This window comes from Pseudomonas sp. K8 (genome assembly GCF_014889455.1).
In the GTDB taxonomy this organism is placed as follows: Bacteria; Pseudomonadota; Gammaproteobacteria; order Pseudomonadales; family Pseudomonadaceae; genus Aquipseudomonas; species Aquipseudomonas veronii.
In genome coordinates this window covers 228,447-284,332 of the sequence record NZ_VJWO01000002.1, presented here as the reverse complement: position 1 = coordinate 284,332, position 55,886 = coordinate 228,447, and the positions used below count along the sequence as shown (strand labels likewise).

Sequence of the window (55,886 nt, the reverse complement as noted above, 5' to 3'; positions counted from 1 at the left end):
CCCAAGGGCCAAAGGCGCTGCGGGCAAAACCGTAGCCACCGCCGGCAGTAGGGATCATGGAAGACAGTTCGGCCAGGGAAAAGCACATGCACAGGTACATGGTGGCCATCAGCAATGTGGCGAGGAACATGCCGCCCCAGCCACCCTGGGCCAGGCCGAAGTTCCAGCCGGCGTAGTCGCCGGAGATCACGTAGGCAACGCCAAGGCCGACCAGCAGCACCCAGCCGGCGGCGCCTTTTTTCAGTTCGCGTTGTTGGAAGTATTGGGAATCGACTTTTTCGAAGTCGACGGAGGATCCAGTGGGTTCGCTAGGCATGGGAAAGTACCTTTCATTCTTATTGTTTTGGTCCCGACAAGTTGTCGCCGGGTAATGTAGGAGCGAGCTTGCTCGCGAAAAACTTCAGAGCACCGCGCAGAGCCAGGCTATCCGCGTAATCGTTGAGGTTCTTCGCGAGCAAGCTCGCTCCTACGGGGGGCGGTTATCGCCCCGGCGGTGTTGGGTTAGAAGAAGCCCAATGGATTGATGTCGTAGCTCACCAGCAGGTTCTTGGTCTGCTGGTAGTGATCCAACATCATCTTGTGGGTTTCACGACCGACGCCGGACTTCTTGTAACCGCCAAACGCGGCATGCGCCGGGTACAGGTGGTAGCAGTTGGTCCACACGCGGCCCGCCTTGATCGCCCGGCCCATGCGGTAGGCGCGGTTGATGTCGCGGGTCCACAGGCCGGCGCCGAGGCCGAACTCGGTGTCGTTGGCGATCGCCAGGGCTTCGGCTTCATCCTTGAAGGTGGTGATGCTCACCACCGGGCCGAAAATTTCTTCCTGGAACACCCGCATCTTGTTGGTGCCCTTGAGCAGGGTCGGCTGGATGTAATAGCCGGTGGCCAGATCACCTGTCAGCTTCTCGACCTTGCCGCCGGCCAGCAACTCGGCGCCTTCGCCCTTGGCGATTTCCAGGTACGACAGGATCTTGTCGAACTGCTGCTCGGACGCCTGGGCGCCGACCATGGTGTCGGTGTCCAGCGGGTCGCCACGCTTGATCGACGCGACCTTCTTCATCACCACTTTCATGAAGTCGTCGTAGATCGACTCTTCCACCAGCGCGCGGGATGGGCAGGTACACACTTCGCCCTGGTTGAAGAACGCCAGCACCAAGCCTTCGGCGGCTTTCTCGATGAATTGCGGTTCGGCTTTCATGATGTCGGCGAAGAAGATGTTCGGCGACTTGCCACCCAATTCAACGGTGGACGGAATGATGTTCTCGGCCGCGCAATGCATGATGTGCGCGCCCACCGGGGTAGAGCCGGTGAAGGCGATCTTGGCGATGCGCTTGCTGGTGGCCAGGGCTTCGCCTGCCTCCTTGCCGAAACCGTGTACCACGTTCAGCACGCCCGGCGGCAGCAGGTCGCCGATGACTTCCATCAGCACGTTGATGCCCAGCGGGGTTTGCTCGGCCGGCTTGAGCACCACGCAGTTGCCGGCGGCCAGGGCCGGGGCGAGTTTCCAGGCGGCCATCAGCAGCGGGAAGTTCCACGGGATGATCTGGCCGACCACGCCCAGGGGCTCATGGAAGTGATAGGCGGCGGTGTGTTCGTTGATTTCGGCGCTGCTGCCTTCCTGGGCGCGGATGCAACCGGCGAAGTAGCGGAAGTGGTCGGCGGCCAGCGGGATGTCGGCGTTGAGGGTTTCACGCACGGCCTTGCCGTTGTCCCAGGTTTCGGTGATGGCCAGCAGTTCGAGGTTCTGTTCGATGCGGTCGGCGATCTTCAGCAGCACCAGCGAGCGGTCCTGGGCAGAGGTTTTGCCCCAGGCGTCGGCGGCGGCATGCGCGGCGTCCAGCGCCTTGTCGATGTCTTTGGCGGTGGAGCGCGGGAATTCGGCGATGGGCTTGCCGTTGACCGGGGAAGTGTTGGTGAAGTAGTTGCCATCGATCGGCGCCACGAATTCGCCGCCGATGTAGTTGCCGTACTTGGCCTTGAACGAAACGATGGCGCCTTCAGTACCGGGGTGTGCGTAACGCATGGTGGGTATCTCCTGGCTTTTTATGTTTATTGGAGTGCAGCGCGGCAAGCGCTTGATAAAGCGTAGAGCAAAGGTCGGGCCACTGCCTTGCAAGCCAGTTAAATCAGGGGGTTGGCGAGAGCCAAAAAGTGCGGCTGTGCCAGCCTTGGTACAGTCTGTGTGACAGTTTGTGCCATGCACGGTACAACCTGTGACCGGTGGGTCGGCGCGGGATTGCAATGGCCGGGTGGCTGGGGGATGCTGGACGTTCTCACGCAGGGAGAATAATAAGAACATGCATCACGATCATTTCAGTCGCCATGCCCAGCAAGTCTTGACCGTGACCCGTGGGCAAGACCTTTCCCAGGGCCCTGGCAGCGACCCGTCCATCGCCCGCTCCTGGCTGCGTTGCCTGGAGGATTATCACCTCGACCCTGCGCTGAGCATCGCCCCCACCGTGCTCGAACATGGCCGTCTGCTGGAAAGCCGCGAGCGCCTGCAGCAAGTGCTGCACATCGCTGGCGGCGAGATGAACAGCCTGCATCAGCAACTTTCGGGCGCCGGTCACGCCGTGTTGCTCACCGACGCGCGCGGGGTGATCCTCAACTGCGTCACCGCGCCGTCCGAGCGCAAGATTTTCGAGCGCGCCGGGTTGTGGCTCGGCGCCGACTGGAGCGAGGCCTGCGAAGGCACCAATGGCATCGGCACCTGCCTGGTGGAGCGCCAGTCGTTGACCATTCACCGCGATGAGCATTTTCGCGGGCGCCACACCGGGCTGACCTGTTCGGCGAGCCCGGTGTTCGATCCCCATGGTGAGTTGCTGGCGGTGCTGGACGTGTCGTCGGCGCGGGAAGCGGTGTCGCGTCAGAGCCAGTTCCACACCATGGCGCTGGTCAACCTGTCGGCGAAGATGATCGAGAGTTGTTACTTCCTGCGTCACTTTGAACACCACTGGCTGCTGCGTTTTCACTTGCAGGCGGAGTCCGTGGGCTTGTTCAGTGAAGGGCTGCTGGCGTTCGACGGCGAAGGGCGCATTTGCGCAGTCAACCAAAGTGCCCTGAACCTGTTGGGGCAGATGCGTGGTGGCTTGCTGGGGCAGCCTGTGGAAGTGCTTTTCGAATGCACCCTGGATCAACTGCTGGGCCGCGCCAGCGCCAATGCCACAGCGAGTTGGCCGCTGCGGACGCGGGACGGTCGACATCTGTTTGCCGCGTTGCGCGGCCAGCCGCGCAGTGTGCCGGTGCCCGTACCGCCGCAGCCGGTGGTTGCCGCCAAGCCCGAGCGTCTGCTCGGTATCTGCCTGGGCGATTCCGCGTTGCAAAGCGATTTTCGCAAGGCGTTGCGCGTGTTCGAACGTGATGTGCCGCTGCTGGTCAACGGTGAAACCGGTTCCGGCAAAGAGGCCTTCGCCAAGGCCGTACACCAGGCCAGCCAGCGTGCGGACAAGGCTTTTGTTGCGCTCAACTGCGCCGCCATCCCGGAAAGCCTGATCGAAAGCGAACTGTTCGGCTATCGCGGCGGCAGTTTCACCGGTGCCCGCAAGGAAGGCATGCGCGGCAAGCTGCAACAGGCAGATGGGGGCACGTTGTTCCTGGATGAAATCGGCGACATGCCCCTGGCTTTGCAAACCCGGCTCTTGAGGGTGCTGGAGGATCGCCTGGTGGTGCCCATCGGCGGCGAGCCCCAGGCGGTAAACGTGAGAGTCATCAGCGCCACCCACCGTGATTTGTTGCAGCGTGTGCAGGCAGGCAGCTTTCGTGAAGATTTGTACTACCGACTCAATGGCCTCGAAATCGGCTTGCCGCCGTTGCGCGAGCGCAGTGATAAGCCGCAATTGCTGGATTTTCTGCTGGCCCAGGAAGCCGGGGAGCAGACGATAACGCTCGATGCCGGCGCGCGTCAGGCATTGCTGGCGTTCGCCTGGCCGGGCAATGTGCGGCAGTTGCGCACGGTGTTGCGTACCCTGGTTGCACTGTGTGACGGCGCGTTGATCGGTGTCGATGATTTGCCGCCGATGATCCGCCCGGCGTCCTTGGCTATGCCTGCTGCGGATGTCCCCCCGCTGTCGCTGCTTGAGGATGCCGAGCGCCTGGCATTGTTGAAGGTCCTGACGCAGCAGCGCTGGCATATGACCCTTGTGGCTGAACGGTTGGGGGTGAGCCGCAACACGTTATATCGAAAGTTACGCAAACATGGCATTGAACTGCGTTCGGCGTTGTAATTCGTAAGTTGTTGTCGAGTGTGTGGGAGCGGTTTTTAATTGTTGGTTGTAGGGGGATTTACTGTTTTTGCTTTTGTGGGTTAATTGTTGAGAAAGTGTGTCCTGGCTGGCGCGGAAGTAAATGCATGTAATGTTGTTTCGGTGGAACTGAGATAGATATTTTTGTCACCCAGTGAATGCAAGTTTTTATTGACTGACTAAGGTGATGATTATGAATGTTACAGGTGTTCCAACTTACACTACAGCACCGTCCAGTGACGTTTCAGCTGATGTTACTCAAGCTGCCAATAATACTGGATCGACCGGTAACCCGCGCAACGCCGCTTCGGCTACTTGGCAAAATGATCGCTCCGAGCTTACTTATGATGCTGAACGTTTGAACTCGGACACGCAGGTTCGTAGCAAAAGGGGAATTGATTTCGGACGTTTTTTCCGCAGGCCGACGCATAGCACTTCCCGCGTGCCGTCTGGGACGCCCGGTCAATATAATCAGGTTAATAAGGGACCGTTTTTCTCAAACCCACCTTCCACTCATGCATCTAATAAGCCCTTTCGAGATCTGATTAATAACAACCGGTTCGGGGGCTCTACCCTTCCTTCCAGGTCTCACCCCGTTCCCAAGACGTTTGGCGAGGTGGCGCAAAACCTCGTCACTGCCGATCGCCTGGTCAAGGCTGGCGTGTTCAAGACCGGGCCAGATCTGAAAACCGTGACACGGGACGCTTTCGTGAATGCCGCAGTCAACGGCTTGGTCAGTACGCCATTGAGTATTGGTACTTACGCAGGCTCCGTATGGAGTGGCGAGCAGATCAAGGGGGCGTTCAGCGCCAATACCCCCTTACTTCCTCCCGCGCACCAGCCCGCGCCGAGTCAACAGAACGGTGTGGCGGGATCGGCGCCGAGTCCTTCATCGCCGCAAGACCTGGCGTTGCACTTGGACAATGCAGAATTAAAACTGCTCTTGGTCAGTAATACGATCCAGGCCTATACCGAAGGGAGCGAGGGTCAAGCCTTGGATAAAAGCCCCGATTGGCCAACCGAGACAACTGCCCGACTTGATATGTTGGAAAAGCAATACAACACCGTCGAGTCGAACTTGGAATTAATCTCTAAGGAAAATGATTTTATATTCAGGCCCTTTAAAAGTGATACCGCCGCCACCGAGAAAGACCCTGTGCGCCGCCTTGAAACATTGGATCGACGCAATCAGGCTGTTTTAAACCAGATCTCCCGTATCAATACGGTGTTGGAGCCGAAGGGGCCGCTATCCTCGATGCAGTTTGTCTGATGCGGGTTATGCAGGGGAGGCCGTTAATTGACACCCCATAGTGACCCCTCGTATACGCTGAGTCCGGTGCAGTCACGGCGGGTGCCGGCACCGGGCTCAACGACCGCACTGCCGGCCGAATTCAGACGATCGAGCTGGCGTGTACCGCTAAAAGAGTGCGATTTCCCCCTCCCTGCGCTAACCTGCCTCGATGTTTTACGAGGTCGACCATGCACATTCATATTCTCGGTATTTGCGGTACTTTCATGGGCTCGATGGCGGTTCTGGCCAAGGAGTTGGGCCACCATGTGACGGGTTCCGATGCCAACGTCTATCCGCCCATGAGTACGCAACTGCAAGCCCAGGGCATCGAATTGACCCAGGGCTATGATCCATCCCAATTCGATCCGGTCCCCGACCTGGTGGTGATCGGCAACGCCATGTCTCGGGGCAACCCGGCGGTCGAATACGTACTGAACAAAGGTTTGCCGTATGTGTCCGGCCCCCAATGGCTGGCCGACCATGTGCTGCAAGGCCGTTGGGTACTCGCGGTAGCCGGCACCCATGGCAAGACCACCACCAGCAGCATGCTGGCCTGGGTGCTGGAGCACGCAGGCATGAGCCCGGGTTTCCTGATCGGCGGCGTACCGCAGAACTTCTCGGTGTCGGCGCGCCTGGGCGATACGCCGTTCTTCGTGATCGAAGCCGATGAATACGACAGCGCGTTCTTCGACAAACGCTCCAAGTTTGTCCACTACCGCCCGCGCACGGCGATCCTGAATAACCTGGAGTTCGATCACGCGGATATCTTCCCCGATCTGGCGGCCATCGAGCGGCAGTTCCACCATTTGGTACGCACCATCCCGAGTGAGGGCCTGGTGATCCACCCGACCACCGAGCCGGCCTTGCAGCGCGTCATCGACATGGGCTGCTGGACGCCGGTGCAAACCACCGGCGCGGGCGGGCAGTGGCAGGTCAGGTTGCTCAGTGAAGACGGTTCGACATTTGAAGTGCTGTTCGAAGGCGAGGCCCAGGGTGTGGTCGACTGGGACATGACCGGCCAGCACAACGTCGCCAACGCCCTGGTCACCTTGGCGGCGGCACGGCATGTTGGCGTGGTGCCTTCCATGGGCATCGCGGCCCTGAGTGCGTTCAAAAGTGTGAAACGACGCATGGAAAAGGTTGCCGATGTGAATGGGATTACCATCTACGACGACTTTGCCCACCACCCGACGGCGATTGCCACCACCCTTGATGGCCTGCGCAAGCGGGTCGGTGATGCGCCGATCATTGCGATTATCGAACCGCGCTCCAACTCCATGAAGCTCGGCGCGCACCGCGATGGTTTGCCGGAGAGCGTCAATGATGCGGACCAAGTGGTCTGGTACGCACCGGCCAACCTCGGCTGGGACCTGCCCGCCATTGCGGCGCTGTGTCACGTGCCGTCGACGGTCTGCGATTCGATCGAAGGCATCATTGAACACGTCAAGCAACAGGCCACGCCCGGCACCCACGTGGTGGTCATGAGCAACGGCGGCTTCGGCGGCCTGCACGGCAAATTGGCTGAGGCCCTGAAATGAGCGGGCCCGAGCGCGTGACGCTGGCGATGACCGGCGCATCCGGCGCGCCCTATGGTTTGCGCCTGCTCGACTGCCTGGTGCGCGAGGAGCGTGAAGTTCATTTCCTGATCTCCAAGGCCGCGCAACTGGTGATGGCCACCGAGACCGATGTCGCGCTGCCGCCCAAGGTGCAGATGATGCAGGCGTTCCTCACCGAGTACACCGGTGCGGCGGCGGGGCAGATCAAGGTTTACGGTAAAGAGGATTGGATGTCGCCGGTGGCCTCCGGCTCCGGCGCGCCAGCGGCGATGGTGGTGGTGCCGTGTTCCACCGGAACGTTGTCGGCGATTGCCACGGGTGCCTGCAACAATTTGATCGAACGGGCCGCCGATGTGACGTTGAAAGAGCGGCGCCAGCTGATTTTGGTGCCGCGTGAGGCGCCGTATTCGAGCATTCACCTGGAGCACATGCTCAAGTTGTCGAACATGGGCGTGACCATCTTGCCGGCGTCGCCCGGTTTCTATCACCAGCCGCAGACCATCGATGACCTGGTGGATTTTGTGGTGGCGCGGATTCTCAACCTGCTGAACATTCCCCAGGACATGCTCCCGCGTTGGGGTGAGCACCATTTGAGCAGCGATGAATAAGGCGTTGTTGGTGTTACTGGCGTTGCAACTGGCGGGCTGCGCCACCGCGCGCACGCTGGATGCGGCGAAGCCCGGCGCGCCGGTGGTGTACGCCGGCACGCGGCTGGACCTGTATGCGATGAACGGCGGCTGTTGCGCGATGGACCGTTTTGGTGCCGAGGCGCCGAGCTATCCCGGCGTCGACCTGCCAGCCAGCGCGTTGCTCGATACCCTGCTGTTGCCGCTGTCGGTGTTGACGGTGTTGGGGGTAGGGTTCAACGCCACGGGAGGACTGTGACTCCGCGCTCAGGCCCCATCTGAACCCACATGTTGAGCTGGCAGCTCGGTTGGCGGGTTTATTTACCCAGCTTGCGCAACTCATCCGATTCGACCACACGCACACCATCTTGCTCTTCCAGCGCCAGGCGCCACATGGCGCGTGCCAGTTCGCACACTTCGATGCCGTGGTACTTGCCTGGAATCAGCCGTGACAACGGCCCGGCCAATTGCTCGGCCAGGCGCGGTTCGAGGCGCTCCCCCAGCAACAGCGAAGGCCGCACGATGGTCAGTTGCGGCCAACCCTGGGCTTTCAAGGCGTCTTCCATTTGCCCTTTGATCCGGTTGTAGAAGATCGAGGATTTCGGGTCGGCGCCAATCGCGCTGATGACGATCAGGTGCCGCGCGCCCATTTCCCGCGCGCGCTTGGCAAAGGCCACGACCAGGTCCAGGTCGATCGCGCGAAAGGCGTCCTCGGAGCCGGCTTGCTTGATCGTGGTACCCAGGCAGCAGAAGGCGATATCGACCTGGCCACGCAGTTGCGGCAGGACCACCGCCGGGTCGCCCACTGGGTTTTCCAGGCGTGGATGTTCGGCCAATGGCTTGCGGCTGGGCGCCAGCACACGGGTCACGGTGGGTTCGTTGAGCAGGCGATCGAGCAGGTGTTCGCCGGTCAGGCCAGAGGCTCCTGCGAGCAAAATATGCTGAGGCGTCAGGTACATGGTGTTTCCCCCTTTGTTACACGTTACAGCTTAGTTGCCTTTAGCTTCCTTGCTATTCATTGAGACGCTTTCGAGCGCCTTTCGTGCTTGCTGCTTGCGTAATAGTTGCCAATGGGCGATCACGCCTTTGGGGGCCCAGATCTGCGGTTCGGAGGCTTCGAAGTTGTCCGCCTGTTCGCGTTCGGTCACGTGCAGTTGCGCCAGCTTGAAGGCTTGCTGCAAGTCGTCGGTCTGGTTGAAGGCTTGGGCGAAAAGGGCATCGCCGAAGTAGGTGAAGTCGGCTTCCTCGGAACAGCCAAACGACACGCGGTCTGCGCGGGAAGCGGTCATAATCAAGGTGTGCTCGTCTTTCAGCGCGGGAATGAAACCGCCGGAGTAGCACGCGGAAATCACCACGACCTTGTCGCGGTTCTTCAACGGCGTGAGCACTGCGGCGAGCTCATCGGCCGGCAGGTCGGCCAGCTCCATGCGCGGCTGGTCGAGCACCAGTTCGCTTTCGTGGGTGCCGTGGCTGGTCAGGTAGATAAACACCAGGTCCTCCGGCCCGCTGCGTTCGGCCAGGGTCTGCACCGCACGGCGCAGGCTTTCGCGGGTAGCCAGCGGGCGGTCGGCGATATGGTCGCGGTGGTTGACCAGGCGAATCTGCCCGCGCGCACCGAAGCGGCTGGCGAGCATGTTGCTGACGTAATCGGCTTCGCGCAGGAACACGCTCTGTTTGCCGTCGCCAGCGAGTACCAGGGTGTACAGTTCCACGGCGGGGGTCGAAGGCGGCACGGCGGCGAGGGCAGCATCGAGCAGGCGGCCCTGGGCCAGCACGCCGATTTCCAACGGGTCGGGCAACAGCTTGCCGTCGGCGTCGCGCACGCGCATGCCGTTGACCCAGGTGCCGGCCTGCACGGTGCCGTCGGCGAGCACCAGGGTGCCGTGGCCCTGGTAGTTGTCGCTGTCGAAACCGCCGATATAGAAGCTGCCGTCGGTGAGGTTCAGGCGGCCTTCGCCGCTGAAGCGCCAATCGCTGAACTGGCCAATGTAGTGGCTGCCATCGACGCCGATCAACTCGCCCTTGCCGCTGAGGGCACCTTCCTTGAACTGGCCGATCCACACGTCGCCGTCGGCGTTTTCGTAGCGACCCTTGCCGTTCAATTGGTTCTGTTTGAACTGGCCGACGTAGATGTCGCCGTCAGCGCTGTTGAAGGTGCCGTTGCCTTCCAGCTGGCCATCGACGAAGTGGCCGCTGAACTGGTTGCCGCTGTCGTCGTTGCGCTGGCCTTCGCCGTTGGGCTTACCGTGGGCGAACTGGCCCTGGTATTGGCTGCCGTCGGCCAGCTCCAGGCGCCCGAGGCCGGAATACTGGTCGTCCTTGAATTCGCCGCGATAGGTCATTTGCCCCTCTTTGAGGGTGCCTTCGCCGTTGCGCCGGCCTTGCTTGAAGCCACCGACATAGTGGCTGCCCGCAGTGGTCAGGCTGCCCTGGCCGTCAAACAGGCCTTGCTGGAACTGGCCTTTATAGACTTCGCCGTTGCTGCCATGCCATTCGCCCTGGCCGTGCCACTGGCCTTTGTCGAACTGGCCGGCGTACCAACTGCCGTTGGGGTAGTCCACGCGACCCTGGCCTTGCAGCAAGCCATTGACCACATCACCCCGGTAACGGCCGCCGTCGGGCAGGCGCGCATCGGGCGGCAACAGCGATTCGCCGTCTCCGCAAGCGGTGAGCAACAGGACAAGGGCAAAGGGAGCGAGTGGGCGCATAGCGGGATCCGGATAATTGAGCGCCGAGTATGCCGCAGCGAAGGAGCCATACCTAGTGGTCTGTTGGGGAATGATGACCTATAGGAGCCGGCTTGCCGGCGAAGGTGGTCAACGAAAACGCGGGCATTCAGGGGGAATGTGGCGTCTGGGGGCTTTTCGCTGGCAAGCCAGCTCCTACAGGGAGGAAGGAGGCGGTTACACGAAGCAGAGCGACAGCGACTCGGCAATGTAAGCGGGTTTCTCCTGGCCTTCGATTTCCAGGGTGGCGGTGGCCTTGAACAGCCATTGGCCGGGTTTTTTCTCGGTGACGTCGGTGAGGGTCACGTTCAGGCGGACCTTGGAATTGACCTTCACCGGCTGGATAAAGCGCACGCTGTCCAAGCCGTAGTTGACCGCCATTTTCAGGCCTTCGGGCATGATCAGGATGTCTTCCATCAACTTGGGCATCAGCGACAGCGACAGGAAACCGTGGGCGATGGTGCTGCCGAACGGGGTTTGCGCGGCCTTGACCGGGTCGACGTGGATGAACTGATGGTCGCCAGTGGCTTCTGCGAACAGGTTGATGCGGGCCTGGTCGATGGTGAGCCAGTCGGAACGTCCCAGTTCCTTGCCGACATAATCTTTGAGCTGCGCTACGGGTACATAGGGCATTGCGTCTCTCCTTGGTTCATCGGTTTTTATTGATGTGCGAGAACCATGTTAGATCATCATGGGCAACCAGCCCGGTCAACCCACCATGCATATGACGAATGCCGGAGCATAGCGCGGGCATGCTTATAATGCGGGTCGGTCTTGAGGGGGGAAGGACGGATGCTATTACGCGGTCTGACATGGCTGGTGCTGTTTCAATTGATCGGCACGGCGATCAACCATTTGCTGCTGCCGGTGTTGCCGGGGCCGATCATCGGTCTGCTGCTGATGCTGGGTTACCTGGTGTGGCGCGGCGAAGTCGGCGAGCCGCTGAGCCTGGCGGCCAGCAGCCTGCTGCGTTACTTGCCCTTGCTGCTGGTGCCGCCGGCGGTCGGGGTGATGGTGTATGCCAAGGACATCGCCGCAGACTTTTGGGCCATCGTCGGTGCCTTGGTGTTGTCGCTGGTGATCGCCATGGGGTTCGTCGGCGTGCTGATGCAAAAACTGGTCAAGCGCCAGGCGCAGCAGGAGGAGCAATCATGACCTTCGACTGGCAAGGCGCATGGGCGGCGGTGATTCATCATCCGCTGTTCGGCATCGGCATCACCCTCGGCGCCTATCAACTGGTGCTCGCGGGCTTCGAGAAAACCCGCTGGATCTTCCTGCAGCCGGTGCTGGTGTCCATGCTGCTGGTGATCGGCGTGCTGCTCACCTGTGGCCTGAGCTACGCCGAGTACCGCAAGAGCACCGAGATCATGAGCATCCTGCTGGGCCCGGCGACCGTGGCCCTGGCGGTGCCGCTCTATTTGAACCTGCGCCGGATTCGTCAATTGTTCTGGCCGATTTTTACTACGCTGGTGATAGGTGGTGTGTTGGCCACCGGCCTGTGTGTGTTGCTGGGCTGGTGGTTCGGTGCCGAACACAGGATGTTGATGACCATGGCACCCAAGTCGGTGACCTCGCCGATTGCCATGCTGGTGGCCGAGCAGATCGGCGGCGTGGCCGCGTTGGCCGCGGTGTTCGTGCTGATCACCGGCGTGATCGGGGCGATGATCGGCCCGGCGTACTTGTCGCGCCTGGGCGTCCACAGCCCCGAGGCGCGCGGTATGGCGCTGGGCATGACCGCTCACGCCGTCGGCACGTCGGTGGCCCTGCAGGAAAGCGAAGAGTGCGGCGCCTTTGCGGCGCTGGCCATGAGTCTGATGGGCGTGGCGACGGCGGTGTTCCTGCCGCTGGCCGTGTCGGTGATTGTTTGAACCAGGGTTAAGGAAACCTTTATGAGTCTGGCGCTGTTCCCGCTCAACACCGTGCTGTTCCCTGGCTGCACCCTCGACCTGCAATTGTTCGAGGCGCGCTACCTGGACATGATCAGCCGCTGCATGAAAAAGGGCGAAAGTTTCGGCGTGGTGTGCATCTTCGACGGCAAAGAGGTGGGCGCGGCCCCGGATGGCTACGCTCTGATCGGCTGTGAAGCGCTGATTCGCGACTTCAAGCAGCAGGATAACGGCCTGCTGGGCATTCGCGTCGAGGGCGGGAGGCGCTTCCGTGTCCGCGACGCCGAGGTGCAGAAGGACCAGTTGCTGGTGGCCGAGGTGCAATGGCTGGAAGAACGGCCGGACCACGCGCTGGAAGAGGCGGACGCCGACCTGCAGGCCTTGCTCCAGGCCCTGGCCGAACACCCGATGGTGGCCTCGCTGGACATGGGCGCCGATGCCGACGGCCAGCAGGCTCTGGGCAATCAATTGGCGTATTTGCTGCCGTTCACCGAGGCCGACAAGATCGACCTGCTGCAGCTCGACGATCCGCAACAACGGCTGGATGCGATCCAGAGGCTGCTGGATGAACTGCAAGGTGAGCTGTTCACCTGATTTTCAGAATTGTCTGGTGCTGCTTTCAGACGTTTCTGCGTTGCTCCCATCGCACGGGCTGAAATAGTTTCCGATCACACAACCACTGATCAGGGGATGAACATGATTCGGCTAGCGCAATCGGAGCAGGCGGCCTGGGACGCTTTTTTTGTCAGCATTACCTCACAACTGCTCGCGCAGGATGCACAGCGCGGCCCGGAATACATCGCCGAGCGTGCCGCAGAAATTGCCGATGAAATGCTGCTGGAGCGGCGCGAACGTTGCGTTGAGCGCCGAACCGCGCCAATCGATTGGATCGGCCCGGCCAAGGGTCAGTAGGCATACTTGAACAGGGCCTGCGAGGTGTCGCTGAAGGCGATGAAACCGAGCACCGCCACCAGGGCAGGCAATACCAGCCACCAGGCTTTCTGCGACATCGGCGGCAGCGGGCTGCGGTATTGGATTGCGCCCAGGCTCAATGTACACACGCTCATCGCCAGCAACATTCCGGCGAGGATGTCGGTGGGCCAGTGGACGCCCAAGTAAACCCGCGACAACGCGATGAATGCCGCGGGGATGCAGCCCAGCAGCAGCCAGGTCAGGCGCAGGCGCGTGGGCTGCCCGCGCCCGGCCAATACGGCTAACGCCAGGAAAAACGCGAATGCGCCGGAGGAGTGGCCGCTGGGCATGCTGAAGCTGCTCAGTGGGTCGGTGAGGATTTCCGGGCGACCGCGGGCGAAGAACAGCTTGGTGGCGGTATTGATCACTGCGGCCATGCCCAGCGTGATGCCGACAAACAGCGCGTGGCGCCATTGGCGTGCGAGTAACAACAGGCCGGTGAACAGGGCGCTGGCGACAAACATATTCTTGAACTCGCCCAGTTGGGTGAGCCTCACCATGGTCTCGTCCAGCCAGGCGCTGCGATGCTCCTGCACCAGGGCGCTCAGCCCCTGGTCGAAGTCGTTGAGGTGCGGGTAGCCGATAAACAGGGCGATCAACAGGGTCAGGCTGGCGCAACCTATCCATCCTGTGGCGCGGCGATGGCCGCGCAGGCTGCTGTTCAAGCTCAGCCCCAGCAACACCGCCAGGCATGCCGCGACAATTCCCGCCTCGGGCCAGAACCCCGCCGGCAATGGCAGGCGGAAAGCCGCGCCTGTCGCCCAGCCCGGCAGCAGGTACGCGACTGTCCAACCGGCCGCCGCGAGAATGCTGACCAGGGCAAAGCGTGGGAACGGCATGTCGCACATGCCGGCCACCATCGGCAGCATGGGGCGCAACGGGCCGATGAAACGTCCGACCAGCAGGCTGGCGATGCCGTACTTGTGGAAGTAGGTCTCGGCGCCGTTCATCCATTCAGGGTGATGCCGCAGGCCGGGCAGGCGCCGGATGTTCTGGTGGAAATGGCGTCCCAGGAAGTAGGACACCCCATCGCCCACCAGGCCGCCGAGAAAACCCAGCAGCAGGGTTTCACTCAACGACAGCGCACCGTTGCCGGCCAGCACGGCAATGGCGAACAGCAGCACGGTGCCGGGCACGATCAAACCGGCAATGGCCAGGCATTCCACGCACGCCACGATAAACACCGCCGCCGCCAGCCATTGGGGGTTCAGGGTCAGCCAGCCGGTGATGCTATCGAGCCATTGGCCCATGATTCTTCACTCCCTCGTCACCGTTTCAAATCAAAAAATAGTCGCGGCCTTCGACCTGGCCCCGGCGCAGCGGGTTCCGCGTGCAATAAGGCGCATAGCCTGCATCGACGAAGCGGTACATCAAGTGTTCGTCCCGGCCGCCGGGAATGCCCAGGCGGGTGGTCTGGATAATGTGCGTCGGCACCTGGCCGACGTCTTCTACATAGAGCCGCTCCCGGTCGAAGCGCTTGGCATCCCACATCGGCACTTTCAGGCCCAGCGCCTTGCACAATAAGGTCTGGCCGGCGCAGAGCTTCTGCGAGGCGCGCGGCCTGCCATTGGCGTCCGGGTTGTTCAGCAGCATCTGCGCCAAACTGGCCGGGCCGGAGGTCTCATCGACCCAGGGATAGGCGGATTTTATCAATACTGCATTGCCCGGGCCCTGGGCGCTGAAGTTCAGCGAATCGCCGCCACGGGCGTAGTACATATAGATATGACCGCCATCCAGAAACAAAGCCTTACGCTTTTCTGTGTAGCCCAGTGAGGCATGGCTGCCTTTTTCGGCCACGTAATACGCTTCGGTTTCAATAATCCGCGCCGAAAGCCAGAGATCGCCGACCCGATGACGGATGATTTTGCCGAGCAATTCCCGCGCAAGCAGTTGTGCATCGCGGTCGAAGAAGCGGTCGGGCAGGGCGCTGGCAGGGAGTTGGGGGGTGAAACTCGACATGGCCTTCAGGGTTAATACGGCTAAATGTGACGGAATAATAACAACTCCTACCTTAATTACGGCTGAACCCCAGGTTTTTACAGTTCATTTCGACCATCCGCCCCTCACCGCTGTCAGTCGGGCGGCGTCACAGCTATAATCTGCCGCTTTCCTCTTTGCCAAGACTCCCTGACCATGACTGAGTCCGTTCTTGACTACATGACCCGCCTGGGTCGCGCTGCCCGTCAGGCCTCGCGGTTGATCGCCCGTGCGAGCACCGCGCAGAAAAACCGTGCCTTGCTGGCCGCCGCCGATGCTCTGGATGCTTCGCGCTCCGAGTTGACCGCCGCCAACGAACTGGACCTGGCCAACGGCCGCGCCAATGGCCTGGAACCGGCGTTGCTCGACCGCCTGGCGCTGACCCCGGCGCGTATCGACGACATGATCGAAGGCCTGCGTCAGGTGGCCAAGCTGCCTGACCCCATCGGTGAAATCCGCGATATGCGTTACCTGCCGTCCGGCATTCAGGTCGGCAAGATGCGCGTGCCCCTGGGCGTGATCGGCATCATCTATGAGTCGCGCCCGAATGTGACCATCGACGCTGCGAGCCTGTGCCTCAAGTCTGGCAACGCCACCATCCTGCGCGGCGGTTCCGAGGCGATCCACTCCAACCGTGCGATTGCCGCCTGCATCCAGCAGGGCCTGGCCGTGGCCGAATTGCCGGCCGAAGTGGTGCAAGTGGTGGAAACCACCGACCGCGCCGCCGTCGGCGCGCTGATCACCATGCCGGAATTCGTCGACGTGATCGTGCCGCGCGGTGGCAAGAGCCTGATCGAACGCGTCAGCCGTGATGCCAAGGTGCCAGTGATCAAGCACCTGGACGGCGTCTGCCACGTTTACATCGACATCGCCGCCGACATCGACAAGGCGATCCGCATCGCCGACAACGCCAAGACCCACCGTTACGCGCCGTGCAACACCATGGAAACCCTGCTGGTGCACGCCGGCATTGCCGATCGCGTGCTGCCGCCGCTGGCTGCCATCTACCGCGACAAGGGCGTTGAGCTGCGCGGTTGCGAGCGCACCCGTGCGCTGCTCGGCGCGGACGTGATCGAAGCCACCGAGCAAGACTGGTACACCGAGTACACGGCGCCGATCCTGTCGATCCGCATCGTCGACGACCTGGACCAGGCCATCGAGCACATCAACAAATATGGTTCCAAGCACACCGATGCCATTGTTACCGAGCATTTCAGCGATGCCCGGCGTTTCCTCACCGAAGTGGACTCCGCTTCGGTGATGGTCAACGCCTCGACGCGTTTTGCCGACGGCTTCGAGTATGGCCTGGGCGCGGAGATCGGTATCTCCACCGACAAGCTCCACGCACGTGGCCCGGTTGGCCTGGAAGGCCTGACCAGCGAGAAGTACGTAGTGTTCGGCGACGGGCATGTGCGCGCTTGATGGGTAAACGCATCGGGTTGCTCGGCGGCACCTTTGACCCCGTGCATATCGGCCATTTGCGCAGTGCCCTGGAAGTCGCGGATGCCCTCGCGCTGGATGAATTGCGCCTGACCCCCAATGCCCGGCCGCCGCACCGCGATACGCCGCAGGTGTCAGCGCAGCAGCGCCTGGAAATGGTGCGCCTTGCCGTAGCCGGCATACCGCCGCTGGTGGTGGACGACCGCGAGCTCAAGCGCGATAAACCGTCCTACACTGTCGACACCCTGGAACTGATGCGTGCCGAGTTGGCCGCGGACGACCAGTTGTTTCTGCTTTTGGGTTGGGACGCATTTTGCGGCCTGCCCTCTTGGCATCGCTGGGAGGAACTCCTCCAGCATTGCCACATCCTGGTTTTGCAACGCCCGGATGCCGACAGCGAACCGCCGGATGCCTTGCGCAACCTGCTGGCCGCGCGGTCGGTAAGTGACCCCTTGGCCCTGACCGGGCCGAACGGGAATATTGCATTCGTCTGGCAGACCCCGCTTGCGGTGTCCGCCACCCAGATCCGTCAACTGCTGGCCAGCGGGAAGTCGGTACGTTTCCTGGTGCCTGACGCGGTCCTGGCCTACATCGATGCGCACGGGCTTTACCGTGCGTCGAACTGAAAAGGCGCGCTTGAACGCACGAACAGTCGTGCAGCGAGCGCCCGAACATACGAGCAAAACGAGTTTTATATGACGAACAAAGACGTAAGCAAAGTTAAGCGCAAAGGCACCTTCAAAAGCGCGCCACTGCCGGTTGAAGCCCACGTTGGCCCGGAACTGGCTGGCGAAGAGCTGGTGAAAGTCGCCGTGGCGGCCCTGGAAGACGTCAAGGCCCAGGACATCCAGGTGCTGGACGTGCGCGACAAGCAGAGCATCACCGACTTCATGATCATCGCCACCGGTACCTCCAACCGCCAGATCGGCGCGATGCTCGACAAAGTGCGCGAAGCCGTCAAAGCCCAGGGCGTGAAGCCGCTGGGTGAAGAAGGCAAGGGCGACAGCGACTGGGTGCTGCTGGACATGGACGACGTGATCGTTCACATGATGACCTCCAACGCCCGTCAGTTCTACGACCTGGAGCGTCTGTGGAAAGGCGCCGAACAGAGCCGTGCCGCTGATGGCAAGCACCACAGTCCGGAAGTGGGCCACGCGCACTTCGACAAGCTCAACAAAGACCAGGAATAAGGAACGGCTGTGCGCCTGCGTCTGATCGCTGTCGGTTCACGCATGCCCAAGTGGGTGGAAGAAGGCTGGCATGAATATGCCAAGCGTCTGCCCGCCGAGCTGTCGCTTGAGCTGGTGGAAATTCCGCTCAATACCCGGGGCAAGAACGCCGACGTGGCGCGCTTTATCCGTCAGGAAGGCGAAGCCATGCTGGCCAAGGTCGGTCCCAACGAGCGCATCGTCACCCTCGAAGTCCACGGCAAGCCCTGGAGCACCGAGCAATTGGCGGTGGAACTGGATCGCTGGCGCCTGGACTCGCGCACCGTCAACTTCATGGTCGGCGGCCCCGAGGGGCTGGCGCCGGAAGTCTGCGCGCGGGCGGACCAACGCTGGTCGCTGTCGGCGCTGACGTTGCCGCACCCGTTGGTAAGGATTCTGATCGGTGAACAGCTGTATCGCGCCTGGACAGTTCTGTCCGGGCACCCTTACCACAAATAGTCTGCGCCCCTCCCGATGACTCAGCCGATCCGCATCAAGGACCACGAGAAAGACGCACGTCTGGTGCGCTCGCGCGTGGTTTTTGGCGCGATCATGGTAGTGACGTTGATCGGGGTGTTGATCGCGCGCCTGTATTTCCTGCAGGTGATCCAGTACGACTATCACTCCACTCTGTCGGAAAACAACCGGGTGCATGTGCAGCCGATTCCGCCGACCCGTGGCCTGATTTTCGACCGCAACGGCGTGGTGGTCGCGGATAACCGGCCCAGCTTCAGCCTGAGCATGACCCGCGAACGCTCCGGCGACTGGCAGCAGGTTCTCGCTGTGATCGTCGACGTGCTGCAACTGACCCCGGAAGACCGGGCGATCTTCGAAAAGCGTATGAAACAGGGGCGTCGGCCGTTCGAGCCGGTGCCGATCCTGTTCGAGCTGACCGAAGAGCAGATCGCCCGGATCGCGGTGAACCAGTTCCGCCTGCCGGGCGTGGAAGTGGTGGCGCAGTTGGTGCGGCATTACCCGCAAGGGCCGCACTTCGCGCACTCCGTCGGTTATATGGGGCGGATCAACGAGAAAGAGCTGAAAAGCCTCGATCCGGTCAATTACAGCGGCACCCACCATATCGGCAAGACCGGCATCGAGCGTTTCTACGAGCCCGAGCTGCACGGCCAGGTGGGTTACGAAGAGGTCGAGACCAACGCCCGCGGCCGTGTGTTGCGGGTACTCAAACGTACCGATCCGGTGCCGGGCAAGGACATTGTGCTGAGCCTGGACATCAAGCTGCAGGAAGCGGCCGAGATGGCCCTGGGCGGGCGCCGTGGCGCGGTGGTGGCGCTGGACCCGAGTACCGGCGAAGTCCTGGCCATGGTCAGCCAGCCCAGTTTCGACCCCAACCTGTTCGTGACCGGGATCAGCTTCAAGGCCTACGCCGAGCTGCGCGATTCCATCGACCGGCCGCTGTTCAACCGGGTGTTGCGCGGCCTGTATCCGCCGGGTTCGACGATCAAGCCGGCGGTAGCGATTGCCGGCCTGGACGCGGGCGTGGTCACGGCGTCGAGTCGCGTGTTCGACCCCGGCTACTACATGCTGCCTAATTACGATCACAAATACCGTAACTGGAACCGCACCGGTGACGGCTATGTCGACCTGGACACCGCGATCATGCGGTCCAACGACACCTATTTTTACGACCTGGCCCACAAGCTGGGGATCGATCGCCTGTCGGCCTACATGGGCAAGTTCGGGTTGGGTCAGAAAGTCTCCCTGGACATGTTCGAAGAATCCCCAGGCCTGATGCCATCGCGCGAATGGAAGCGTGCCACCCGCCGCCAGGCGTGGTTCCCCGGCGAGACTCTGATTCTTGGCATCGGCCAGGGCTACATGCAGGCGACACCGCTGCAACTGGCCCAGGCCACGGCGTTGGTGGCCAACAAAGGCGTCTGGAACCGTCCGCACCTGGCCCGCACCATCGAAGGCGAAAAGCCGGTGGATGAAAACCCGATCCCGGACATTGTGCTGCGTGACCCGTCGGACTGGACCAAGGTCAACCACGGCATGCAGCAGGTGATGCACGGCGCCCGGGGCACGGCGCGTAAGGCGGCGATCGGCGCGCAATATCGCATTGCCGGCAAGAGCGGTACGGCCCAGGTGGTCGCGATCAAGCAAGGCGAAAAATATGATCGTTCCAAAGTCCAGGAGCGCCACCGCGACCACGCCCTGTTTGTCGGCTTCGCTCCGGCGGACGACCCGAAGATCGTGGTCGCCGTGATGGTCGAGAACGGCGAGTCCGGTTCGGGCGTCGCCGCGCCGGTGGTCCGTCAAGTGATGGATGCCTGGCTGTTGACCGACGACGGCAAGCTCAAGCCCGAATATGGCGGCCCCCCTTCAAGCACCGAGGTTACGGCCAGTGAAGAGTAATTTTGACCGCATCCTCTCCAGTGAGGATGTGATGCGTCGCCGCGCGACATTGCTGCAGCGCATGCACATTGATGGCCCGTTGTTGATCCTGCTGCTGACCCTGGCGGCCGGCAGTCTGTTCGTGCTGTATTCGGCCAGCGGCAAGAACTGGGACCTGCTGATCAAGCAAGCGTCGTCGTTCGGCCTGGGCCTGTTGTCGATGGTGGTGATTGCCCAGCTGGAGCCGCGTTTCATGGCGCGGTGGGTGCCGCTGGGGTACGTCGCCGGCGTGTTGTTGCTGGTGGTGGTGGACGTGATGGGCCACAACGCCATGGGCGCGACCCGCTGGATCAACATTCCGGGGGTGATTCGCTTCCAGCCGTCGGAATTCATGAAGATCCTGATGCCGGCGACCATCGCCTGGTACCTGTCCAAGCGCACCTTGCCGCCGCAACTCAAGCATGTGGGGATCAGCCTGATCCTGATCGGCGTGCCGTTCATCCTCATCGTGCGTCAGCCGGATCTCGGTACATCGCTGCTGATCCTGGCGGGCGGTGCATTCGTGCTGTTCATGGGCGGCTTGCGCTGGCGCTGGATTCTCAGCGTGCTCGCCGCTGCCGTGCCGGTGGCCGTGGCCATGTGGTTCTTCTTTATGCATGACTACCAGAAGCAGCGGATTCTCACGTTCCTCGACCCGGAGAGCGACCCGCTGGGCACGGGCTGGAACATCATCCAGTCGAAGGCGGCCATCGGTTCCGGCGGTGTCTTTGGCAAGGGCTGGCTGATGGGCACCCAGTCGCACCTGGACTTTTTGCCCGAGAGCCACACCGACTTCATTATTGCGGTGATGGGCGAAGAGTTCGGCCTGGTGGGTATTTGCGCGTTGCTGCTGATCTATTTACTGTTGATTGGGCGTGGCCTGGTGATCACCGCGCAGGCGCAGACGTTGTTCGGCAAATTGCTGGCGGGCTCGTTGACCATGACTTTTTTTGTTTACGTTTTCGTCAACATCGGTATGGTCAGTGGCCTCTTGCCGGTGGTTGGGGTGCCGTTGCCGTTCATTAGCTACGGCGGAACTTCGCTGGTGACATTGCTGTCAGCGTTTGGGGTTTTGATGTCGATTCACACGCATCGCAAATGGATCGCACAGGTTTGAATAAGGTGAAGATGTCAATGCAAGTATTGCGCGGCTGGGCGACTCGGCATGCGTCCTGGATGAGCCTGATCGGGCTGCTGGGCGCCATGCACGAAGCGCAGGCCGGTGACTACGATGGCTCACCTCAGGTCGCCGAATTCGTCGGTGAGATGACCCGTGACTATGGCTTCGCCGGTGAACAGCTGATGGGCGTGTTCCGCGAGGCTCAGCGCAAGCAGGCGATCCTCGATGCCATCTCCCGCCCGGCCGAGCGCGTGAAGCAGTGGAAGGACTATCGCCCGATGTTCCTGACCGATGCCCGCGTGGCCCGGGGCGTGGACTTCTGGCGCCAGCACGAAGCCACGCTGGCCCGCGCCGAGCAGGAATACGGCGTGCCTGCCCAGGTGATTGTCGCGATCATTGGCATTGAAACCTTCTACGGGCGCAACACTGGCGGTTACCGGGTGATCGATGCCTTGTCGACCTTGAGCTTCGATTACCCGCCCCGCGCTGAATTCTTCCGTAAGGAACTGCGTGAATTCCTGCTGCTGGCCCGCGAAGAGCAGGTCGACCCGCTGACCCTCAAAGGCTCCTACGCCGGTGCGATGGGCTTGCCGCAGTTCATGCCGAGCAGTTTTCGCGCCTACGCGGTGGATTTTGACGGCGACGGCCATATCAATATCTGGAGCAACCCGGACGATGCCATCGGCAGCGTGGCCAGCTACTTCAAGCGCCATGGCTGGGTGAGCGGCGAACCGGTCGTCAGCCGTGCCGACGTGAGCGGCGAGCGCGCCGATGAAGGCCTGACCCAGGGCATCGAGCCGGCCAAGACGGTCGGGGAGTTGCGGGCGCTGGGCTGGTCAAGTCATGATGCGCTGCGCGATGATATGCCGGTCACGGCTTTCCGCCTGGAAGGCGAAAACGGCCCTGAATACTGGATGGGCCTGAAGAATTTCTACGCAATCACGCGTTATAACCGCAGTGTGATGTACGCCATGGCTGTGCATCAACTGTCTGACATGCTGGTCCAAGCACGGGGCAACAAGTAATGCGGGCATCGCCGTTGAAAAAACCGCTCAAGCTGGTGGCGTTTGCCGCGTTGTCCTTGCTGGTTGTCAGTTGCTCCACCAGCCGCGCGCCGACGCAAAAGTCCGGCGGCACCGCTATTCGTTCCCAGCCGGGCCTGGACATCAACCGCGCGCATAAAGACGGTGCGCCGTGGTGGGACGTCGACGTGTCGAAAATCCCGGATGCCACGCCGACCCTGCACACCGGTCCGTACAAGGCCAACCCCTATACCGTGCTGGGCAAGAGCTACTTCCCGCTGCAGGACTCCAAGACCTACGTGCAGTCGGGCACGGCGTCGTGGTACGGGACCAAGTTCCATGGCCAGAACACCGCCAATGGCGAGGTCTACGACCTGTATGGCATGAGCGCGGCCCACAAGACCCTGCCGCTGCCCAGCTATGTGCGCGTGACCAACCTGGACAACAACCGCACGGTGATCCTGCGGGTCAACGATCGCGGGCCGTTCTATTCGGACCGGATCATCGACTTGTCCTACGCCGCCGCGAAGAAACTCGGTTATGCCGAAACCGGCACCGCGCGGGTCAAGGTCGAAGGGATCGACCCCGCGCAATACTGGGCCCAGCGTGGCAAACCGGCACCGTTGATGCTCAACGAGCCGCAGGCCGCGCAACCGCAAGTCACAGCCTCGACCGGCAAGATCGAGCAGTGGACGCCACCCGCGCAACAGCACGCGCCCGACACGGTCGTGGTGCCTCGCGCCGCACCGGGTGCTTCGGCTGCCGGTGGGCAATACCTGCAGGTGGGCGCTTTCGCCAACCCGGATGCGGCAGAGCTGTTAAGGTCCAAGCTGAGCAGTATGGTCAATGCGCCGGTCTTCATCAGTTCCATCGTGCGTAATCAACAGACCCTGCACCGTGTGCGTATGGGCCCGATCGGTTCGCCGAGCGAGGTCGCGCAAGTGCAGAACAGCGTGCGCCTGGCCAACCTGGGGCAACCCAGCGTGGTCAGCGCCGAATAAACCGTAAAGGATTGATGGTTCAGGTCCGTGCGCGGGCCTGGGCCCTGGTTGTTGGCTCGTTGAACAATAAAACCCAGGGGCAAGGGGTGAGCAGGCAACCGAACACGCGACAGACTGGTAACGGGCTGTCTGAATAAGTTTTGCCCGCGAGGGCAAGTTTCCATACGTAATTTCGAGAGACGGATGAACATCATCACCTTAGCCAAACGCACGTGCCTGCTTATCTCGCTGATCATCACCCCGGCCGCCTGGGCGGTTGAAATGGTGCCGGCTTCACCGCAACTGGCCGCCAAGGCCTGGGTCCTCATGGATGCCGCCAGTGGCAACGTGCTGGTGGAAAACAACGGTGACCAGCGCCTGCCGCCTGCCAGCTTGACCAAGCTGATGACAGCCTATATCGCGACCCTGGAAATCCGTCGCGGCCAGATCGGCGAAAACGACCCGGTGACCGTCAGCGAAAACGCCTGGCGCACCGGTGGTTCGCGGATGTTCATCAAGGTCGGCTCGCAGGTGACGGTCAGCGACCTGCTGCACGGCATCATCATCCAGTCGGGTAACGACGCCAGCGTCGCCCTGGCCGAGCACATCGCCGGCAGCGAAGACGCGTTCGCCGACATGATGAACAAAACCGTGGCCGACCTGGGCATGACCAACAGCCACTTCATGAACCCGACCGGTCTGCCGAACCCAGAGCACTACTCGTCGGCTCACGACATGGCGATCCTGGCGCGCGCGATCATTCGTGTCGACCCGGTCCACTACGCGATCTACTCCCAGAAGGAATTCTTCTGGAACAACATCAAGCAGCCTAACCGCAACCTGTTGCTGTGGCGCGACAAGACCGTCGACGGTCTGAAAACCGGCCACACCGAAGAAGCCGGCTACTGCATGGTGTCGTCCGCCGTGCGTGATGGCCAGCGCCTGATCGCCGTGGTCTTCGGCACCAACAGCGAGCAGGCCCGTGCGGCCGAGACGCAAAAACTGCTGACCTACGGTTTCCGCTTCTTCGAAACCCAGACCTTCTATCAGAAGGGTGCTGAACTGGCGACCGCGCCGGTATGGAAAGGCGCGACCTCGCAAGTCAAGGCCGGCCTGGCTGAAGACCTGACCCTGACCATGCCTAAAGGCCAGCTGAAAAAGCTCGCGGCCAGCATGACCATGAACCCGCACCTGGTTGCGCCAATCGCCAAGGGCGACGTGATCGGCAAGGTCGAAGTGAAGCTGGACGATAAAGTGGTACACAGTGCCGACCTGATCGCCCTGGATGCCGTCGACGAGGGTGGTATCTTCCGCCGCGTGTGGGATAGCATCCGCCTGTTCTTCTACAGCTTGTTCAACTGATAAGTGTGCACCTGCAAAGCCCCGTGTTGATCCGACGCGGGGCTTTGCCCGTCGCCACGGCTTACGCTTACGAGGCCGTTACGCCATGACCGATAAAGAAGTAAAGGCGCCAAAGATCGAATTCCCGGTGACGGATTATCCCGTCAAGGTGATCAGCGATACCGGTGTGGGCAACAAGGACAAGATTCTCGACATCGTGCGTAAACACGCGACGATCAACGACAACCGTGTGGATGAGCGTTCGAGCACCAACGGTAAGTACACCACGATCCAGTTGCACATCGTTGCGACCGGTCAAGACCAGCTTTACGACATCAACAGCGAACTGCGGGCCACCGGCTTCGTACATATGGTGCTGTGATGCCACAGGTCCTGGGCTTTCGCGAGCTCGGCCGGATGGACTACGAGCCCGTCTGGCACGCGATGCAGCGCTTCACCAACGAGCGCGGCACCTCGGCACCCGATGAGATCTGGCTGGTGGAACACCCGCCGGTGTTCACCCAGGGCCAGGCCGGCAAGGCCGAGCATCTGCTACTTCCGGGTGATATTCCGGTGGTGCAGGTCGACCGAGGGGGTCAAGTGACTTACCATGGGCCCGGTCAACTGGTGGCGTATCTGCTGCTGGATGTGCGCAAGCTGGGGTTTGGCGTGCGCGACCTGGTGAACCGTATGGAGGCTTGCCTGATCGAGCTGTTGGCCAGTTACGGCGTGAGCGCCGTGGCCAAGCCCGATGCACCCGGTGTGTATGTGGATGGTGCGAAAATCGCTTCCCTGGGGCTGCGCATTCGCCACGGTTGTTCGTTTCATGGCCTGGCGTTGAACGTGGACATGGACCTGGCGCCGTTCCGGCGCATCAACCCGTGCGGTTATGCCGGGTTGGCGATGACCCAGTTGAGCGACCACGCCACACCGATTAAATTTGCCGAGGTAAGTACCCGGCTGCGTGCGCAGCTCGTCAAACACCTCGACTATGCTGAGCAGACGACCCTTACGGGCGGAATCGACTGATTATGACTACTGATGCAGTGCAAACCATGATCCCGACGCTGGACGTCACCGAACGTTCGGCCCCGGCCCCGCGTGCCAAGGTGGAAGCCGGCGTCAAGCTGCGCGGCGCCGAGAAGGTTGCACGCATCCCGGTCAAGATCATCCCGACCACCGAACTGCCGAAAAAACCTGACTGGATTCGCGTGCGTATCCCGGTCTCGCCGGAAGTCGACCGTATCAAGGCGTTGCTGCGCAAGCACAAGCTGCACAGCGTGTGCGAAGAAGCGTCCTGCCCGAACCTGGGCGAATGCTTCTCCGGCGGCACTGCCACGTTCATGATCATGGGTGACATCTGCACCCGTCGTTGCCCGTTCTGCGACGTCGGCCACGGCCGGCCGAAGCCGCTGGACGTCAACGAGCCGGAAAGCCTGGCCATCGCCATCGCCGACCTGAAACTCAAGTACGTGGTGATCACCTCCGTCGACCGTGACGACCTGCGTGACGGCGGTGCCCAGCACTTTGCCGACTGCATCCGCGAAATCCGCAAGCTGTCGCCGGACGTGATGCTCGAAACCCTGGTGCCGGACTACCGTGGCCGCATGGACGTCGCGCTGGAAATCACCGCCGCCGAGCCGCCGGATGTGTTCAACCACAACCTGGAAACCGTGCCACGCCTGTACAAGGCGGCGCGTCCAGGTTCGGACTACCAGTGGTCGCTGACCCTGCTGCAGAAATTCAAGCAGATGATGCCGCACATCCCGACCAAATCCGGCCTGATGCTCGGCCTGGGCGAAACCGACGAGGAAGTGATCGAAGTCATGCAGCGCATGCGCGAACACGACATCGACATGCTGACCCTCGGCCAATACCTGCAACCATCGCGCAGCCACTTGCCGGTACAGCGTTTCGTTCACCCGGACACCTTCGCCTGGTTCGCCGAGGAAGGTTACAAGATGGGCTTCAAGAACGTCGCGTCGGGCCCGCTGGTACGTTCCTCGTACCACGCCGATGAGCAGGCCAAGCTGGTCAAGGCTAGCCTGATTTCGTAATACAGATCTGCGCAACACCGCAGATCCAATGTGGGAGGGGGCTTGCCCCCGATGGCAGTGTGTCAGTCGCTACAGGTACTGGCTGATTCAGCGCTATCGGGGGCAAGCCTCCTCCCACATTTCGTTCCGCGTCATATAGGGAGAATCAGGGATGACCAGTCGACTAGCCGCCGCCGTACCTGCATTGCGTTCTGAAGCCACCATCGGCCTGATCGCACCCGCCGGCCCTGCCGCGCTGGACGTGGAAAAAGCCGGGCAGTGGATGCGCGCCCGTGGCTATGAGCTACGCATCTTCCCCGGAGTATATGAACGCGACGGCTACCTGGCCGGCAGCGATGACGTGCGCTTGCGCGACCTGCACGCCGCCTTCGCCAACCCTGATATCGATGCGATCTTCTGCCTGCGCGGCGGCTACGGCACGCCCCGCCTGCTGGACCGCCTGGACTTCGACCTGCTGCGCGCCAACCCCAAGCCTTTCGTGGGTTACAGTGATATCACTGCGTTGCACCTGGCAATCAACCGCTATGCCGGTTTTGTGACCTTCCACGGCCCGATGCTGAATGCCGACCTGCTCGGCGACAAGCAGCCACCCACCGAGTCGTCGTTGTTCAACATGCTGCGTGGCCAGGTAGGTGCAGGCAGCGTGCTGGCGCACCCGGTGGCCTACCCATTGACCACGATCGAGCCCGGTATCGCCTGTGGGCGCTTGCTCGGCGGCAACCTATCGATGATCGCGGCCATGATGGGGACGTCCTACGAAATCGATGCCGAGGGCATCATCCTGTTTATCGAAGACGTCAATGAGCCGATCTACCGCATCGACCGCTTGCTGACGCATCTGCGCCTGACCGGCAAGCTGGCTCAGGTAGCAGGTGTGTTGGTGGGGGACGTGGCGGGGGTGGATAGCACCGCGCTGGAGCGGCTGCTGAAGCAGACCTTCGAACCGCTGTGCATTCCGGTGCTGTCTGGCTGGCGCAGTGGGCATTGCGATCCGAACGTGACGCTGCCGATGGGCGCGCGTGTGCGGTTGGATGCGGGGGAGCAGCGGGTGGTGTTGGAGCAGGATGTGGTGTTCAACCGCTGAATCTGTCGTCTGCTAAACCGCTATCGGGAGCAAGCTCCCTCCCACATTTGACTGCATTTCAAAGGATGTACGCGGTCAAAATGTGGGAGGGGGCTTGCCCCCGATAGCGGTAGTCGCCATAAGCCGATCTAACGGTTCTGCAACGACTCCAGCAACTTCACCGTCGGATAACCATCCGCCGGCCAGCCCAGTGACTGTTGCGCCGCACGGATCGCCTTACGCGTGTTGGCGCCGATAATCCCGTCCGGGTTGCCCGCGTCATAGCCATTGCTGCTGAGTACGGTCTGCAGGTCGATGCGCTGGGAACGACTCAGCGGTAGTTCATCTTTCGGCCAATCGCCACGAATCACACCACTTCCGCCGAACCGTTCCGACAGCAGGCCCACGGCCAGTGCGTAGGACGACGAGTTGTTGTACTTGAGGATTGCGCGGAAGTTATCCAGCACCAGGAACGCCGGGCCACGGTAACCCGCTGGCAGCAGCAGGGCGGCGGAGAGCTGGTCGACGTTAGGCGGCATGCTCGCTCCCGGTGGCAGCTGGATGCCCAGCTTCAGCCAGTCGGCGACGGTCTTGCGCACGCCACCGTCGGCCAGGGTGTAATCGAAGTTGGCCGGCAGTTGTTTGACTTCGAAACCCCACGGCTGGCCTTTCTGCCAGCCGGAGCTTTGCAGGTAATGCGCGGTGGAGGCGAGGGCGTCGGCCGGGCTGTTCCAGATGTCGCGGCGACCGTCGCCGTCGAAGTCCACGGCGTGGGTGTTGTAGGTGGTCGGGATGAACTGGGTCTGGCCCATGGCGCCGGCCCACGAACCGCGCATCTGGTCGGCCTGGATATCGCCGTGCTGGATGATCTGCAGCGCCGCGAGCAATTGCGCCTGGGCAAAGGCCGGGCGCCGGCCTTCGTAGGCCAGGGTCGCGAGGGAACGGATCACCGAGTTATTGCCCTGGAACTGACCGAAGTTACTTTCCATGCCCCACACCGAGACCAGCGCCTGGCGGTCGACGCCATAACGTTGCTCGATGCTTTGCAGGATGTCGGCGTGCTTGACCAATAGTGCCCGGCCATTACGCACGCGTACTGGCGACAGGGCGCCGTCGAGGTATTCCCACACCGGGCGGGAAAATTCCGGTTGGCTGCGGTCGGCGCGGATCACCGCCATGTCCGGGGTGACGTTGGCGAAGGCGATATCAAACACGGCTGGGGTAATGCCGGCCTTCAAGGCTTGCGCACGGAAACCGGCCTGCCATTCGGCAAAGGTCTGGGTGGGCTGGATGTCCAGGTTATCCACAGCCAGCGGGGCCACGACAGCGGGCGCTACGACCGGTGCGGTCGACAGTGTCGGCAAGGGTTGAGCATCTGCGGCGGTAGGTTTTTCCGCGCAGGCGACAAGCAGAATGAGGCTGGAGGCAGCGATCAATTGGCGAAGGTGCCAACGACGGGAAAGACTAGAGGGCATGCACAGGTCCAGGGATTACAAATCAAGTGCTGACCTTATCATGCCGGAGGGGCGCTTGCCTTCAGGCGGCCAGAAAGTAAGAAGCCTCCCAGCTATTAGACTGGAAGGCTTCGCGGCGGTAGCTGCCTTTGCCCTTGCCGGCGCGTTCCTGACGGCTGCGGAACAGTGGCTGGGCGATGATGGATTTGGCCTTGTTGGGGCCATGCTTAGATGGCTTTTTGCTCATGGTCGTTACTCTCTTCAGGTGGGATGCAGCGGTGCAAATCATCTGCCGAAGTCTGGCCGCTGTAAAGCCCGACAAGTTTTTTGAAATACAAATGCAGCCAACATGTGGGAGGGGGCTTGCCCCATCCCGCATTGGTTTTGCGGTGTTTTTAAGAGGGGGGGTTATTCGGCAGGTAATGTCAGGCGCTGGCCAGACATCAGCAGTGACAAACGGCTCAGGCTCATCCACGGCGAACCCGCTGCCTGGCCCTTGATTTGCGCATCGATGCGCTGGGCTTCGAGCAACAGTTGCGCCCAGCGTTGCGCCGAGTGCCGCTGCAGGGCTTTGCTCATCAGCGGTTTGCGCTTGTCCCAGACCGGCGGTCTGGCTTGGCTGAAGCATTTGTCCAACGGCGTGCCCTGGCTGTATTGCAGCGCAATATTGGCCAGTACCCGCAACTCGCGAGCCAGCGCCCAGAGAATCACCGGCGGTTCCACGCCTTCACCGCGCAGCCCTTCGAGCATGCGCAGGGCGTGCGCAGGCTCGCCGTTGAGGATGGCGTCCACCAGCCCGAACACGTCAAAACGCGCGCTGTCAGCCACCGCGCCTTGTACGGTTTCGACGGTGATCTGCCCGTCTTCGGCCATCAGCTTGAGCTTTTCGATCTCCTGGGCGGCGGCAAGCAGGTTGCCTTCGACCCGGGCGGCGATCAGTTCCACGGCGTCCTGCGTGGCCGACAGCCCCGATTGGGACAGGCGCTGACGAATCCACTGCGGCAACTGATTGCTGTCCACCGGCCAGATCTGGATAAACTGGGTCTGTGCCCCTTCCACCAGCGCTTTGCCCCACTTGGTTTTCTGCGCGCTGCCGTCGAGCTTGGGCAGGCTGATCAGCAACACCGTGTCTTCGGCAGGCCGCGAACAGTACTCGATGAAGGCCGCCGCGCCCTTGTCGCCGGGCTTGCCCGACGGCAGGCGCAGTTCCAGCAGGCGTTTTTCGGCAAACAGCGACATGCTCGCGCCGGCTTGCAGCAGCGTGCCCCAGTCGAAACTGGCGTCGGCGCTGAACACCTGGCGTTCGTCGAAGCCTTGCTGGCGCGCGGCGGTGCGAATGGCGTCTGCCGCTTCCTGGCACAGCAACGGGTCATCGCCGCTGACGATATAGACAGGCGCGAGAGCACCTTGCAGGTGTTTGGCGAGTTGGGCGGGGGCGAGTTTCATAGGCGCGATGAACGGGGCGCCTGGGGCGCCCCGTCTGGCTTAGTCTACAGGGACTTCAACAGGCGATTGTTTCGGCGTGTTGTTTTCGTACTCTTGCGCGGCTTTCAGGGCGTCAGCGTCAGCCTTGGCCTTGTTGTCGGCGGTCTGTTGCAGCAGTTCCAGTTTTTCCGGCGTCAGCTGTTGCAGGCGCAGCATCACGCGTTGGACCAGCTCACGACGCATTTCTTTGCGCACCTGGGTCATTTCCGAGTCCGAGCCCACCAGGTTGTTGCCATCGTGGCTCACGACCTTTTGCACTTCGATCTTGTCACCCATCAACGGCAGATGGTCGCGGCCCTGCATTTCAAACGTCAACGAAGTGATCAACTCGATATCGGACGCACGGCCGGCGCTGGCGTAGCTGAGGTTACGCTGGGTTTCTTTCTCGTCGGCCAGGAACAGCTTGTAGGTCGCGCCGGTGTAGACGTGTACGCCACTGTTTTTCAGGGTGTCGCGCAGTTGCACAACGGTTTCGCCGTAGGCGTTGCGGGCGCTGACGTCCAATTCCTTGATGGTCAGTTCATTGGTGCCGGTACCGCGCAGCTGGAAGCCGCAAGCGCTCAGCAGCACAGCAAGGCCCATCACCAGCAAATTGCGTTTGATCATTTTATTGCTCCCCTTGAAACCATGCGGGCCTTATCGAGGCCCTGAAGGTTTAGTTCGGCGCAGCGCTCAAGCCCTGCGCCCGATCCGATTTAGCTGGCGACGATGTTGACCAGTTTACCCGGCACGACGATCACTTTGCGGATCGTCAGGCCTTCGGTAAAGCGCAGCACGTTCTCGTTGCAGCGCGCGGCCGCTTCGACGTCTTCGCGGCTGGCGCTGGCCGGCATGTCGATCTGGCCACGCAGTTTGCCGTTGACCTGGATCACCAGCTGCAGCGTGTCCTGAACCAGCGCGCCGTCATCCTGCACCGGCCAGCGGGCGTCAATGACGGCTTCGCTGTGGCCCAGGCGGTGCCACAGTTCGTGGCTGATGTGCGGCGTGATCGGGGCCAGCAGCAAGGTGACCGTCTCGAGGCCTTCGTGAACCAGCGCACGCTCCTGTTCGGTGGCTTGCGGGGCTTTTTCCAGCACGTTCATCAGCGTCATCACCTGGGCGATGGCGGTGTTGAACTTGTGGTTCTGGCCCACATCCTGGCTGGCTTGCTTGATGGCCAGGTGGGTGCTGCGGCGAATGGCTTTCTGCTCGTCGCTCAAGGCGGCCACATCCAGCTTGCCCGGCAGGCCCTGGCTGACATGGGCATGGGCCAGGCGCCAGACGCGCTTGAGGAAACGGTGCGAACCTTCGACGCCGGAGTCGGACCATTCGGCGCTCATGTCCGGCGGCGAGGCGAACATCATGAACAGGCGGCAGGTGTCGGCGCCGAACTGGTCGATCATCGACTGTGGGTCGACGCCGTTGTTCTTCGACTTGGCCATTTTCTCAGTGCCACCGATTTCCACCGGCAGGCCGTCGGCGATCAGCTTGGCACTGATGACCTTGGCTTTGCTGTCGCGCTCGAGCTCGACATCCGCCGGGTTGAACCAGGTGTAGCTGCCATTGGCTTCGCGACGGTAATACGTCTCGGCGATCACCATGCCCTGGGTCAGCAGGTTCTTGAACGGCTCGTTGGAGCTGACCAGGCCTTCGTCGCGCATCAGCTTGTGGAAGAAGCGCGCGTACAGCAGGTGAAGAATGGCGTGTTCGATACCGCCGATGTACTGATCCACCGGCAACCAGTGGTCGGCCGCCGATTTCTCGACCAGGCCACCCTCGTAGTGCGGCGAGGCATAACGGGCGTAGTACCACGAGGACTCGACGAAAGTGTCCATGGTGTCGGTTTCGCGCTTGGCTGGCTGGCCGCATTTCGGGCAGCTGCACTCGTAGAACTCAGGCATGCGCGCCAAAGGCGAACCGGCGCCGTCCGGCACCACGTCTTCCGGCAGGACTACCGGCAACTGGTCTTCCGGCACCGGCACGTCACCGCAGGTTTCGCAGTGGATGATCGGGATCGGGCAGCCCCAGTAACGCTGGCGGCTGATGCCCCAGTCGCGCAGGCGGAACTGGGTGCGCGAGGCACCGAGGTTTTTCTTGATCAGCGCGACTTCGATGGCGTCGAAGGCGCCGGCGAAGTCCAGGCCGTCGAACTCGCCGGAGTTGATCAATTCACCGTGCTCGCCGTAGGCGTCTTGCCACGGGGCCGGGTTGGTGTCGCCCGAGCTGGTGCGTACCACGGATTTGATCGGCAGGTTGTACTGGGTGGCGAATTCGAAATCGCGTTCGTCGTGGGCCGGCACAGCCATTACTGCGCCATCGCCGTAGTGCATCAGCACGTAGTTGGCGACCCATACTGGCAATTTTTCGCCGGTCAGCGGGTGCTCGACGAACAGCCCGGTCGGCAGGCCTTTTTTCTCCTGGGTGGCGACGTCGGCTTCCGCCACGCTGCCGCCTTTGCATTCGGCGATGAACGCCTGCAGCTCAGGGTTGTTCTGTGCGGCCTGGCTGGCCAGCGGGTGTTCCGCGGCCACGGCGACGTAAGTCGCGCCCATCAGGGTGTCCGGACGGGTGGTGAAGACTTTGAGGGTGCCCGCTTCGCCGATCGAATCGACGTTGTACGGGAACTGCACTTCCATGCCCTTGGACTTGCCGATCCAGTTGCGTTGCATGGTCTTGACCTGTTCAGGCCAGCCCGGCAGGTCGTCGAGGCTCGACAAGAGCTCATCCGCGTAGGCGGTGATCTTGAAGTAGTACATCGGGATTTCGCGTTTTTCGATCAGCGCGCCGGAACGCCAGCCGCGACCGTCGATCACCTGCTCGTTGGCGAGCACGGTCTGGTCGACCGGGTCCCAGTTCACGGTACCGTTCTTGCGGTAGATCACGCCTTTTTCGAACAGGCGGGTGAACAGCCATTGTTCCCAGCGATAGTAGTCCGGCTTGCAGGTGGTCACTTCGCGGGACCAGTCCACCGCCAGGCCCAGGCTGCGCAGCTGGGTCTTCATGTAGGCGATGTTTTCGTAGGTCCACTTGGCGGGCGCTACGTTGTTCTTCATCGCGGCGTTTTCCGCCGGCATGCCGAAGGCGTCCCAACCCATGGGTTGCAGGACATTCTTGCCTTGCATGCGCTGGTAACGGGAAATCACGTCGCCGATGGTGTAGTTACGCACGTGCCCCATGTGTAGCTTGCCGCTGGGGTAAGGGAACATCGATAGGCAATAGAACGTCTCCTTGCCCGGCTGTTCACTGACTTCAAAGGACTTTTGCTCGTCCCAGAAGGTTTGGGCGGCATTTTCTATTTCACGGGGCTGATATTGTTCGTGCATGGCTACTTTTGAACTGAATAGGGGTGGCCTAATCCTCTTCGGTGCATTGTCCGAGCTGGCCGACACCATAAAGCGCCGCGTCCGTGCCCAAACCCTGCGGGAAGTGGAGTTACAGGAAGCGCCGTAGCATACATGACCCCACTCTATCGAGGGAAACCCTGATTGCGCGGTCGAGGCCGTCTGTCGCGGCGCCGGGCAGGCGCAGCCATGGGGGCTACGCTGTTTATTGGGGAGTGAGTCTTATCTTCAATGAGGTGAGGGGATGGTGGAATCGCAGCGAATGTTATCTAAACCGGATGTGTACCAAGGACTCATCGACCGTTTGGGTCGTGCATTGGATGCAGCAAGTACGGCGGGTCGATTGCGTGATGAGCAGCCCGTCGAGTTGGAACTGCGAGGCTTGAGCCACGCGGAGCTGGAACTGATCAAGGCTTACCTGGCAAGGAACGAACGTTCGGCTTTTACCGGCGTGGCGAGCACGCCGCCCAACGAGCCCGTGCGGTCGGCCAAGGTGGTGTGGCTCAAGGATGTGTCAGCCGCTCGCGGTCCGGAAAAACATCGGTCCGTGCGGTTCAAGTAATACATGCCCCTTAGTTTCCTGATCATCGCTGACTCTGCTTCGTTCTTGTAAAGATTGTCGCTAAACCCCGTTACACCTTAGGCTTCGGGCATCTATGGAGATGCTCGATGCCTATTCGTTATTTCATCAAACAACTGCTGTTGCCGCCCGGCATTCTCTTGCTGTTGCTGGCCCTTGCCTGGTGGTTTCGCCGCAGCCGCCCGCGCCTGGCCGGCTGCTGCTTTGCCCTCGGCCTGGGCGGGATGTGGCTGATGAGCCTGCCGATCATGGTGGAGTGGGGCGCGCGCGCCCTGGAGACGGCGCCGCCGTTGGCCCGGGAGGACTGGTCGAGCCTGGCCCGGCGCGCCGATGCCATTGTGGTGCTGGGTTCGGGGCGCGAGCGTGGCGACCCGGCCTGGGGTTCGGACCAGCCAACCGGCATCGGGCTGGAGCGTCAGCGCTACGCCGCGCGATTGGCCAAGGCCTCCGGGCTGCCGGTGCTGACCAGCGGCGGTTTGCACTACGGCACACCGCCCAGCGAAGCTGAGTTGATGGCGGTATCGATGCGGGACGACTTCGATGTGGCGGTGCGCTGGAAGGAAGAGCGCAGCCGCACCACCTGGGAAAATGCGCAGATGAGTGCCGAGATTCTGTTGCCCGAAGGGATCAAGCGCGTCGTGGTGGTGACCCAGGCCTGGCATATGCCGCGTGCGGTCTGGAGCTTTGAAAAAGCCGGTTTCAGCGTGGTGCCGGCGCCGGTCGGCTTCCTCGGCGAGGATAACGCGCGGCCGCTGGGTGGTTGGATGCCGGAGTTCAAGTCGGTGTGGCAGAGCGGGCAGTTGCTCAATGAGGCGGTGGGGCAGGTGGGGTATCGGTTGTTCTACCGATAGCACCGCAAATCAAAATGTGGGAGGGGGCTTGCCCCCGATTGCGGTGTATCAGTATCAAATCTACTGACTGACACACTGCTATCGGGGGCAAGCCCCCTCCCACATTGGGTTCGGTTTGATTCTGTTAGACGGTTTTGGACATTCGGCCGGCCAGCAGCGCCCAGCCAAACAACACCAGGCACACCACGATCAGCGGCCACGAACGCCATTGCAGGTACGGCGTGAGGTTGTGCATCGGCACCACTTCGCCATAGAGGATGCCGCGCTCGAACTGCGGGATCTGCGCGGTGATCTGCCCATACGGGTTGATCAGCCCGGTCACGCCGTTGTTGGTGGCGCGGATCATCCAGCGGCCGGCTTCCAGCGCACGCATCTGCGCCATTTGCAGGTGCTGCAAGGGGCCGATGGAGGTGCCGAACCAGGTGTCGTTGCTGATGGTCAGCAGCAAGTCGCTCTGGGCCGAGAGGCTGGCGGCGAATTCCGGGTAGACCACTTCATAGCAAATGAACGGCGCAATCTGATAGCCCTTGGCCTGTAGCATCGCCTGGTCGGACGGGCCGCGGGCGAAGTCCGACATGGGCAGGTCGAAGAAGGCAATCAAGCCGCGCAGCATGTCCTGCAGCGGCACGTACTCGCCGAAGGGCACCAGCTTCTGCTTGAGGTAGGTGCCGTCACCTTCGCCCACGACGGTGATGCCGTTGTAGTAGCGCTTCTGGTGATGCACTTCCTGGCGAATCGGCACGCCGGTAATCAGCGCGGTGTGCCGTTCGGCGGCGAACTTGCCCATCATCCCGAGGTAGCCCTCGACGGATTCCTTGAGCACCGGCACGGCCGTTTCCGGCCATATCAGCAGGTCGACCCGCTTGGAGCTGAAGCTCATGTCGCGGTACAGCGCCAGTTGTGCATTGAGCTGCTCGGGGTCCCACTTCATGCTTTGTTCGACGTTACCCTGGATCGCCGCCACGCTCAGCGGGTCGCCGGACGGTGAAGTCCAGGCGTGATGCTTGAGGGCCAGGCCGATGGCCCAGGGCGCCACCAGCAGCAACAGGCCAGCGCCAATGAAGGCGTTGCGCTGGGTCGCCAGCAGGCGCGGCAGGTTGCACAGCAGGGCGGCGGTCAAGGCCAGGGCGAAGGAAATCAGCCACATCCCACCCAGCGGCGCGAGGCCGGTGAGGGGGCCGTCAAGTTGGCTGTAACCGGAGTACAACCAGGGAAAACCGGTCAGGAACCAGCCCCGGAACGCTTCCTGGCCGACCCACAGCGCCGCAAACGTCAGGGCATCGGCCAGTGGCGCTTCATTGCGCCGCAGCCAGCGCGCCCACAACCAGGCGGGCAGGGCGAAGAACAAGGCAATGGCGGCGGTGAACGCCAGCATCAGCAAGCCAGCCAGCAACACCGAAGCGCCGCCGAAGTGGTGGATGCTGTAGTAGATCCAGCTGGTGCCGGCGCCAAACAGGCCGAAACCGAAACACCAGCCACGGCCGAGGGCCTGGCGTGGGGACAGCTCGCGCAGCCCGATATAGAACAATCCGGCCGCGACCAACGCAAGCGGCCACAGATCGAATGGCGCCAGCGCCAGGGTGGTGATGGCGCCAGCCACCACGGCCAACAAGTTGCCGGGCCAGCCGGGTGCGATGAAACGGCGCATGTCAGTCCTTAACGGGCAATAGGTGTCAGGCGAATCAGATGAATCCGGCGGCTGTCGGCATTCAGGATGCGGAAGCGATAAGCGCCGATCTCGGTGGTCTCGTTACGCTTGGGCAGGTGCCCGAACGCACTCATCACCAGGCCGCCGACGGTGTCGAACTCGTCGTCGGAGAATTCGCTGTCGAAGAACTCGTTGAAGTTCTCGATCGGCGTCAACGCCTTGATCAGAAAATCACCGCTCGGCAGCGGCTTGATGTAGCTGTCTTCTTCGACGTCGTGCTCGTCTTCGATATCGCCGACGATCTGTTCCAGCACGTCTTCGATGGTCACCAGGCCGGCGACGCCGCCGTATTCGTCAATCACGATGGCCATGTGGTTGTGGTTGGCGCGAAACTCGCGCAGCAGCACATTCAGGCGCTTGGATTCGGGGACGAAGGTGGCCGGACGCAGCAGGTCCTTGATGTTGAAGCTGTCGCCGTTCTCCTTGAGGATCAGCGGCAGCAAGTCCTTGGCCAACAGGACACCCATGACGTCGTCATGGCTTTCGCCGATCACCGGGTAGCGCGAGTGCGCCGAGTCGATCACGGCCGGGAGGAATTCCCGTGGGGTCTGGGGCGCCTTGATGCTGATCATCTGCGAACGCGGGACCATAATGTCCCGAACTTGCAGGTCAGCCACCTGGATGGCGCCTTCGACGATGGCCAGCGCTTCGCTGTCCAGCAACTTGTTCTGATGGGCCTCGCGCAGCAGCTCCAGCAGCTCCTGGCGGTTTTTCGGCTCGTGGGCAAAAGCCTGGGTCAGTTTACCCAGCCATGACTTTTGCCCGTTGCTCGATCGGTCTTCGCTCATAGCGATTACTCTAAATCCTTTGATGTTTCAGTTGAGTGTTGATCAGTTTTCGTCATCTGCATACGGATCAGGGTGACCCAATTCTGCAAGCAACGATCGTTCCAGTGCTTCCATTTCTTCGGCTTCGTCATCGTCTATATGGTCGTAACCCAACAGATGCAAGCAGCCGTGGATGACCAGATGAGCCCAATGGGCTTCAAGGGCCTTGCCTTGTTCCTGCGCCTCACGCTCGACGACTTCGACGCAGATCACCAGGTCGCCCAGCAACGGGATATCCAGCAGTTCGTCGGGTACGTCGGCGGGGAAGGACAGCACGTTGGTCGCGTAATCCTTCTGGCGCCAGGTGTGATTCAGTTCGCGGCCTTCGGGTTCGTCCACCAGGCGGATGGTCAGCTCCGAGTCGGCGGTGCGCTGGCGCAGGGCCAGGGCGCACCATTGACGGAACTGCTCTTCACTGGGAGCGGGCGCGTCGGTTGCCAGTTGCAGGTCAAGCTCAAGCATCGCGGCGGGTGTCCTTGGCCGGGGCGTCGTCGCGGTGCTCGAAGCGCTCGTAGGCTTCGACAATGCGCTGGACCAGCGGGTGGCGGACGACGTCCTTGGGCATGAAGTGCGTGAAGCTGATCCCCGGCACGTCTTTGAGCACCTCGATCACCTGGGCCAGGCCCGACTTGGTGCCCTTGGGCAGGTCGACCTGGGTGACGTCGCCGGTGATCACGGCGGTGGAGCCGAAACCGATGCGGGTGAGGAACATTTTCATCTGTTCGACGGTGGTGTTCTGGCTTTCGTCGAGAATGATGAAGCTGTTGTTCAGCGTCCGGCCGCGCATGTAGGCGAGCGGGGCGATCTCGATCACCTGGCGCTCGATGAGCTTGGCCACGTATTCAAAGCCGAGCATCTCGTAGAGCGCGTCGTAGAGGGGGCGCAGGTACGGGTCGATCTTCTGGGCCAGGTCGCCGGGCAGGAAGCCGAGCTTTTCGCCGGCCTCGACCGCCGGGCGCACCAGCAGGATGCGGCGCACTTGCTCGCGCTCCAGGGCGTCGACGGCACAGGCCACGGCCAGGTAGGTCTTGCCGGTACCGGCGGGGCCGATGCCGAAGTTGATATCGTTACCGAGGATTTCTTTGACGTAGCGCTGCTGATTCAAGCCGCGTGGGCGAATCATGCCCTTTTTGGTGCGCAAGGCCACGCTGGCTTCGGCCACCGGGTTGTTGGCCAGGTCTTCCACGGCCGATTCCTGCAGGTACAGGTGGACCGTTTCCGGCGACAGCTCACTACCCTTGGTTTCGCGGTAGAGGCGGCGGAGCAGGTTTTCTGCAGACGTGGTGTGCTGGGGTTCACCAATCAGCTCGAATTGATTGCCGCGGTTGCGGATCTCGATGCTCAGGCGTTGTTCGATCAGGCGCAGGTGCTCGTCGAACTGTCCGCACAGATTGGCGAAACGGCGAGCCTCAAACGGCTCGAGGAGAAAACGATGGGGTTCGATGGGTGCGTTCAAGGTCGCTTTTAGCCGCCCTTTGGCTGTTGAGGTGAAAGAGAGGATAACGCCACGCGCCAGTGTGCGAAAGCACTTATCCAACCCGATCCAGTGTGGGAGGGGGCTTGCCCCCGATAGCGGAGTGTCAGGCAGCTCATGTGCTGCTGATGTACCGCAATCGGGGGCAAGCCCCCTCGCACATTTATTACACCAGAGAGCCGCGCAACGAGTGCGGTTGCGCCGCATCGATGTGGACATCGGCGAACTGGCCGATCAGGGTCGGGTTGTCGCAACGGAAGTTGACGATGCGGTTGTTCTCGGTGCGCCCTTGCAGTTCGCCCGGGTCTTTTTTCGAGTAGTCGGTGACCAGGATGCGCTGGGTGGACCCGACCATTTGTCGACTGATCTCGAACCCCTGCTGGTTCAGGCGATGCTGCAGGGCGTTCAGGCGCTCTTTTTTCAGCTCTTCCGGGGTCTCGTCCAGCAGGTCGGCGGCAGGCGTGCCGGGGCGCTGGCTGTAGACAAACGAGTAGGAAAAGTCGAAACCGACGTCTTCAATCAGCTTCATGGTCTGCTGGAAGTCTTTCTCGGTCTCGCCGGGGAAACCGACGATAAAGTCCGAACTGATGCAGATGCCCGGCACTGCCGCGCGTAATTTGCGCAGTTTGGATTTGTATTCCAGGGCGGTGTGGTTGCGTTTCATCGCCGACAGGATGCGGTCTGAACCCGATTGCACCGGCAAGTGCAGGTGCTTGACCAGCTCCGGCACTTCGGCGTGGGCCTGGATCAGGCTGTCGGAGAACTCCAGCGGGTGCGAGGTGGTGTAGCGAATGCGCTCGATGCCATCCACCGCGGCGACAACCCGGAGCAGCTCCGCGAGGTCGGCCAGGCGCCCGTCGTGGGTCTGGCCGCGATAGCCGTTGACGTTCTGGCCCAGCAGGGTCACTTCACGCACGCCGTTTTCGGCCAGGTGGATGATTTCTGACATTACATCGTCAAACGGCCGGCTAACTTCTTCACCACGGGTGTAGGGCACCACGCAGAAGGTGCAGTACTTGCTGCAACCTTCCATCACCGACACGTAGGCGCTCGGCCCATCGATGCGCGGCTCGGGCAAATGGTCGAATTTTTCGATTTCCGGGAACGAGACGTCGACCTGGGGCAGCTTGGTGAGGCGCGCGGCGTCGATCATTTCCGGCAGGCGGTGCAAGGTTTGCGGGCCGAAGACCACATCCACGTAGGGCGCGCGGTCGCGGATGGCAGCGCCTTCCTGGCTGGCGACGCAGCCGCCGACGGCAATCACCATCTCCGGGTTGGCCAGTTTCAATTCACGCCAGCGGCCCAGCTGCGAATACACGCGGTCCTGTGCCCGTTCGCGGATCGAGCAGGTATTGAGCAGGATCACGTCGGCATCTTCGGCGCGGGCGGTGACTTCCAGGGCCTGATGTTCACCCAGCAGATCGACCATGCGCGAGCTGTCGTACTCGTTCATCTGGCAGCCGTGGGTTTCAATGTAGAGCTTCTTGGCCATGGGAATCGTCAACTGGTGGTAAAGAACCGCGCATTATAGGGGTCATGTCCATCGGTTCCTAGCACTGTGCATCGGGTGCCATGCTATAGTTCGCGCCCTCTTTTATATCCCCGATGTGTTCCCCGCCCACCATGACCAAACGTGAAGCTCCAATCTATAAGGTGATTTTCCTCAACCAGGGCCAGGTGTTCGAAATGTACGCCAAGCAGATCTATCAAAGTGATCTGTGGGGCTTCCTGGAAGTGGAAGAGTTCGTCTTTGGCGAGCGCACACAACTGGTCGTCGACCCGGGCGAGGAAAAACTCAAGGCCCAGTTCGAAGGCGTGGTGCGCAGTTTTGTGCCGATGCATTCGATCGTGCGTATCGATGAAGTCGAGCGCCTGGGCACGCCGAAGATCAGCGAAGCGCGTGGCACGAGCAATGTCATGCCGTTTCCGATGCCGATGCCTGAGAAGTAGGGCGTTTGTAGCGAGGGCGCTGGCTCCCTCGTCACCGGTCGATCAGGGCAGGGGCGAGAACGGCGAGCGCCCATCCGCACTCTGCAGTTCCTGCAGATAATTGCGGAAGATCTGGCCCAGCACCTGGGTCGCCAGTTCCAGCTCATCGCGCTGCATGTGTTCGGCAACTTCGTCGGCGGTGTCCAGTGCGTCTTCGGCGCCGTTGACCGCGGCCATTTTCAGCACGATATACGCCTGGACGTTATTGGCCGGCACCCCTTCGCCTTTGAAGAACATGGTGCCCAGCTGGAATTGCGCCTGGGCGTGGCCCTGCAGCGAGGCTTTTTCGAAGTAGTTCAACGCTTTGTTGAGGTCGCGCGCGGGGTTCTTGCCGTCGTGGTAGTACTCGCCCAACTCGTATTGCGCCTGCGCATCCCCGCCGTCGGCCTGTTTCTGGCACGCGCTCAGGGCTTCGGCCTGGCTGTCTGGCTGGGTATTGAGGGTGCAACGACCCATCGCTGGGATTAACAACGAGTTGCCGCCTGCTTGTGCATGTGCCAGCAGCGGCTGAAGGAGCAACAGGCAGCCCAGGACCAGGGTGCGGCCGGTGCGTTTCATGGGAATCGACTTACCTCTGACGGGGCACGCGGACCCTCGGGGGTCCAATAAGCGCGCATTATGAAATAAGCAGACCTCTGCTTACAAAGTCTTTACTCGTTTTTCTGCCGGTTGGGCAAGTTATCTGCCGGATTGCAGGTGATTTCTCGAGAAAACCAGGAAAAGTCTGTAAGCAAAGTAGCAAATCTGACGCCGCCGGGGGGCGACGTCAGAATGCTGTGCCGGTTATTTCAGGGCGGCGAAGGCGCGCTCGGCAGCATCCAGGGTCAGTTTCAACTCGGCGTCGCCATGGGCGATCGAGGTGAAGCCGGCTTCAAAGGCGCTCGGTGCCAGGTACACGCCGCCGTCCAGCATCAGGTGGAAGAAGCGCTTGAACAGGCCGGCGTCGCTGCCCATCACGTCCTCAAAGGTGACGATATCGTCGGCACCGCTGAAATACAGGCCGAACATGCCGCCTGCTTGCGTGGTGACAAACGGAATGCCGGCGGCATCGGCGCGCTGTTGCAGGCCGTCGAGCAGGCGGGAGGTGTAGTCGGTCAGCTCGGCATGGAAGCCCGGGCGGCTGATCAGGCGCAGGGTGGTCAGGCCGGCGGCCATGGCCAGCGGGTTACCGGACAGGGTGCCCGCCTGGTACACCGGGCCCAGCGGCGCGATGTATTGCATGATTTCGCGCTTGCCGCCGAAGCAGCCCACCGGCATGCCGCCACCGATGATCTTGCCGAAGGTGCTCAGGTCCGGCGTTACGCCGTAATGCGCCTGGGCGCCACCGAGGGCTACGCGGAAGCCGGTCATCACTTCGTCGAAAATCAGCACCACGCCATGCTTGTCGCACTGTGCGCGCAGGCCTTCGAGGAAGCCCGGGGCCGGCGGTACGCAGTTCATGTTGCCGGCGACCGGCTCGACGATGATGCACGCCACCTCCTGGCCCACTTCATTGAGCATCTGCTCGACGGCGGCGATGTTGTTGAACGGCAGGGTCAGGGTGTGTTTGGCGAAGTCTGCCGGCACACCGGCCGAGCTTGGCACGCCCTGGGTCAGCGCGCCGGACCCAGCCTTGACCAGCAGGCTGTCGGAGTGACCGTGGTAGCAGCCTTCGAATTTGATGATGCTGTCGCGGCCGGTGAAACCGCGGGCCAGGCGAATCGCGCTCATGGTGGCTTCGGTGCCGGAGCTGACCATCCGCACCATCTCCATCGACGGCACGATCGAGCAGACCAGATCGGCCATCTCGGTTTCCATCGAGGTCGGGGCGCCGTAGGACAGGCCGTGTTGCAACTGCTGGCGCACGGCGTCGAGTACGTCCGGGTGGCTGTGGCCGAGGATCATCGGGCCCCAGGAGCCGACGTAGTCCACATAGCGCTTGTCGTCTTCGTCGGTGACGTAGGCGCCTTCGGCATGCTTGAAGAACAGCGGCGTGCCGCCGACGCTCTTGAATGCACGCACGGGGGAGTTCACACCGCCGGGGATGTGTTTCTGGGCATCGGCAAACAGGGTTTCGGAACGGGACATGATCGGGCTCTCTAAACTGAAGATTTAAGAAGATCGTTGAAAGCGCGGGCGCGACGGGTGACTTCCTGGGTGCTGTCGGCACCAAACAGGCCGTGTACCACGGCGAGCAAGTCGGCCCCGTGGGCCACCAGCGGTTCGGCATTCTCCAGGGTGACGCCGCCGATCACGCAGATCGGCAACTGCAGGCGCGCGCGGGCCTGGGCCAGCATTTCGAGGCTGGCGGCGGGGGCGCCGGGCTTGGTGCTGGAGTTGAAGAAGCGGCCGAAGGCGACGTAGCTGGCGCCTTCTTTCGCGGCCTGTTCGGCCAGTTCGATCTGGCTGTGGCAGGTGGCGCCGATGATCGCCTTGGAGCCCAGCAACGCACGGGCTGTGGTCAGGGGACCATCGGTCTGGCCCAGGTGGACGCCGACGCCCAGGCGCGCGGCCAGTTCGGCGTCATCGTTGATGATCAGTTGGGTCTTGTAGCGCGAGCACAATTCGCGGAGTTTTTCCGCTTCACGCAGGCGCCGGGCCTCGTCGCTGCTTTTGTCACGGTACTGCAACAGGGTCACGCCGCCATCCAGCGCCGCTTCGACGTAGGCGAGGAATTTGCCGGCCAATAATTGGCTGTCGGTAATGGCATAAAGGCCACGTAGTTTCATCGGGCAGGCCTCTTGGTGTTACGAGCAGAAATCCAGCGGCAGCCGGCGAGGCACGAACTGGCCCTGGCCGAGTTGTTCGGCGTCACGCAGGGTGCGCCAAGTGTAGTTGAGGGCCGATTGCACGGCGCTGACCAGGCCTTCACCCTGGGCGATCCGGCCCGCCAGCGCGCTGGCCAGCGTACACCCCGAACCGTGATAGCTGCCGGGCAGGCGCTGGCAGGTAAAGGTCTGGCGCGTGCCGTCGCGGCTGTACAGACGGTTGTGGACTTGGTGCTCATCGCCATGGCCGCCGGTAATCAGCAGGTGCTTGATAAACGGCAACAGCTTTTCCGCGCATTCGTCCGCCGTCCCCTCAGGCAGTTCGGCAAGGATGCGTGCTTCAGGCAGGTTGGGCGTGGCGATCAGCGACAACGGCAACAGCCGCTCGCGCATGGCGTAGCCGACTTCGTCCTTGCCCAGGCTGCCGCCGCCGCCGGCGCGCAACACGGGGTCGCACACCACCGGCAGGTGCGGGTGTGCCTGCAGCAGTTCGACCACGGTGTCGACCATCGCGGTGGAGCCGAGCATGCCCAGCTTGACCGCCGCCACTGGCGAATCGCTGAGCACGGCGTTGGCCTGGGCCAGCACCCACTCGCGGTCGAGCACGCGGAAATCACTGACGTTGACGGTGTTCTGCACCGTCAGCGCGGTAACGGCCGGGGCCGCATGGCAACCCTGGGCGAGCAGGGCTTCGATATCTGCCTGCAAGCCGGCGCCACCACTGGGATCATGGCCGGAGAGACAGAGGACAACGGGGCGAGAGCTGTAGATATTCATGGTGCGCGAGCTTACCACCAAACGCTTTTGGCGTGGCCGTCTGGCGATGGCTGAATTTCGCCGGGAACCATGGGCGATTATGGCTGTTTGCTAGTATCGGATTTTAGTTGTGAAGTCCGCTGAAAGCCTTGTTCTAGAGCCTTTAGAAAAATTATATCAATGGTGTCTAATGGCCTTTAGCGGCTATGCTAAAGTGATTCGAAACAACTTACTGTATCGCCGGTATACGTCTTCTCAAAAGGAATGGGGGGCTTTTTGACATGACCGGACAGGTCACGCTGGGGCTCTATGCGTTATTTGCTGATTTTATTATTGTGCGGGCTACCGCTGCTCGCCGACGCCATTGAGTTCACCCAAGACACTCGAAGCCTGCCGCTGGGCCGGGCCATGCAAGTGCTCGAAGACCCGACCAACACCCTGACCATCGCCGATGTGAGCGCTCCCGCCGCTGCCACACAGTTCAAGCCCCACGACAAAGACACCCTCAACGCCGGCTATTCGCGCTCGGTGTTCTGGCTCAAGGTCAACCTGCGTTACCAGCCCAAGCCGCCTGAAACCCAGCGCACCTGGCTGCTGGAGTTGGCCTATCCGCCCCTCGACCACCTTGACCTGTACTTGCCCGACAGCACCGGCAACTATCGCCTGGCCGGTCGCACCGGGGATGCCTTGGCGTTCTCCAGCCGCGAGATTCGCCAGAACAACTACTTGTTCAAGGTCGACTTCACGCCGGGCGAAACCAAGACCGTCTACCTGCGCCTGCAAAGCGAAGGTTCGATCCAGGCGCCGCTGACGCTGTGGTCCAGCACTGCCTACCTGGAACAACAACCGCTGCGCCTATATGTATTGGGCCTGATCTATGGCGTGTTGCTGGGGATGCTGGTGTACAACCTGTTCATCTACCTCAGCGTGCGCGACACCAGCTACCTTTATTACATCTTCTATATCGCCTCGTTCGGTCTGTACCAGCTGTCGGTGAACGGTGCGGCGGTGGAGTATTTCTGGCCGAACAACCCCTGGTGGGCGAATGCCGCGACGCCGTTCATGATCGGCTCGGCGGCGTTGTTCGGCAGCTTGTTCGCCCGCAGCTTCCTGCACACCGCCCAGCACAGCCGCTGGATCAATCGCCTGTTGCTGGCGCTGGTGGCCTGTGGCGCGGTGGTGATGCTGCTCTCACTGATGACCAGCTACGCTCTCGCGCTGCGCCTGGCCACCGGCCTGGCGCTGGTGTTCACCGTGACTATCTTCGTCGCCGCCATCAAGGCCTGGTACTGCGGCCAGCGGGTGGCGCGTTATTTCATCATCGCCTGGTCGGCGTTCCTGCTGGGCGGCGTGGTCAACACCTTGATGGTGCTGGGTTACCTGCCGAATGTGTTCCTCACCATGTACGCCAGCCAGATCGGCTCGGCGATCGAAGTGGCGCTGTTGTCCCTGGCCCTGGCGGACCGCATCAACGCCATGCGCGAGCAACAGGCGCAGATCCTCTACGACGCGAGCCAGAAGCTCGAAGTGCTCAACCAGCAGTTGGCCCGCAGTAACCGGCTCAAGGACGAATTCCTCGCCACCCTGACCCACGAACTGCGCACGCCGATGAATGGGGTGATCGGCTCCCTGGAGTTGATGCAGACCGTGCCTCTGGACGACGACCTGTCGAACTACCAGCAAACCGCCGCCGGCTCGGCGCGGGACATGATGCGGATGGTCAATGGCATCCTCACCCTCACCGAGTTGCAGGCCGGGCGCCTGAGTGCCCAGCCCAGGGTGTTCAGCCTGCGCGGCGTGCTCGACACCTTGCGCCAGCAGTTCAGCGCCAGCGCCCAGAGCAAAGGCCTGGCCTTTTCCATCGATGTCGCCGACGACTTGCCCGATCGCCTGCGCGGCGATGCCGACAAACTCAGCCAGTGCCTGGATTGCCTGTTGGACAACGCCTTCAAGTTCACTCACGAAGGCGTCGTGCGTCTGCGGGTGGTCGGCGTGCCCCTGAGCGATGGTGCAGTGCGCCTGAGTTTTATCGTCACCGACACGGGCATCGGCTTTGCGTTCCTCGACGAGGCCACCCTGTACCAGCGTTTCTTCCAGCTCGATGGCTCGACGACCCGCGAATATGGCGGCCTGGGGATTGGTCTGGCGATCTGCCGGCAACTGATCGAATTACTCGGCGGGCGCCTCACCCATCATTCCGAACCGCGCAAGGGCAGTCGTTTTCAGCTGGAACTGGCGGTCACCCCGCTGCAGCCCGAGCCACGCCCGGCAAGCCCCGCGCACGCACGCACGCCTGCGCAGTGTGCGGTGTTGCTGGTGGACGACAACAGCGTCGGCCAGTTGGTGGTGCGCGGCATGTTGCTCAAGCTCGGTTATCGGGTGAAAACCGTCGACAGCGGGCCGGCGGCGTTGACGGCGTTGCAGGGGGAAACCTTCGACGCAGTGTTGCTGGATATACCGGAAGGCGGTTTCTCGTTGTGCTGTCAGATTCGCGCGTTGCCCGGCTGCGGCGAGTTACCGGTGATCGCCCTGAGCACCACGTTGAATGTGTCCGAACGCGAGCGCTGCCATGGCATCGGCATCACCGAGCGCCTGGTCAAGCCGGTACGTTTCGACGCGCTGCAAGCGCTACTGGAACGTCGGCTGCTGTGTCCGTCAGAGGGCGAAAGCGCCGGACATTCGGCGCGTATGCCACTTTTTTAAGCGAGATGACGGTGCTTAACTGAAATTCGGGCCGCAACCCCAGGTGGCCTTTTTTTCCAGGAGGCCCGTCATGAACCTGCACCAGTTCGCCGAAACCCACGACGTCACCAACCAGCCGCCCTCCCTGGACGGCATCAACCTGTACCGCATCGATGTGCCGCTGCAAGACTGGTCGCGCCGCTTCGACGCCGGCTGGGCAGCACCGCGCTTCGATGCGTATGGCGCGTTGGCCGGCGGGCCGCTGATGGCGGCCGGGTTCCTGGCGAACCAGAACAAGCCACAGTTCAGCAGCCATGACCGCTATGGCCACCGTGTCGACCTGGTGGAGTTTCACCCGGCCTACCATGAGCTGATGCACACCGCCGTCGAGCATGGCCTGCCGTCGCTGCCGTGGGCTCATCCACAATCCGGCGCCCATGTGGCCCGTGCTGCCCTGACGTACCTGCACAGCCAGGCCGAGGCCGGCACAGGCTGCCCGTTGACCATGACCTTTGCCTGCGTCCCGGCCCTGCGCCTGCAACCGGATCTGGCGCAGACCTGGCTGCCGAAAATCCTCAGCACCGACTACGACCCGCGCAACGTCGGCATCGCCCACAAGGCCGGTGCCACCATCGGCATGGCGATGACCGAGAAACAGGGCGGCACCGACGTGCGCGCCAACACCACGCGTGCTTACCCCGTGGGCGCGGGCGGCCCCGGCCAAGCCTATGAGCTGGTGGGGCACAAGTGGTTCTGCTCGGCGCCGATGTGCGATGCGTTCCTCACCCTGGCCCAGACCGACAAGGGCCTCACCTGTTTCCTGCTGCCTCGGCACCGTCCGGACGACACGCGCAACCAGTTCTATATCCAGCGTCTGAAAAACAAACTCGGCAATTGCTCCAACGCGTCCAGCGAAGTCGAGTTCCGCGGCGCCCTGGCCTGGATGGTCGGCGAAGAAGGCCGTGGCGTGCCGACCATCATCGAGATGGTCGCCATGACGCGCTTCGATTGCATGGTCGGCTCCAGCGCCTTGATGCGCCAGGCGCTGACCCAGGCCAGCCATCATTGCGCCCATCGTTCGGTCGGCGGTCGCGTACTCAGCGAGCAGCCGCTGATGCAAAACGTGCTGGCCGACCTGGCGCTGGAAAGCGAGGCCTCGCTGGCCTTGAGCCTGCGCATGGGCCGCGCCCTCGATCATTTGGGCGATGAGCAGGAGGCCAAGTTCTCCCGGCTGGTGACGGCGGTGGGCAAGTATTGGATCTGCAAGCGCGCGCCGGCGATGATCAACGAAGCCGCCGAGTGCATGGGCGGTGCCGGTTATGTGGAGGACAGTATCCTGCCGCGCTTGTATCGTGAGGCGCCGGTGAATTCGACGTGGGAAGGTTCCGGCAATGTGCAGTGCCTGGACGTGCTGCGCGCCTTGTCCAAAGAACCGGGCGTGCTGGAAGCGCTGTTCGTCGAACTGGGCGACGGGCATGGCGACAGGCAGTTGGCGCGGCATGTCGAGCAACTGAAATCGGCGTTCATGGACACCCAGGATATCCAGTACCGCGCGCGGCAACTGACCGAGGACATTGCCGTAGCGTTGCAGGCCAAGTTGTTGCTGGAGTCCGGGAACGCGGCGGTCAGCGATGGGTTTATCGCCAGCCGTTTGGGCCAGTCGTCGGGACGCGTGTATGGCACCTTGCCACGCGGTGTGGATGTTGAGGCGATTGTCGCGCGGTCCACGCCACAGGCCCTTTGAATACACGCGGTCAACATGTGGGAGCTGGCTTGCCTGCGATCGCGGTGTGCCAGCCTCCCACAGGGACTGAGCTCTTCTTGAGTAGGCATGCCAATTCAAAGTTTGCGTCTGACAGGGATACAGGCAAGATAAAGGTCTGCAAGTCAGCACACAGGATGCTTACCGTGACCGAAGCTTTTGTTGTCGTTCAAACCGCCGAAGAAGCCGTGGACCGGCTGGCGGCTCTGCATGAGCGTGCTACCGGCGCGCTCAATCAGGCCCTCAAGCAATACCTCAAGGACCGCGTCGAGCCCGACGCCGAACAACGCGCGATGTTTCGCTACCCGGAGCTGCGCCTGACTTACCAATGCCATGGCGAAGTCCCACAAACCACCCGGGCGTATGCCAAGGTCCAGCTGCCGGGGACTTACAGCGTCACCGTCACCCATCCGTCGGCGTTCCGTAAATACCTGCTGGAGCAATTGGTGCCGCTGATGCACGACTTCACCGTGACGGTGGAAGTCGGCGTCAGCCAGCAGAATATTCCTTACCCGTATGTGGTCGAGCAGGGCGACGAACTGGCCGGCTCCGGCGTGACCGCCGCGACCCTGGCGCGGGTGTTCCCCAGCACCGACCTGTCGGCCGCCACCGATGGCATCGCCGACGGCCTGTACGACTGGGAAAACACCGACCCGCTGCCCCTGGCCCTGTTCGATGCGGCCCGCGTGGACTTTTCCCTGCGCCGCCTGGTGCATTACACCGGCAGCGATTGGCGCCATGTGCAGCCGTGGATCCTGCTGACCAACTACCACCGTTATGTCGACCAGTTCATCGTGCATGGCCTGGAGCAACTGCGCAGCGACCCGCGTTTTATCCGCATGGTGTTGCCGGGCAACGTGATCATCGACAAGAGCATGGACCACGGCGAAGCGTCCGCCATTGCCGCAGGCGTGGTCTGGCACCGTTACCAGATGCCGGCCTACCACCTGCAGGCCAGTGACGGCCACGGGGTGACGCTGGTGAACATCGGCGTCGGCCCGTCCAACGCCAAGAACATCACCGACCACCTGGCCGTGCTGCGTCCGCATTGCTGGCTGATGATCGGCCACTGCGGCGGCCTGCGCCAATCCCAGACCATCGGCGACTATGTCCTGGCTCACGCCTATATGCGCCGTGACGGCATTCTCGACCGCGTAGTGCCGCCGAACATCCCGATCCCGGCCCTGGCCGAAGTGCAGATGGCCTTGCAGCAAGCGGCGGCCAACGTCACCGGCGAAAAAGGCGAAGAGCTGAAAAAGCGCCTGCGCACCGGCACCGTGCTGACCTACGACGACCGCAACTGGGAACTGCGCTGGGCCCAGGAACGGCCGCTGATCAACCTGTCCCGCGCCGTCGCGGTGGACATGGAGAGCGGCACCATCGCCGCCCAAGGCTACCGTTTGCGTGTGCCTTACGGCACGTTGCTGTGTGTCTCGGACAAGCCGTTGCACAGTGAGATCAAGCTGCCGGGCTCGGCCAACGCGTTCTATGAGCGGGCGGTCAGCCAGCACTTGAAGATCGGCATCGAGGCGGTCGACCTGTTGCGCACCGAGCTCAACTCGCTGCACTCGCGCAAACTGCGCAGCTTCGACGAGCCGCCGTTCCGCTAAGCGGTTGGGATGGTCATTTAGCGGTCAGGCCACTAGCATTGTCGGTCCTGACCGTTAGATGTTCCTTCGCCATGTCCCGTCCCAGCCGTCCCGATTCGCGTCGCCCTGGCGTGAAAGCCCCGTATTCCGCAGCCCGTCGCGTCGCCAAGGCGCCACCGGCCGAGCCGAAGCTGATCCTGTTCAATAAACCGTTCGACGTGCTGACCCAGTTCAGCGACGAAGGCGGGCGGGCGACTCTCAAGGATTTTATCGACATCCCCGGCATCTACCCGGCGGGCCGCCTGGACCGTGACAGCGAAGGCCTGCTGCTGTTGACCAACGACGGTCAATTACAGGCGCGGATTGCCGACCCCAAGCACAAGCTGGCGAAAACCTACTGGGTGCAGGTGGAAGGCGAACCTACCGAAGAACAACTGCAACGCCTGCGCGACGGGGTGGAGCTCAACGACGGCATGACCTTGCCCGCCGAAGCCCGGCAACTGGACGAGCCTGAGTTATGGCCACGCAACCCGCCGGTGCGTTTTCGCAAAAGCGTGCCGACCCACTGGCTGGAGTTGGTGATTCGTGAGGGGCGAAACCGCCAGGTGCGGCGCATGACCGCGGCGGTGGGGTTGCCCACCTTGCGCCTGGTGCGCGTGCGGATTGGCGATTGGTCCATCGACGGCCTGGATCAGGGCCAATGGAAGGCCGTGCCGGCGCGCTTATAAGGCGCCGGACTCGATCAGGCCGATCACCACGCTCTTGATGACGAACGCGGCCACGCCCAGGCCCAGCACGAAGAACAGAATGAACGAGCCAAAACGCCCGGCCTTGGATTTCTTCGCCAGGTCCCAGACGATGAAGCCCATGAAAATGATCAGAATCGTGACCAGGCCGGTCATCATCCATTCTTCGAATAGTGCGGGGTCAATCGAGTTCATTCGGTAATTTTTCCGACAGGGCAGGCGGGAAGTATACGGCAGTGCTCGGGCTGGGCATTGACCTGCGTCGGTGCGTCGCAGGCAGACTTCACGGTTGAAACACAGGCTGAATATGGGAGGGGGCTTGCTCCCTCCCACCTTTGACCGTCACCGATCTCAAGTACGCAGATGGGTCAGCGGCAGCTCGGTGCTGTTCAATACCTGGTTCAGCACAAAGCTCGAGCGCACGCTGGTCACGCCTTCGATCCGAGTGAGGTGGCCCAGCAGCAGCTTCTGGTAGTGATCCATGTCGGGCACCACCACTTTCAACTGATAGTCGGCATCCATCCCGGTCACTAGGCTGCATTCCAGCACCTGCGGCAGGGTGCGGATGGCGGCTTCGAAGTTCTCGAAGCGCTCGGGGGTGTGGCGGTCCATGCCGATCAGCACGTAGGCGGTGAGGCTCAGGCCGAGCATCTTGCGGTCGAGCAGCGCGACCTGGCGGGCGATGTAGCCGTCGTCCTCCAATTGCTTGACCCGGCGCGAGCAGGGCGACGGCGACAGCCCGATACGCTCGGCCAACTCCTGGTTGGAGATCCTCGCGTCGCGCTGCAATTCCGCCAAAATACTCAGGTCGTATCGGTCAAGTTTGCTCATGGGGCTGGCCTTTGTCGTAACTATTGCGGTGAATTATCCCTTAAGGGTTAAAAATTGCGCAAGCACTGTTTATTGACGCAATCTTCGCAATCATCTGCCGGGGCGCTGCGTCTATGATTACCAACAGAATCACCGCCTGGACATAGTCCACTGCAGCTCGCCCAATCAGGCCCGCTGCGGCCGCCACCCCAGCAGGGTTGAGCCGGCCTCCAGGCTGCACACTGTCCACAAGACGGCGTGAGGTGAGCCAACGTCATAAGCGTTGAGCCAGGACGAAGTTCTCAAGGGGCGGCCGACGGGCTGCCCCTTTCTTTTTGCCTTAAGAAAATAGTTCTCGTGACTGATAACCTGTTCCAGAACCGGGCGAGGCTTTTCCAGTCTCATTGATAAGCCCTAAACCGCAGTGAGGAAGAGCATGAAGCGCATCTGGCGAATGGCAGGTGTTGGTTTGTTGGTGGTCAGCGTCAGCGCGCAGGTAACAGCGGACGAGCGCGATAATTCACCCGAGCGGCCGCAGGGCGGCGGGCAGCATGAGCGCGGCCCTGAAGGTGGCGGGCGGCCCGAGAATAATCAACCACGCCCGCAGAACCCACATTTTGATCGCGGCGGCCCGAACGGCGGCGGTCAGGGGCAAGGCCGGCCCCAGGGCAATGAGCCGGGTCGCCCGGCACCGCAGCCACAACCGTCGAACAGCCTGCCGATCCAGGGGCGGCCTGATACGGTGCGCCAGACCCAGGAACCGCGTGAGGGTTACTACCGCGATATCCCGCGCCGCAACGACGGCAATCAACATTGGGAGGCCGGTGGCCCCGGTTCACGTCCAGGCAACGACGGTGGCTACCACAATGGGCGTCCCGGTGATAATCGCTGGCCAGGTCGCCCCGATGGGCACGGCAACGGCTGGGGCCCCGGCCCGCAGTATCGCCCGGGGTATATGGTGGATCGTTTTCCCGAGCGTAATTACCGCGTGCCTTACCGTGGCCAGGATTATTTCTTCTCCGGCGGCTACTGGTATCGCCCGCAAGGCCCGCGCTATGTAGTGGTGGCGCCGCCGTATGGCATCCGCGTGCATTACTTGCCGGACTACGCGCGCGAAGTGTGGGTGGGCGGTGCGTTGTTTTTCCTCGCGGCGGGTGCCTATTACACCTACGAAAGCAGCACCCAGCAGTACGTGGTGGTGGAACCGCCGACCGCCGTACCGGCACCGCAGCCAGCACCCCAGGGTAACGGTTATGACGTGGTGGCCTATCCCGCCAACGGCCAGTCACCGGCGCAGGTGCAGCAGGATGGTTACGACTGTTATCGCTGGGCCGTGCAGCAAAGTGGCTTTGACCCGCAAGCGGTCACCTACGCTCCAGCCCCGGCAGTGGTGCAAGCCTACCGCCAGGCCCAGGGCAACTGTCTGAGCAGTCGCGGCTATCAGGTGCAGTACTAGGCCTGGGCGCCACTCACCACATCCAACGGGTCGGCGTGTACCAGCACTTCGGCCCGCGGGTAGGCTTTGTGAATGGCATCGGCGGCCTGGTCGCTGATGCCGTGGGCGACAGACAACGTCAATTCCCCCGGCAATTCCAGGTGCAGTTGCACAAACCAGTGGTTGCCGGAAATCCGCGTGCGCAAGTCGTGTGCGCCCAGCACGCCGGGCACGCCACGCGCCAATTCCAGCATGTGCTGGCTGACGTCCGGCGGCAGTTCTTCGTCCATCAGCACGGCAAAGCTTTCCCGAGCGATCTGGATCGCGCTCCACAGAATGTAGGCCGCGATGCCCAGGCCAAACCAGGCGTCGATCTGATGGAAGCCGAAACCGGCCAGGATCAGCGCAATCAAGATACTGCCATTGAGCAGCAGGTCCGAGCGGTAGTGCAGCGAGTCGGCGCGCACGGCGCTTGAGCCGGTTTCCCGCACCACGTGGTGTTGCAGGACCAGCAGGGCCACGGTCAGCGCCAGGGACAAGATAATCACGCCAATGCTCAGCCACGGCGCGCCTACCGGCTCGGGATGCTTGATCCGTTCGAATGCCTGCAACGCAATCAGCACCGCACTGCCGGCGATAAACAGCGCCTGCGCCATTCCGGCCAGCGACTCGGCCTTGCCATGCCCGTAACGGTGATCGTCATCGGCCGGGCGCAGGGCGTAATGCACCGCCAGCAGATTGAGCAGCGAGGTGACACCATCGAGTAGCGAATCGGTCAACCCGGCGAGCATGCTCACCGAGCCGCTGAGCCACCAGGCGATGGCCTTGGTCACAATCAGCACAGAGGCCACGCCCACCGACGCGCGCGTGGCCAGGCGCAAGAGCCGGGCGTGTTCGGGACTGCTGGTCATAAGCGGGTCAGATCCTTAGGCGGACGGTTGTAAGCCGAGGGCCGCCAGTTGTTGCACGCTGCCCTTGAACTGGATCATGCGCGGGTCGTCCAGCGGCAGCGTGCGACCGGTTTCCTGCTGGATGATGGTCTGCAGCTTGGTGGTGTCGACCTTGCCGTCGGCACCGATGGCTTGCTGCAGTTTCTCCGGGGCGACTTGTGCGGTCTTGCCCGGTTCGAAGTAGATCGCGCCGGTGGCGAAGTCGACGCCGAAGGCGATCAGGCCAGGGATCACGTAGAACAGCAGGCCCACGGCATCGAGCACGGCAATCGTCGGGTCGATCTTGCCGTCGATCTGGCCGCGGCGGTCGGGATAGAAAATCGAACCGCAGGCCGTCAGTTGGCTCAGCAGAGTGACGGCGAGGACACCGCCGATGACACGGGAAGCGATACGCATGGAAAATCTCCTGTCAGTCACTGTAGGAGCGAGCTTACTCGCGAAAGACGTTAACGATACCGCGTGCTGCCTGAATGTGCGTGGTGCTCTGTGATTTTTCGCGAGCAGGCTCGCGCCTACGGGAGACCACCACCGGCATCCGACAGTTCGCCGTTATACTTGCTGCTCTGCTTTGGAGCCAGTATGAATTCGTTGCCGATCGATGATGTTTTACCCGCCCTGCGTGACGCCTTGGCGAATCGCCATGAAGCCGTGCTGGAAGCACCGCCCGGCGCCGGTAAAACCACCCGCGTACCCTTGGCCTTGTTGAATGAGCCTTGGCTGGCCGGGCAGACCATCCTGATGCTCGAACCCCGACGCCTGGCTGCGCGCGCCGCCGCCGAGCGCCTGGCCAGCGAGCTGGGGGAAAAGGTCGGTGAAACCGTCGGC

At 62.1% G+C, this 55,886-nt stretch carries 56 protein-coding genes (2 of these 56 cut by a window edge); 31 read left to right on the top strand and 25 right to left on the bottom strand.

Going from position 1 to position 55,886, the window contains the following annotated elements:
- Positions 1-316 carry the beginning of an ethanolamine permease gene (gene eat, locus INT12_RS02710; protein WP_017848362.1) on the bottom strand. It extends 1,118 nt beyond the left edge of the window, so only the first 316 of its 1,434 coding nucleotides appear in the window; it begins with the start codon at positions 314-316; its stop codon lies off the left edge, out of view.
- A 185-nt stretch (positions 317-501) separates the two neighbouring features.
- A complete protein-coding gene (locus tag INT12_RS02705; protein ID WP_017848361.1) occupies positions 502-2,022 on the bottom strand; it encodes an aldehyde dehydrogenase family protein in 1,521 nt (506 codons plus the stop codon).
- A gap of 274 nt (positions 2,023-2,296) precedes the next feature.
- Between INT12_RS02705 and INT12_RS02700 the strand changes: the two genes are divergently transcribed.
- The 5 genes from INT12_RS02700 (at position 2,297) to INT12_RS02680 (ending at position 7,972) form a co-directional block, all read left to right on the top strand.
- On the top strand, positions 2,297-4,222 hold the full coding sequence (locus tag INT12_RS02700; RefSeq protein WP_193039729.1) for a sigma-54-dependent Fis family transcriptional regulator: 1,926 nt from the start codon (positions 2,297-2,299) through the stop codon (positions 4,220-4,222).
- A 211-nt stretch (positions 4,223-4,433) separates the two neighbouring features.
- On the top strand, positions 4,434-5,510 hold the full coding sequence (locus tag INT12_RS02695; RefSeq protein ID WP_193039728.1) for a hypothetical protein: 1,077 nt from the start codon (positions 4,434-4,436) through the stop codon (positions 5,508-5,510).
- A gap of 209 nt (positions 5,511-5,719) precedes the next feature.
- A complete protein-coding gene (gene mpl / locus INT12_RS02690) occupies positions 5,720-7,069 on the top strand; it encodes a UDP-N-acetylmuramate:L-alanyl-gamma-D-glutamyl-meso-diaminopimelate ligase (RefSeq protein ID WP_017848358.1) in 1,350 nt (449 codons plus the stop codon).
- A complete protein-coding gene (gene ubiX, locus INT12_RS02685) occupies positions 7,066-7,695 on the top strand; it encodes a flavin prenyltransferase UbiX (protein WP_010206807.1) in 630 nt (209 codons plus the stop codon). The genes mpl and ubiX overlap by 4 nt, the downstream gene beginning before the upstream one ends.
- On the top strand, positions 7,688-7,972 hold the full coding sequence (locus tag INT12_RS02680) for a YceK/YidQ family lipoprotein (protein ID WP_017848357.1): 285 nt from the start codon (positions 7,688-7,690) through the stop codon (positions 7,970-7,972). Before ubiX ends, INT12_RS02680 begins: the two co-directional genes overlap by 8 nt.
- 58 nt (positions 7,973-8,030) lie before the next feature.
- On the opposite strand, the gene INT12_RS02675 is transcribed toward INT12_RS02680, so the two are convergent.
- The 3 genes from INT12_RS02675 to INT12_RS02665 form a co-directional block, all read right to left on the bottom strand.
- Positions 8,031-8,672, bottom strand: coding sequence for an oxidoreductase (locus tag INT12_RS02675; RefSeq protein WP_017848356.1), 642 nt, complete (start codon positions 8,670-8,672; stop codon positions 8,031-8,033).
- A gap of 30 nt (positions 8,673-8,702) precedes the next feature.
- Positions 8,703-10,421 (bottom strand): C13 family peptidase, encoded by a 1,719-nt coding sequence (locus INT12_RS02670; protein WP_017848355.1) that lies wholly within the window; start codon positions 10,419-10,421, stop codon positions 8,703-8,705.
- 195 nt (positions 10,422-10,616) lie between these two features.
- Positions 10,617-11,072, bottom strand: coding sequence for a MaoC family dehydratase (locus INT12_RS02665; RefSeq protein WP_017848354.1), 456 nt, complete (start codon positions 11,070-11,072; stop codon positions 10,617-10,619).
- Positions 11,073-11,231: 159 nt separating this feature from the next.
- Between INT12_RS02665 and INT12_RS02660 the strand changes: the two genes are divergently transcribed.
- The 4 genes from INT12_RS02660 (at position 11,232) to INT12_RS02645 (ending at position 13,237) form a co-directional block, all read left to right on the top strand.
- Positions 11,232-11,594 carry a CidA/LrgA family protein gene (locus INT12_RS02660; protein WP_017848353.1) on the top strand — a complete coding sequence of 121 codons (363 nt, stop codon included), beginning with the start codon at positions 11,232-11,234 and terminating at the stop codon, positions 11,592-11,594.
- Positions 11,591-12,307, top strand: coding sequence for an LrgB family protein (locus INT12_RS02655; RefSeq protein ID WP_017848352.1), 717 nt, complete (start codon positions 11,591-11,593; stop codon positions 12,305-12,307). The genes INT12_RS02660 and INT12_RS02655 overlap by 4 nt, the downstream gene beginning before the upstream one ends.
- 21 nt (positions 12,308-12,328) lie before the next feature.
- Positions 12,329-12,919, top strand: coding sequence for an LON peptidase substrate-binding domain-containing protein (locus INT12_RS02650; RefSeq protein WP_017848351.1), 591 nt, complete (start codon positions 12,329-12,331; stop codon positions 12,917-12,919).
- Positions 12,920-13,021: 102 nt separating this feature from the next.
- On the top strand, positions 13,022-13,237 hold the full coding sequence (locus INT12_RS02645; RefSeq protein ID WP_026140195.1) for a hypothetical protein: 216 nt from the start codon (positions 13,022-13,024) through the stop codon (positions 13,235-13,237).
- On the opposite strand, the gene INT12_RS02640 is transcribed toward INT12_RS02645, so the two are convergent.
- Complete coding sequence (locus INT12_RS02640; protein WP_104904377.1) at positions 13,231-14,547, bottom strand: bifunctional DedA family/phosphatase PAP2 family protein; 1,317 nt, start codon at positions 14,545-14,547, stop codon at positions 13,231-13,233. The two genes, INT12_RS02645 and INT12_RS02640, sit on opposite strands and share 7 nt — an antisense overlap.
- 25 nt (positions 14,548-14,572) lie before the next feature.
- Positions 14,573-15,256, bottom strand: coding sequence for a DNA-3-methyladenine glycosylase (locus tag INT12_RS02635; protein ID WP_017848348.1), 684 nt, complete (start codon positions 15,254-15,256; stop codon positions 14,573-14,575).
- A 174-nt stretch (positions 15,257-15,430) separates the two neighbouring features.
- Here INT12_RS02635 and INT12_RS02630 point away from each other — a divergent pair, with 174 nt between their 5' ends.
- The 13 genes from INT12_RS02630 to INT12_RS02570 all read left to right on the top strand — a co-directional run bounded on the left by INT12_RS02630 (position 15,431) and on the right by INT12_RS02570 (position 27,917).
- Positions 15,431-16,696, top strand: coding sequence for a glutamate-5-semialdehyde dehydrogenase (locus tag INT12_RS02630; RefSeq protein WP_046381926.1), 1,266 nt, complete (start codon positions 15,431-15,433; stop codon positions 16,694-16,696).
- Positions 16,696-17,340 (top strand): nicotinate-nucleotide adenylyltransferase, encoded by a 645-nt coding sequence (gene nadD, locus INT12_RS02625; RefSeq protein WP_017848346.1) that lies wholly within the window; start codon positions 16,696-16,698, stop codon positions 17,338-17,340. Before INT12_RS02630 ends, nadD begins: the two co-directional genes overlap by 1 nt.
- A 69-nt stretch (positions 17,341-17,409) precedes the next feature.
- Positions 17,410-17,904 (top strand): ribosome silencing factor, encoded by a 495-nt coding sequence (gene rsfS / locus INT12_RS02620; protein ID WP_003176298.1) that lies wholly within the window; start codon positions 17,410-17,412, stop codon positions 17,902-17,904.
- Positions 17,905-17,913: 9 nt separating this feature from the next.
- Positions 17,914-18,381, top strand: a complete 468-nt coding sequence (gene rlmH / locus INT12_RS02615) for a 23S rRNA (pseudouridine(1915)-N(3))-methyltransferase RlmH (RefSeq protein WP_003176297.1) — start codon at positions 17,914-17,916, stop codon at positions 18,379-18,381.
- 15 nt (positions 18,382-18,396) lie between these two features.
- Positions 18,397-20,295, top strand: coding sequence for a penicillin-binding protein 2 (mrdA, locus tag INT12_RS02610; protein ID WP_193058752.1), 1,899 nt, complete (start codon positions 18,397-18,399; stop codon positions 20,293-20,295).
- 31 nt (positions 20,296-20,326) lie between these two features.
- Complete coding sequence (gene rodA, locus INT12_RS02605) at positions 20,327-21,430, top strand: rod shape-determining protein RodA (protein WP_046482428.1); 1,104 nt, start codon at positions 20,327-20,329, stop codon at positions 21,428-21,430.
- 17 nt (positions 21,431-21,447) lie between these two features.
- On the top strand, positions 21,448-22,458 hold the full coding sequence (gene mltB, locus INT12_RS02600; protein ID WP_193039727.1) for a lytic murein transglycosylase B: 1,011 nt from the start codon (positions 21,448-21,450) through the stop codon (positions 22,456-22,458).
- On the top strand, positions 22,458-23,456 hold the full coding sequence (locus INT12_RS02595) for a septal ring lytic transglycosylase RlpA family protein (protein ID WP_017848342.1): 999 nt from the start codon (positions 22,458-22,460) through the stop codon (positions 23,454-23,456). The genes mltB and INT12_RS02595 overlap by 1 nt, the downstream gene beginning before the upstream one ends.
- A gap of 183 nt (positions 23,457-23,639) precedes the next feature.
- Positions 23,640-24,797, top strand: coding sequence for a D-alanyl-D-alanine carboxypeptidase family protein (locus INT12_RS02590; protein WP_102616986.1), 1,158 nt, complete (start codon positions 23,640-23,642; stop codon positions 24,795-24,797).
- An 85-nt stretch (positions 24,798-24,882) separates the two neighbouring features.
- The gene (locus tag INT12_RS02585) at positions 24,883-25,158 is read left to right on the top strand and encodes a DUF493 domain-containing protein (protein ID WP_017848340.1); all 276 of its coding nucleotides are present in this window, start codon (positions 24,883-24,885) and stop codon (positions 25,156-25,158) included.
- Positions 25,158-25,805, top strand: coding sequence for a lipoyl(octanoyl) transferase LipB (gene lipB, locus INT12_RS02580; RefSeq protein ID WP_017848339.1), 648 nt, complete (start codon positions 25,158-25,160; stop codon positions 25,803-25,805). Before INT12_RS02585 ends, lipB begins: the two co-directional genes overlap by 1 nt.
- Before the next feature lie 26 nt (positions 25,806-25,831).
- Positions 25,832-26,833, top strand: a complete 1,002-nt coding sequence (gene lipA / locus INT12_RS02575) for a lipoyl synthase (RefSeq protein WP_167379504.1) — start codon at positions 25,832-25,834, stop codon at positions 26,831-26,833.
- Positions 26,834-26,984: 151 nt separating this feature from the next.
- Positions 26,985-27,917: a S66 peptidase family protein gene (locus tag INT12_RS02570; protein WP_057005929.1), complete on the top strand. Its 933-nt coding sequence runs from the start codon at positions 26,985-26,987 to the stop codon at positions 27,915-27,917.
- Positions 27,918-28,045: 128 nt separating this feature from the next.
- On the opposite strand, the gene INT12_RS02565 is transcribed toward INT12_RS02570, so the two are convergent.
- The 5 genes from INT12_RS02565 to leuS form a co-directional block, all read right to left on the bottom strand.
- Complete coding sequence (locus INT12_RS02565) at positions 28,046-29,371, bottom strand: lytic murein transglycosylase (protein WP_104904381.1); 1,326 nt, start codon at positions 29,369-29,371, stop codon at positions 28,046-28,048.
- Between the two features lie 61 nt (positions 29,372-29,432).
- Positions 29,433-29,597, bottom strand: a complete 165-nt coding sequence (arfA, locus tag INT12_RS02560; RefSeq protein WP_003176285.1) for an alternative ribosome rescue factor ArfA — start codon at positions 29,595-29,597, stop codon at positions 29,433-29,435.
- 161 nt (positions 29,598-29,758) lie between these two features.
- Positions 29,759-30,796: a DNA polymerase III subunit delta gene (gene holA, locus INT12_RS02555; RefSeq protein ID WP_046381932.1), complete on the bottom strand. Its 1,038-nt coding sequence runs from the start codon at positions 30,794-30,796 to the stop codon at positions 29,759-29,761.
- A 39-nt stretch (positions 30,797-30,835) separates the two neighbouring features.
- Positions 30,836-31,441, bottom strand: a complete 606-nt coding sequence (gene lptE, locus INT12_RS02550; protein WP_017848334.1) for an LPS assembly lipoprotein LptE — start codon at positions 31,439-31,441, stop codon at positions 30,836-30,838.
- Positions 31,442-31,530: 89 nt separating this feature from the next.
- The gene (gene leuS / locus INT12_RS02545) at positions 31,531-34,137 is read right to left on the bottom strand and encodes a leucine--tRNA ligase (protein ID WP_177029862.1); all 2,607 of its coding nucleotides are present in this window, start codon (positions 34,135-34,137) and stop codon (positions 31,531-31,533) included.
- A gap of 262 nt (positions 34,138-34,399) precedes the next feature.
- On the opposite strand from leuS, the gene INT12_RS02540 reads away from it, so the two are divergent.
- Positions 34,400-34,717, top strand: a complete 318-nt coding sequence (locus tag INT12_RS02540; RefSeq protein ID WP_046381934.1) for a hypothetical protein — start codon at positions 34,400-34,402, stop codon at positions 34,715-34,717.
- A gap of 107 nt (positions 34,718-34,824) precedes the next feature.
- Positions 34,825-35,586, top strand: coding sequence for a YdcF family protein (locus INT12_RS02535; protein WP_017848330.1), 762 nt, complete (start codon positions 34,825-34,827; stop codon positions 35,584-35,586).
- Positions 35,587-35,710: 124 nt separating this feature from the next.
- Here INT12_RS02535 and lnt read toward each other — a convergent pair whose 3' ends face one another.
- The 5 genes from lnt to miaB form a co-directional block, all read right to left on the bottom strand.
- Positions 35,711-37,234: an apolipoprotein N-acyltransferase gene (gene lnt, locus INT12_RS02530; protein WP_017848329.1), complete on the bottom strand. Its 1,524-nt coding sequence runs from the start codon at positions 37,232-37,234 to the stop codon at positions 35,711-35,713.
- 8 nt (positions 37,235-37,242) lie between these two features.
- On the bottom strand, positions 37,243-38,082 hold the full coding sequence (locus tag INT12_RS02525; protein ID WP_017848328.1) for an HlyC/CorC family transporter: 840 nt from the start codon (positions 38,080-38,082) through the stop codon (positions 37,243-37,245).
- Positions 38,083-38,124: 42 nt separating this feature from the next.
- Positions 38,125-38,583, bottom strand: a complete 459-nt coding sequence (gene ybeY / locus INT12_RS02520; RefSeq protein ID WP_017848327.1) for an rRNA maturation RNase YbeY — start codon at positions 38,581-38,583, stop codon at positions 38,125-38,127.
- Positions 38,576-39,577 (bottom strand): PhoH family protein, encoded by a 1,002-nt coding sequence (locus INT12_RS02515; RefSeq protein ID WP_017848326.1) that lies wholly within the window; start codon positions 39,575-39,577, stop codon positions 38,576-38,578. The genes ybeY and INT12_RS02515 overlap by 8 nt, the downstream gene beginning before the upstream one ends.
- Before the next feature lie 184 nt (positions 39,578-39,761).
- Complete coding sequence (miaB, locus tag INT12_RS02510) at positions 39,762-41,087, bottom strand: tRNA (N6-isopentenyl adenosine(37)-C2)-methylthiotransferase MiaB (RefSeq protein ID WP_193058751.1); 1,326 nt, start codon at positions 41,085-41,087, stop codon at positions 39,762-39,764.
- Between the two features lie 131 nt (positions 41,088-41,218).
- On the opposite strand from miaB, the gene INT12_RS02505 reads away from it, so the two are divergent.
- Positions 41,219-41,545 (top strand): DUF1820 family protein, encoded by a 327-nt coding sequence (locus INT12_RS02505; RefSeq protein WP_003194436.1) that lies wholly within the window; start codon positions 41,219-41,221, stop codon positions 41,543-41,545.
- 42 nt (positions 41,546-41,587) lie between these two features.
- Here the strand turns inward: INT12_RS02505 and INT12_RS02500 are convergent, their stop codons facing one another.
- The 4 genes from INT12_RS02500 to INT12_RS02485 form a co-directional block, all read right to left on the bottom strand.
- Positions 41,588-42,142 (bottom strand): tetratricopeptide repeat protein, encoded by a 555-nt coding sequence (locus tag INT12_RS02500; protein ID WP_017848324.1) that lies wholly within the window; start codon positions 42,140-42,142, stop codon positions 41,588-41,590.
- Between the two features lie 225 nt (positions 42,143-42,367).
- A complete protein-coding gene (gene hemL / locus INT12_RS02495; RefSeq protein ID WP_046381936.1) occupies positions 42,368-43,651 on the bottom strand; it encodes a glutamate-1-semialdehyde 2,1-aminomutase in 1,284 nt (427 codons plus the stop codon).
- Positions 43,652-43,662: 11 nt separating this feature from the next.
- Positions 43,663-44,292, bottom strand: coding sequence for a thiamine phosphate synthase (gene thiE / locus INT12_RS02490; protein WP_017848322.1), 630 nt, complete (start codon positions 44,290-44,292; stop codon positions 43,663-43,665).
- 18 nt (positions 44,293-44,310) lie between these two features.
- A complete protein-coding gene (locus tag INT12_RS02485; RefSeq protein ID WP_026140190.1) occupies positions 44,311-45,108 on the bottom strand; it encodes a hydroxymethylpyrimidine/phosphomethylpyrimidine kinase in 798 nt (265 codons plus the stop codon).
- Positions 45,109-45,396: 288 nt separating this feature from the next.
- On the opposite strand from INT12_RS02485, the gene INT12_RS02480 reads away from it, so the two are divergent.
- The 4 genes from INT12_RS02480 to INT12_RS02465 all read left to right on the top strand — a co-directional run bounded on the left by INT12_RS02480 (position 45,397) and on the right by INT12_RS02465 (position 51,848).
- Positions 45,397-47,790 (top strand): hybrid sensor histidine kinase/response regulator, encoded by a 2,394-nt coding sequence (locus tag INT12_RS02480; RefSeq protein WP_193058750.1) that lies wholly within the window; start codon positions 45,397-45,399, stop codon positions 47,788-47,790.
- Positions 47,791-47,860: 70 nt separating this feature from the next.
- Positions 47,861-49,513, top strand: a complete 1,653-nt coding sequence (locus tag INT12_RS02475; RefSeq protein ID WP_102616981.1) for an acyl-CoA dehydrogenase family protein — start codon at positions 47,861-47,863, stop codon at positions 49,511-49,513.
- Positions 49,514-49,668: 155 nt separating this feature from the next.
- Positions 49,669-51,141, top strand: coding sequence for an AMP nucleosidase (amn, locus tag INT12_RS02470; protein ID WP_162231494.1), 1,473 nt, complete (start codon positions 49,669-49,671; stop codon positions 51,139-51,141).
- Positions 51,142-51,212: 71 nt separating this feature from the next.
- The gene (locus tag INT12_RS02465; RefSeq protein WP_017848317.1) at positions 51,213-51,848 is read left to right on the top strand and encodes a pseudouridine synthase; all 636 of its coding nucleotides are present in this window, start codon (positions 51,213-51,215) and stop codon (positions 51,846-51,848) included.
- Here the strand turns inward: INT12_RS02465 and INT12_RS02460 are convergent.
- A complete protein-coding gene (locus INT12_RS02460) occupies positions 51,843-52,052 on the bottom strand; it encodes a DUF2788 domain-containing protein (RefSeq protein ID WP_026140189.1) in 210 nt (69 codons plus the stop codon). The genes INT12_RS02465 and INT12_RS02460 overlap by 6 nt on opposite strands.
- 165 nt (positions 52,053-52,217) lie before the next feature.
- Positions 52,218-52,697 carry an Lrp/AsnC family transcriptional regulator gene (locus INT12_RS02455; protein WP_003194418.1) on the bottom strand — a complete coding sequence of 160 codons (480 nt, stop codon included), beginning with the start codon at positions 52,695-52,697 and terminating at the stop codon, positions 52,218-52,220.
- A 415-nt stretch (positions 52,698-53,112) separates the two neighbouring features.
- Between INT12_RS02455 and INT12_RS02450 the strand changes: the two genes are divergently transcribed.
- Positions 53,113-54,132, top strand: coding sequence for a DUF6515 family protein (locus tag INT12_RS02450; protein WP_193039725.1), 1,020 nt, complete (start codon positions 53,113-53,115; stop codon positions 54,130-54,132).
- Here INT12_RS02450 and INT12_RS02445 read toward each other — a convergent pair.
- Positions 54,129-55,022 (bottom strand): cation diffusion facilitator family transporter, encoded by an 894-nt coding sequence (locus tag INT12_RS02445; protein ID WP_017848314.1) that lies wholly within the window; start codon positions 55,020-55,022, stop codon positions 54,129-54,131. The genes INT12_RS02450 and INT12_RS02445 overlap by 4 nt on opposite strands.
- Before the next feature lie 15 nt (positions 55,023-55,037).
- Entirely contained in the window at positions 55,038-55,457 is a 420-nt protein-coding gene (locus INT12_RS02440; protein WP_193039724.1) for a polyribonucleotide nucleotidyltransferase, read from the bottom strand.
- A 183-nt stretch (positions 55,458-55,640) separates the two neighbouring features.
- Between INT12_RS02440 and hrpB the strand changes: the two genes are divergently transcribed.
- Positions 55,641-55,886, top strand: the beginning of a protein-coding gene (gene hrpB / locus INT12_RS02435) for an ATP-dependent helicase HrpB (protein WP_193039723.1). Its footprint extends 2,262 nt past the window's final position; the window shows 246 of its 2,508 coding nt (coding positions 1-246); the start codon lies at positions 55,641-55,643; the stop codon falls past the right edge of the window.

Bases quoted from the DNA above. Each gene is read 5' to 3' on its own strand.
- INT12_RS02475 (WP_102616981.1), top strand. From the start codon at position 47,861: ATGAACCTGCACCAGTTCGCCGAAACCCACGACGTCACCAACCAGCCG.
- INT12_RS02680 (WP_017848357.1), top strand. From the start codon at position 7,688: ATGAATAAGGCGTTGTTGGTGTTACTGGCGTTGCAACTGGCGGGCTGC.
- INT12_RS02505 (WP_003194436.1), top strand. From the start codon at position 41,219: ATGACCAAACGTGAAGCTCCAATCTATAAGGTGATTTTCCTCAACCAG.
- rodA (WP_046482428.1), top strand. From the start codon at position 20,327: ATGCGTCGCCGCGCGACATTGCTGCAGCGCATGCACATTGATGGCCCG.
- INT12_RS02445 (WP_017848314.1), bottom strand. From the start codon at position 55,022: ATGACCAGCAGTCCCGAACACGCCCGGCTCTTGCGCCTGGCCACGCGC.
- INT12_RS02585 (WP_017848340.1), top strand. From the start codon at position 24,883: ATGACCGATAAAGAAGTAAAGGCGCCAAAGATCGAATTCCCGGTGACG.
- INT12_RS02640 (WP_104904377.1), bottom strand. From the start codon at position 14,547: ATGGGCCAATGGCTCGATAGCATCACCGGCTGGCTGACCCTGAACCCC.
- nadD (WP_017848346.1), top strand. From the start codon at position 16,696: ATGGGTAAACGCATCGGGTTGCTCGGCGGCACCTTTGACCCCGTGCAT.
- INT12_RS02635 (WP_017848348.1), bottom strand. From the start codon at position 15,256: ATGTCGAGTTTCACCCCCCAACTCCCTGCCAGCGCCCTGCCCGACCGC.
- INT12_RS02485 (WP_026140190.1), bottom strand. From the start codon at position 45,108: ATGAATATCTACAGCTCTCGCCCCGTTGTCCTCTGTCTCTCCGGCCAT.
- ybeY (WP_017848327.1), bottom strand. From the start codon at position 38,583: ATGCTTGAGCTTGACCTGCAACTGGCAACCGACGCGCCCGCTCCCAGT.
- INT12_RS02535 (WP_017848330.1), top strand. From the start codon at position 34,825: ATGCCTATTCGTTATTTCATCAAACAACTGCTGTTGCCGCCCGGCATT.
- INT12_RS02655 (WP_017848352.1), top strand. From the start codon at position 11,591: ATGACCTTCGACTGGCAAGGCGCATGGGCGGCGGTGATTCATCATCCG.
- rsfS (WP_003176298.1), top strand. From the start codon at position 17,410: ATGACGAACAAAGACGTAAGCAAAGTTAAGCGCAAAGGCACCTTCAAA.
- INT12_RS02630 (WP_046381926.1), top strand. From the start codon at position 15,431: ATGACTGAGTCCGTTCTTGACTACATGACCCGCCTGGGTCGCGCTGCC.
- INT12_RS02525 (WP_017848328.1), bottom strand. From the start codon at position 38,082: ATGAGCGAAGACCGATCGAGCAACGGGCAAAAGTCATGGCTGGGTAAA.
- INT12_RS02670 (WP_017848355.1), bottom strand. From the start codon at position 10,421: ATGCGCCCACTCGCTCCCTTTGCCCTTGTCCTGTTGCTCACCGCTTGC.
- INT12_RS02665 (WP_017848354.1), bottom strand. From the start codon at position 11,072: ATGCCCTATGTACCCGTAGCGCAGCTCAAAGATTATGTCGGCAAGGAA.
- lipB (WP_017848339.1), top strand. From the start codon at position 25,158: ATGCCACAGGTCCTGGGCTTTCGCGAGCTCGGCCGGATGGACTACGAG.
- INT12_RS02455 (WP_003194418.1), bottom strand. From the start codon at position 52,697: ATGAGCAAACTTGACCGATACGACCTGAGTATTTTGGCGGAATTGCAG.
- INT12_RS02650 (WP_017848351.1), top strand. From the start codon at position 12,329: ATGAGTCTGGCGCTGTTCCCGCTCAACACCGTGCTGTTCCCTGGCTGC.
- holA (WP_046381932.1), bottom strand. From the start codon at position 30,796: ATGAAACTCGCCCCCGCCCAACTCGCCAAACACCTGCAAGGTGCTCTC.
- INT12_RS02465 (WP_017848317.1), top strand. From the start codon at position 51,213: ATGTCCCGTCCCAGCCGTCCCGATTCGCGTCGCCCTGGCGTGAAAGCC.
- INT12_RS02500 (WP_017848324.1), bottom strand. From the start codon at position 42,142: ATGAAACGCACCGGCCGCACCCTGGTCCTGGGCTGCCTGTTGCTCCTT.
- INT12_RS02645 (WP_026140195.1), top strand. From the start codon at position 13,022: ATGATTCGGCTAGCGCAATCGGAGCAGGCGGCCTGGGACGCTTTTTTT.
- thiE (WP_017848322.1), bottom strand. From the start codon at position 44,292: ATGAAACTACGTGGCCTTTATGCCATTACCGACAGCCAATTATTGGCC.
- INT12_RS02450 (WP_193039725.1), top strand. From the start codon at position 53,113: ATGAAGCGCATCTGGCGAATGGCAGGTGTTGGTTTGTTGGTGGTCAGC.
- hemL (WP_046381936.1), bottom strand. From the start codon at position 43,651: ATGTCCCGTTCCGAAACCCTGTTTGCCGATGCCCAGAAACACATCCCC.
- mrdA (WP_193058752.1), top strand. From the start codon at position 18,397: ATGACTCAGCCGATCCGCATCAAGGACCACGAGAAAGACGCACGTCTG.
- INT12_RS02570 (WP_057005929.1), top strand. From the start codon at position 26,985: ATGACCAGTCGACTAGCCGCCGCCGTACCTGCATTGCGTTCTGAAGCC.
- INT12_RS02700 (WP_193039729.1), top strand. From the start codon at position 2,297: ATGCATCACGATCATTTCAGTCGCCATGCCCAGCAAGTCTTGACCGTG.
- INT12_RS02440 (WP_193039724.1), bottom strand. From the start codon at position 55,457: ATGCGTATCGCTTCCCGTGTCATCGGCGGTGTCCTCGCCGTCACTCTG.
- INT12_RS02590 (WP_102616986.1), top strand. From the start codon at position 23,640: ATGAACATCATCACCTTAGCCAAACGCACGTGCCTGCTTATCTCGCTG.
- mpl (WP_017848358.1), top strand. From the start codon at position 5,720: ATGCACATTCATATTCTCGGTATTTGCGGTACTTTCATGGGCTCGATG.
- INT12_RS02480 (WP_193058750.1), top strand. From the start codon at position 45,397: ATGCGTTATTTGCTGATTTTATTATTGTGCGGGCTACCGCTGCTCGCC.
- INT12_RS02660 (WP_017848353.1), top strand. From the start codon at position 11,232: ATGCTATTACGCGGTCTGACATGGCTGGTGCTGTTTCAATTGATCGGC.
- INT12_RS02695 (WP_193039728.1), top strand. From the start codon at position 4,434: ATGAATGTTACAGGTGTTCCAACTTACACTACAGCACCGTCCAGTGAC.
- INT12_RS02595 (WP_017848342.1), top strand. From the start codon at position 22,458: ATGCGGGCATCGCCGTTGAAAAAACCGCTCAAGCTGGTGGCGTTTGCC.
- lptE (WP_017848334.1), bottom strand. From the start codon at position 31,441: ATGATCAAACGCAATTTGCTGGTGATGGGCCTTGCTGTGCTGCTGAGC.
- amn (WP_162231494.1), top strand. From the start codon at position 49,669: ATGCTTACCGTGACCGAAGCTTTTGTTGTCGTTCAAACCGCCGAAGAA.
- leuS (WP_177029862.1), bottom strand. From the start codon at position 34,137: ATGCACGAACAATATCAGCCCCGTGAAATAGAAAATGCCGCCCAAACC.
- miaB (WP_193058751.1), bottom strand. From the start codon at position 41,087: ATGGCCAAGAAGCTCTACATTGAAACCCACGGCTGCCAGATGAACGAG.
- INT12_RS02675 (WP_017848356.1), bottom strand. From the start codon at position 8,672: ATGTACCTGACGCCTCAGCATATTTTGCTCGCAGGAGCCTCTGGCCTG.
- lnt (WP_017848329.1), bottom strand. From the start codon at position 37,234: ATGCGCCGTTTCATCGCACCCGGCTGGCCCGGCAACTTGTTGGCCGTG.
- INT12_RS02705 (WP_017848361.1), bottom strand. From the start codon at position 2,022: ATGCGTTACGCACACCCCGGTACTGAAGGCGCCATCGTTTCGTTCAAG.
- lipA (WP_167379504.1), top strand. From the start codon at position 25,832: ATGATCCCGACGCTGGACGTCACCGAACGTTCGGCCCCGGCCCCGCGT.
- arfA (WP_003176285.1), bottom strand. From the start codon at position 29,597: ATGAGCAAAAAGCCATCTAAGCATGGCCCCAACAAGGCCAAATCCATC.
- mltB (WP_193039727.1), top strand. From the start codon at position 21,448: ATGCAAGTATTGCGCGGCTGGGCGACTCGGCATGCGTCCTGGATGAGC.
- ubiX (WP_010206807.1), top strand. From the start codon at position 7,066: ATGAGCGGGCCCGAGCGCGTGACGCTGGCGATGACCGGCGCATCCGGC.
- INT12_RS02540 (WP_046381934.1), top strand. From the start codon at position 34,400: ATGGTGGAATCGCAGCGAATGTTATCTAAACCGGATGTGTACCAAGGA.
- INT12_RS02565 (WP_104904381.1), bottom strand. From the start codon at position 29,371: ATGCCCTCTAGTCTTTCCCGTCGTTGGCACCTTCGCCAATTGATCGCT.